The 57,671-nt window shown below is 42.4% G+C and carries 60 protein-coding genes (1 of these 60 running past the window's edge); 21 read left to right on the top strand and 39 right to left on the bottom strand.

Annotated features, from left to right (window positions below):
• On the bottom strand, positions 1-607 hold the 5' portion of the coding sequence (gene metB, locus GKR71_RS08865; RefSeq protein WP_154634178.1) for a cystathionine gamma-synthase. The gene continues 548 nt to the left of window position 1, outside the view; 607 of the gene's 1,155 nt are visible here — the first part of the coding sequence; it begins with the start codon at positions 605-607; the stop codon falls past the left edge of the window.
• A 326-nt stretch (positions 608-933) separates the two neighbouring features.
• Between metB and metJ the strand changes: the two genes are divergently transcribed.
• The 3 genes from metJ (at position 934) to GKR71_RS08850 (ending at position 3,367) form a co-directional block, all read left to right on the top strand.
• A complete protein-coding gene (gene metJ, locus GKR71_RS08860; protein ID WP_036950870.1) occupies positions 934-1,251 on the top strand; it encodes a met regulon transcriptional regulator MetJ in 318 nt (105 codons plus the stop codon).
• A gap of 390 nt (positions 1,252-1,641) precedes the next feature.
• The gene (locus GKR71_RS08855) at positions 1,642-2,367 is read left to right on the top strand and encodes an outer membrane protein (RefSeq protein ID WP_108479180.1); all 726 of its coding nucleotides are present in this window, start codon (positions 1,642-1,644) and stop codon (positions 2,365-2,367) included.
• A gap of 259 nt (positions 2,368-2,626) precedes the next feature.
• On the top strand, positions 2,627-3,367 hold the full coding sequence (locus tag GKR71_RS08850; protein WP_036950866.1) for an outer membrane protein: 741 nt from the start codon (positions 2,627-2,629) through the stop codon (positions 3,365-3,367).
• 97 nt (positions 3,368-3,464) lie between these two features.
• On the opposite strand, the gene rpmE is transcribed toward GKR71_RS08850, so the two are convergent.
• Positions 3,465-3,680, bottom strand: a complete 216-nt coding sequence (rpmE, locus tag GKR71_RS08845; protein ID WP_036950864.1) for a 50S ribosomal protein L31 — start codon at positions 3,678-3,680, stop codon at positions 3,465-3,467.
• A gap of 225 nt (positions 3,681-3,905) precedes the next feature.
• On the opposite strand from rpmE, the gene priA reads away from it, so the two are divergent.
• The 7 genes from priA (at position 3,906) to rraA (ending at position 12,120) form a co-directional block, all read left to right on the top strand.
• Positions 3,906-6,104, top strand: a complete 2,199-nt coding sequence (gene priA / locus GKR71_RS08840) for a primosomal protein N' (RefSeq protein ID WP_154609531.1) — start codon at positions 3,906-3,908, stop codon at positions 6,102-6,104.
• 290 nt (positions 6,105-6,394) lie between these two features.
• Positions 6,395-7,423: a DNA-binding transcriptional regulator CytR gene (cytR, locus tag GKR71_RS08835; protein ID WP_036950860.1), complete on the top strand. Its 1,029-nt coding sequence runs from the start codon at positions 6,395-6,397 to the stop codon at positions 7,421-7,423.
• 72 nt (positions 7,424-7,495) lie between these two features.
• On the top strand, positions 7,496-8,335 hold the full coding sequence (gene ftsN, locus GKR71_RS08830) for a cell division protein FtsN (RefSeq protein WP_036950859.1): 840 nt from the start codon (positions 7,496-7,498) through the stop codon (positions 8,333-8,335).
• A gap of 167 nt (positions 8,336-8,502) precedes the next feature.
• Positions 8,503-9,033, top strand: coding sequence for an ATP-dependent protease subunit HslV (hslV, locus tag GKR71_RS08825; RefSeq protein WP_006660514.1), 531 nt, complete (start codon positions 8,503-8,505; stop codon positions 9,031-9,033).
• A gap of 11 nt (positions 9,034-9,044) precedes the next feature.
• Positions 9,045-10,379, top strand: coding sequence for an HslU--HslV peptidase ATPase subunit (hslU, locus tag GKR71_RS08820; protein WP_108479178.1), 1,335 nt, complete (start codon positions 9,045-9,047; stop codon positions 10,377-10,379).
• Positions 10,380-10,564: 185 nt separating this feature from the next.
• Positions 10,565-11,482 carry a 1,4-dihydroxy-2-naphthoate polyprenyltransferase gene (locus tag GKR71_RS08815; RefSeq protein ID WP_036950853.1) on the top strand — a complete coding sequence of 306 codons (918 nt, stop codon included), beginning with the start codon at positions 10,565-10,567 and terminating at the stop codon, positions 11,480-11,482.
• 119 nt (positions 11,483-11,601) lie between these two features.
• Positions 11,602-12,120, top strand: a complete 519-nt coding sequence (gene rraA / locus GKR71_RS08810) for a ribonuclease E activity regulator RraA (RefSeq protein ID WP_036950850.1) — start codon at positions 11,602-11,604, stop codon at positions 12,118-12,120.
• Positions 12,121-12,361: 241 nt separating this feature from the next.
• On the opposite strand, the gene zapB is transcribed toward rraA, so the two are convergent.
• Positions 12,362-12,601 (bottom strand): cell division protein ZapB, encoded by a 240-nt coding sequence (gene zapB, locus GKR71_RS08805; protein WP_108479177.1) that lies wholly within the window; start codon positions 12,599-12,601, stop codon positions 12,362-12,364.
• Positions 12,602-12,906: 305 nt separating this feature from the next.
• On the opposite strand from zapB, the gene GKR71_RS08800 reads away from it, so the two are divergent.
• From GKR71_RS08800 to GKR71_RS08790, 4 genes are all read left to right on the top strand, one after another.
• Complete coding sequence (locus tag GKR71_RS08800) at positions 12,907-13,737, top strand: MIP/aquaporin family protein (RefSeq protein WP_036950846.1); 831 nt, start codon at positions 12,907-12,909, stop codon at positions 13,735-13,737.
• A 70-nt stretch (positions 13,738-13,807) separates the two neighbouring features.
• Complete coding sequence (gene glpK / locus GKR71_RS08795) at positions 13,808-15,334, top strand: glycerol kinase GlpK (RefSeq protein ID WP_036950842.1); 1,527 nt, start codon at positions 13,808-13,810, stop codon at positions 15,332-15,334.
• 265 nt (positions 15,335-15,599) lie between these two features.
• Positions 15,600-16,832, top strand: a complete 1,233-nt coding sequence (locus GKR71_RS20045) for a hypothetical protein (RefSeq protein ID WP_230085049.1) — start codon at positions 15,600-15,602, stop codon at positions 16,830-16,832.
• A gap of 11 nt (positions 16,833-16,843) precedes the next feature.
• Positions 16,844-19,723 (top strand): hypothetical protein, encoded by a 2,880-nt coding sequence (locus GKR71_RS08790; protein ID WP_230085048.1) that lies wholly within the window; start codon positions 16,844-16,846, stop codon positions 19,721-19,723.
• Positions 19,724-19,777: 54 nt separating this feature from the next.
• Here the strand turns inward: GKR71_RS08790 and emrD are convergent, their stop codons facing one another.
• Positions 19,778-20,962, bottom strand: coding sequence for a multidrug efflux MFS transporter EmrD (gene emrD, locus GKR71_RS08785; RefSeq protein WP_036950922.1), 1,185 nt, complete (start codon positions 20,960-20,962; stop codon positions 19,778-19,780).
• 442 nt (positions 20,963-21,404) lie between these two features.
• Between emrD and fpr the strand changes: the two genes are divergently transcribed.
• Positions 21,405-22,151: a ferredoxin--NADP(+) reductase gene (fpr, locus tag GKR71_RS08780; RefSeq protein ID WP_154609494.1), complete on the top strand. Its 747-nt coding sequence runs from the start codon at positions 21,405-21,407 to the stop codon at positions 22,149-22,151.
• An 11-nt stretch (positions 22,152-22,162) separates the two neighbouring features.
• On the opposite strand, the gene GKR71_RS08775 is transcribed toward fpr, so the two are convergent.
• Positions 22,163-22,585: a DUF805 domain-containing protein gene (locus GKR71_RS08775; protein ID WP_036950836.1), complete on the bottom strand. Its 423-nt coding sequence runs from the start codon at positions 22,583-22,585 to the stop codon at positions 22,163-22,165.
• Between the two features lie 52 nt (positions 22,586-22,637).
• On the opposite strand from GKR71_RS08775, the gene GKR71_RS08770 reads away from it, so the two are divergent.
• From GKR71_RS08770 to GKR71_RS08760, 3 genes are all read left to right on the top strand, one after another.
• Positions 22,638-23,264 (top strand): DUF1454 family protein, encoded by a 627-nt coding sequence (locus tag GKR71_RS08770; RefSeq protein ID WP_036950834.1) that lies wholly within the window; start codon positions 22,638-22,640, stop codon positions 23,262-23,264.
• 196 nt (positions 23,265-23,460) lie between these two features.
• Positions 23,461-24,231 (top strand): triose-phosphate isomerase, encoded by a 771-nt coding sequence (tpiA, locus tag GKR71_RS08765; protein ID WP_036950832.1) that lies wholly within the window; start codon positions 23,461-23,463, stop codon positions 24,229-24,231.
• Positions 24,232-24,765: 534 nt separating this feature from the next.
• A complete protein-coding gene (locus GKR71_RS08760; RefSeq protein ID WP_154609444.1) occupies positions 24,766-25,731 on the top strand; it encodes an OmpG family monomeric porin in 966 nt (321 codons plus the stop codon).
• Between the two features lie 90 nt (positions 25,732-25,821).
• Here the strand turns inward: GKR71_RS08760 and GKR71_RS08755 are convergent, their stop codons facing one another.
• The 8 genes from GKR71_RS08755 to GKR71_RS08720 form a co-directional block, all read right to left on the bottom strand.
• Positions 25,822-26,835, bottom strand: a complete 1,014-nt coding sequence (locus GKR71_RS08755) for a sulfate ABC transporter substrate-binding protein (protein ID WP_051422603.1) — start codon at positions 26,833-26,835, stop codon at positions 25,822-25,824.
• Positions 26,836-27,018: 183 nt separating this feature from the next.
• The gene (gene pfkA / locus GKR71_RS08750) at positions 27,019-27,996 is read right to left on the bottom strand and encodes a 6-phosphofructokinase (RefSeq protein WP_036950827.1); all 978 of its coding nucleotides are present in this window, start codon (positions 27,994-27,996) and stop codon (positions 27,019-27,021) included.
• A gap of 410 nt (positions 27,997-28,406) precedes the next feature.
• Positions 28,407-29,351, bottom strand: a complete 945-nt coding sequence (locus tag GKR71_RS08745) for a phosphatidate cytidylyltransferase (protein ID WP_036950825.1) — start codon at positions 29,349-29,351, stop codon at positions 28,407-28,409.
• Positions 29,348-29,989, bottom strand: coding sequence for a lysophospholipid acyltransferase family protein (locus GKR71_RS08740; RefSeq protein WP_036950823.1), 642 nt, complete (start codon positions 29,987-29,989; stop codon positions 29,348-29,350). Before GKR71_RS08740 ends, GKR71_RS08745 begins: the two co-directional genes overlap by 4 nt.
• Positions 29,990-30,226: 237 nt before the next feature.
• The gene (locus GKR71_RS08735; RefSeq protein ID WP_036950820.1) at positions 30,227-30,982 is read right to left on the bottom strand and encodes a M48 family metallopeptidase; all 756 of its coding nucleotides are present in this window, start codon (positions 30,980-30,982) and stop codon (positions 30,227-30,229) included.
• Positions 30,983-31,236: 254 nt separating this feature from the next.
• Entirely contained in the window at positions 31,237-31,818 is a 582-nt protein-coding gene (locus GKR71_RS08730) for a HutD/Ves family protein (RefSeq protein WP_154634177.1), read from the bottom strand.
• 154 nt (positions 31,819-31,972) lie between these two features.
• Entirely contained in the window at positions 31,973-32,260 is a 288-nt protein-coding gene (locus tag GKR71_RS08725) for an addiction module antidote protein (protein ID WP_108479168.1), read from the bottom strand.
• Positions 32,257-32,559, bottom strand: coding sequence for a type II toxin-antitoxin system RelE/ParE family toxin (locus GKR71_RS08720; protein ID WP_132497042.1), 303 nt, complete (start codon positions 32,557-32,559; stop codon positions 32,257-32,259). The genes GKR71_RS08725 and GKR71_RS08720 overlap by 4 nt, the downstream gene beginning before the upstream one ends.
• Before the next feature lie 291 nt (positions 32,560-32,850).
• Between GKR71_RS08720 and GKR71_RS08715 the strand changes: the two genes are divergently transcribed.
• A complete protein-coding gene (locus GKR71_RS08715; RefSeq protein WP_154634176.1) occupies positions 32,851-33,432 on the top strand; it encodes a hypothetical protein in 582 nt (193 codons plus the stop codon).
• A gap of 34 nt (positions 33,433-33,466) precedes the next feature.
• Here the strand turns inward: GKR71_RS08715 and GKR71_RS08710 are convergent, their stop codons facing one another.
• From GKR71_RS08710 to GKR71_RS08590, 25 genes are all read right to left on the bottom strand, one after another.
• Positions 33,467-33,685: an ogr/Delta-like zinc finger family protein gene (locus tag GKR71_RS08710; RefSeq protein WP_119246396.1), complete on the bottom strand. Its 219-nt coding sequence runs from the start codon at positions 33,683-33,685 to the stop codon at positions 33,467-33,469.
• A gap of 64 nt (positions 33,686-33,749) precedes the next feature.
• Positions 33,750-34,859: a phage late control D family protein gene (locus GKR71_RS08705; RefSeq protein WP_154634175.1), complete on the bottom strand. Its 1,110-nt coding sequence runs from the start codon at positions 34,857-34,859 to the stop codon at positions 33,750-33,752.
• The gene (locus tag GKR71_RS08700; RefSeq protein ID WP_006812851.1) at positions 34,856-35,302 is read right to left on the bottom strand and encodes a phage tail protein; all 447 of its coding nucleotides are present in this window, start codon (positions 35,300-35,302) and stop codon (positions 34,856-34,858) included. Before GKR71_RS08700 ends, GKR71_RS08705 begins: the two co-directional genes overlap by 4 nt.
• A gap of 2 nt (positions 35,303-35,304) precedes the next feature.
• Complete coding sequence (locus GKR71_RS08695; protein WP_154634174.1) at positions 35,305-38,133, bottom strand: phage tail tape measure protein; 2,829 nt, start codon at positions 38,131-38,133, stop codon at positions 35,305-35,307.
• A complete protein-coding gene (locus GKR71_RS08690; RefSeq protein WP_006816450.1) occupies positions 38,126-38,245 on the bottom strand; it encodes a GpE family phage tail protein in 120 nt (39 codons plus the stop codon). The genes GKR71_RS08695 and GKR71_RS08690 overlap by 8 nt, the downstream gene beginning before the upstream one ends.
• A gap of 14 nt (positions 38,246-38,259) precedes the next feature.
• Positions 38,260-38,568, bottom strand: a complete 309-nt coding sequence (locus GKR71_RS08685) for a phage tail assembly protein (protein WP_006816451.1) — start codon at positions 38,566-38,568, stop codon at positions 38,260-38,262.
• An 11-nt stretch (positions 38,569-38,579) separates the two neighbouring features.
• A complete protein-coding gene (locus tag GKR71_RS08680) occupies positions 38,580-39,095 on the bottom strand; it encodes a phage major tail tube protein (protein ID WP_006816452.1) in 516 nt (171 codons plus the stop codon).
• 2 nt (positions 39,096-39,097) lie between these two features.
• Complete coding sequence (locus GKR71_RS08675) at positions 39,098-40,270, bottom strand: phage tail sheath protein (RefSeq protein WP_154634173.1); 1,173 nt, start codon at positions 40,268-40,270, stop codon at positions 39,098-39,100.
• A 113-nt stretch (positions 40,271-40,383) separates the two neighbouring features.
• Positions 40,384-40,926, bottom strand: coding sequence for a tail fiber assembly protein (locus tag GKR71_RS08670; RefSeq protein WP_154634172.1), 543 nt, complete (start codon positions 40,924-40,926; stop codon positions 40,384-40,386).
• Positions 40,927-40,935: 9 nt separating this feature from the next.
• On the bottom strand, positions 40,936-42,507 hold the full coding sequence (locus GKR71_RS08665) for a phage tail protein (RefSeq protein WP_154634171.1): 1,572 nt from the start codon (positions 42,505-42,507) through the stop codon (positions 40,936-40,938).
• Complete coding sequence (locus GKR71_RS08660; RefSeq protein WP_154634170.1) at positions 42,504-43,115, bottom strand: phage tail protein I; 612 nt, start codon at positions 43,113-43,115, stop codon at positions 42,504-42,506. Before GKR71_RS08660 ends, GKR71_RS08665 begins: the two co-directional genes overlap by 4 nt.
• Positions 43,108-44,022: a baseplate assembly protein gene (locus GKR71_RS08655; RefSeq protein WP_442959112.1), complete on the bottom strand. Its 915-nt coding sequence runs from the start codon at positions 44,020-44,022 to the stop codon at positions 43,108-43,110. The genes GKR71_RS08660 and GKR71_RS08655 overlap by 8 nt, the downstream gene beginning before the upstream one ends.
• Positions 44,019-44,363: a GPW/gp25 family protein gene (locus tag GKR71_RS08650; protein ID WP_154634168.1), complete on the bottom strand. Its 345-nt coding sequence runs from the start codon at positions 44,361-44,363 to the stop codon at positions 44,019-44,021. Before GKR71_RS08650 ends, GKR71_RS08655 begins: the two co-directional genes overlap by 4 nt.
• A complete protein-coding gene (locus GKR71_RS08645; RefSeq protein WP_154634167.1) occupies positions 44,360-44,983 on the bottom strand; it encodes a phage baseplate assembly protein V in 624 nt (207 codons plus the stop codon). The genes GKR71_RS08650 and GKR71_RS08645 overlap by 4 nt, the downstream gene beginning before the upstream one ends.
• 6 nt (positions 44,984-44,989) lie before the next feature.
• Positions 44,990-45,370, bottom strand: coding sequence for a hypothetical protein (locus GKR71_RS08640; RefSeq protein ID WP_154634166.1), 381 nt, complete (start codon positions 45,368-45,370; stop codon positions 44,990-44,992).
• Between the two features lie 87 nt (positions 45,371-45,457).
• Complete coding sequence (locus tag GKR71_RS08635; protein WP_154634165.1) at positions 45,458-46,075, bottom strand: phage virion morphogenesis protein; 618 nt, start codon at positions 46,073-46,075, stop codon at positions 45,458-45,460.
• Entirely contained in the window at positions 46,072-46,500 is a 429-nt protein-coding gene (locus tag GKR71_RS08630; protein WP_154634164.1) for a phage tail protein, read from the bottom strand. Before GKR71_RS08630 ends, GKR71_RS08635 begins: the two co-directional genes overlap by 4 nt.
• Positions 46,484-47,032 (bottom strand): DUF2570 domain-containing protein, encoded by a 549-nt coding sequence (locus GKR71_RS08625; RefSeq protein WP_154634163.1) that lies wholly within the window; start codon positions 47,030-47,032, stop codon positions 46,484-46,486. Before GKR71_RS08625 ends, GKR71_RS08630 begins: the two co-directional genes overlap by 17 nt.
• 1 nt (position 47,033) lies before the next feature.
• A complete protein-coding gene (locus GKR71_RS08620; protein WP_211887651.1) occupies positions 47,034-47,396 on the bottom strand; it encodes a D-Ala-D-Ala carboxypeptidase family metallohydrolase in 363 nt (120 codons plus the stop codon).
• A complete protein-coding gene (locus GKR71_RS08615) occupies positions 47,380-47,694 on the bottom strand; it encodes a phage holin family protein (RefSeq protein WP_006816440.1) in 315 nt (104 codons plus the stop codon). Before GKR71_RS08615 ends, GKR71_RS08620 begins: the two co-directional genes overlap by 17 nt.
• A gap of 4 nt (positions 47,695-47,698) precedes the next feature.
• Positions 47,699-47,902 (bottom strand): tail protein X, encoded by a 204-nt coding sequence (locus GKR71_RS08610; protein WP_119246403.1) that lies wholly within the window; start codon positions 47,900-47,902, stop codon positions 47,699-47,701.
• Positions 47,899-48,375: a head completion/stabilization protein gene (locus tag GKR71_RS08605; protein WP_154634162.1), complete on the bottom strand. Its 477-nt coding sequence runs from the start codon at positions 48,373-48,375 to the stop codon at positions 47,899-47,901. The genes GKR71_RS08610 and GKR71_RS08605 overlap by 4 nt, the downstream gene beginning before the upstream one ends.
• Before the next feature lie 83 nt (positions 48,376-48,458).
• Positions 48,459-49,115 (bottom strand): phage terminase small subunit, encoded by a 657-nt coding sequence (gpM, locus tag GKR71_RS08600; protein WP_230085047.1) that lies wholly within the window; start codon positions 49,113-49,115, stop codon positions 48,459-48,461.
• A 10-nt stretch (positions 49,116-49,125) separates the two neighbouring features.
• Positions 49,126-50,307, bottom strand: coding sequence for a phage major capsid protein, P2 family (locus GKR71_RS08595; RefSeq protein ID WP_154634161.1), 1,182 nt, complete (start codon positions 50,305-50,307; stop codon positions 49,126-49,128).
• A 12-nt stretch (positions 50,308-50,319) separates the two neighbouring features.
• Positions 50,320-51,153: a GPO family capsid scaffolding protein gene (locus GKR71_RS08590; RefSeq protein WP_154634160.1), complete on the bottom strand. Its 834-nt coding sequence runs from the start codon at positions 51,151-51,153 to the stop codon at positions 50,320-50,322.
• Positions 51,154-51,310: 157 nt separating this feature from the next.
• Here GKR71_RS08590 and GKR71_RS08585 point away from each other — a divergent pair, with 157 nt between their 5' ends.
• Together GKR71_RS08585 and GKR71_RS08580 are read left to right on the top strand one after the other, a co-directional pair.
• Positions 51,311-53,068 carry a terminase ATPase subunit family protein gene (locus tag GKR71_RS08585; RefSeq protein ID WP_154634159.1) on the top strand — a complete coding sequence of 586 codons (1,758 nt, stop codon included), beginning with the start codon at positions 51,311-51,313 and terminating at the stop codon, positions 53,066-53,068.
• Positions 53,068-54,105, top strand: a complete 1,038-nt coding sequence (locus GKR71_RS08580; RefSeq protein ID WP_154634158.1) for a phage portal protein — start codon at positions 53,068-53,070, stop codon at positions 54,103-54,105. The genes GKR71_RS08585 and GKR71_RS08580 overlap by 1 nt, the downstream gene beginning before the upstream one ends.
• A gap of 541 nt (positions 54,106-54,646) precedes the next feature.
• On the opposite strand, the gene GKR71_RS08575 is transcribed toward GKR71_RS08580, so the two are convergent.
• Positions 54,647-57,310: a type I restriction enzyme HsdR N-terminal domain-containing protein gene (locus GKR71_RS08575; protein WP_154634157.1), complete on the bottom strand. Its 2,664-nt coding sequence runs from the start codon at positions 57,308-57,310 to the stop codon at positions 54,647-54,649.
• Positions 57,311-57,671 lie beyond the last annotated feature (361 nt).

Genomic DNA, 57,671 nt, shown 5'->3' with positions numbered 1-57,671 from the left:
GACCATTGAGATATTTTGTACAAGAATGTACAACAAAATCAGCACCTAACGCTAATGGTTGCTGTAATGCAGGGCTTAAAAATGTGTTATCCACCACCACCAAAGCCCCTGCTTGATGTGCAAGCGTCGAAATATGTTGGATATCGTAAATTCTCAGTAACGGGTTACTTGGGGTTTCAATGAGTACCAGTTTGGGTTTTCTCGCTAATGCCGCTTGCAACGCAGATTCGTCACTTTGATCAACAAATTCAACCTGATAAGCCCCTTTTTGGCTCAAGCTATTAAATAAACGGTAGCTGCCGCCATAGCAATCGTGCGGAGCAACGAGCAAATCACCCGGCTGTAATAATACCGTGCATAATAGATGGAGAGCCGACATCCCGCTGTTAGTCATCACGGCACCACTTCCCCCTTCTAGCTGTGCCAGTGTTCGCTGCACAATATCTCGCCCAGGATTACCACGACGGGAGTAATCATGGGTTCTTGGCTCATTGAAATCTGTAAAATTATAGGTGCTAGATAAATAGATGGGAGGAACAACGCAACCAAATTGCGAGTCTTCATTGAGTCCATTATGTATCGCGATAGTGGATGCTTTGTATGTCATGAGTGTCTCTCCAAGTATGGGATAGCTCAAATCATACTCAAAGCAAATTTAGCCGTCAACATGTCTGGACGTCTAAACCTCTTTACGTTTATAACAACTAATGGAATAATCAGCCATAATAATTATGTGCCAATGGATAGTTAGACCACCTTACCGGCATATAAAAAGACTTAATTTATTGATTTTAATACGCATTAAATAATAACTTAAGCCCTTTATTCTTAACCCGTATGCTGAGTGTATCTTGAAAAAAATTCATCTTCAGGATCAGGAAACTGACACTCGTATATTACTTTTATTATCAATGAATATATCCAAGGTATCTCATGGCTGAATGGAACGGTGAATATGTCAGTCCGTATGCTGAACATGGCAAAAAAAGCGAGCAAGTCAAAAAAATTACAGTATCGATTCCTTTAAAAGTACTGAAAATTTTAACTGATGAACGTACTCGTCGTCAGATCAATAACTTGCGCCACGCGACTAACAGTGAATTACTGTGCGAAGCCTTTTTGCATGCGTTTACTGGTCAACCGCTGCCGGATGATGATGATTTGCGTAAAGAACGCAATGATGAGATCCCTGAAGCAGCAAAAGAGATCATGCGTGAACTGGGTATTGACCCAGAAACTTGGGAATATTAATCCCTCCGCGTCTTTCTTTAACGCTCGACTTACTGATGTGGGTCGAGTGTGACTTATCTTATCAACCTATTTCACCTCAATAACACTCTTACCCTCTGCTCCACCCATCATTTATTTTCATTATCTTCATACTGTTAAGCAATTTCATTTGTTGCCGATAACCAATGTACGCGTTTCACCATGGATTAATCTCAAGCACAAGCCATCCGTCAGATAAAGCGCGATTTTTCTTTCCTCTAAAGACTATTTTTACAGCTAAATGCTTAATTATATTAAAAAACAATAAAGCCTGCTGTATATCAAGTTTTATGGGGATCCTGCATAGATAAATTTAATAGTTATCTATACTCATATTGCGTGATTCGAATACATAGCTAAATGGAATTTATAATGAAAAAAATTATTGCCGTATCTCTACTCAGTTTGGTGTCTAGTGCTGCCTTTGCAGGGGCAGAAAGCCTGTATGTCTCAGGTAAAATCGGGGCTTCAATTGTCCAAGTTTCAAATCAAAAATGGCTCACTAGCGATAACGAATTTGAAAAAACCAATCTCGGAAATACCAATGATTCTGTTTTCGGCGGCAACATTGCCGTCGGTTACGATTTTTCAAAAACCACCACGTTACCTCTGCGTACCGAACTTGAATTTGGGATGAGGGAAAAAGCCTCCACAAGCCATAACTTGGCGTCCTACAACGACCACGTCGATTTAAGTAGCTCGGATGATGTCAAAACCGATATCACCTTAAATACGGTAATGCTCAATACCTATTATGATTTCAAAAATGACACCAAATTTACCCCTTACGTGAACGTCGGGTTAGGTATGGCAAGCATTAACCACAAAATGCGCTACGACTACAATGAACATATTGTTAGCATGAACCAATTCACTCATGAAAAATTCACCAAATCTAAAACCACCACTAATTTTGCGTGGAGCGTCGGCTTAGGTTCGCAATACAGAGTGAATAATCACGTTTCATTAGATATGGGATACCGCTTCTTAGATGCAGGAAAATCTGAAGCGAGTTACTACGCAGATAGCCAAGAAAACACTTCTAAAGTCAAAGTGAGAAGCCATGACATTATGTTTGGTATAACTTACCGTTTCTAAGGATTTTCAGTTGGCACCTTAATACATATTCTTGAGGTGCCAACCTACTTCTTTCAGCCATTGAATCTAAATATTACAATTATGATGAGAATTTATTTCTTATAATCTATATTATACAGAATTTAATTCTGATGAATATTCATTTTATTCTCTCTTTTTAGCGCAATCCCTCGAAGTTTCTTACACTGACTATAACCCCGCCTTCATCACTTATACTCCAGTAAGGTTTCCATCCGAAATCATTCACTGGTGCTTAATTATGAAAAATTTACTTTTGGCTTCAAGTTGCTTGTTGTTTGCTAATTTAGCAATAGCATCCAGTAATAACGGCGTATATATATCCAGTAAAATTGGTGTATCAGTTTTGAATATGTATGATTCAAAGCTCAAATCCGCAAGTCTCAGCGATCCCAATTTTAGTACCATCAATTTTAGTGATAAAAGTCATTCTGCTTTTGGTAATTACCTTGCTATTGGCTATAACTTTTACGATCAATTTTCACTGCCTATTCGTAGTGAATTAGAGCTTGGTATGAGAGGGAAAATTCAAAATAATTATAATGTTGCTAAGGTTTCTACTCCATCTGGCATAGATGCATCTACAGATATGAAAAATGAAGCAACTCTCACAACAGTGATGCTAAATGGATACTACGATATGAAAAACCAGACTCAGTTTACACCTTATATTTCTTTTGGATTAGGTCTGGCAAGTACTCGATATGATAGAGAACTACAAACATTTCTCCAAACGCCTAGTAGTAAATCTACAGACCTGAATTCAGCATCGGAAAGAATTAATAAATTAGCATGGAGTATAGGCTTCGGTAGTCAATATGCATGGAGCGACAATTTATTATTTGATATGAGTTATCGTTTCTTAGATGCAGGGAAGTATCAGATCACAACTAAAGATGCATTTGATCCTGGTGATACCCACAAATCCCAATTCAATCTCGCCAGCCATGACTTTATGTTTGGAGTCGCCTACCGTTTTTAACAGCTCAATTGACGAATTTTAGGCAATAAAAAACCTGTTCAATTGAACAGGTTTTCTTACTGAATACGTTAAATCAACTTCAACGTGACAGGTTTTATTACTTTTTAGCACCTGGGATGCTGAAACGCTGGTTGAAGCGATCAACACGACCACCGGTAGCAACATCACGTTGTTTACCAGTATAGAACGGGTGGCAGTTACCACAAACGTCCAGGTTCAGAGAGTGACCAGCTGTTGAGTTGATTTTCATTACGTTGCCGCAAGAACAAGTTGCAGTAACTTCTTCGTATTTAGGGTGAATACCTTTTTTCATGGGAGAACCTCTAATAAGGCCGTGTCGCCATTCCAGCCCTAACGCCGGACACCACACGTCGTGTTGATTAAATTTAGTTTATTGGCAAAACAAAATTAATTGATACCAAAGGCGGCGGATCATACAGAAAATCTGTTTATCACGCAATGAAAATAGCATGATTTTTGTGGTACTCTAACAGAATACCCTCATATTTTTGTACAAAAAACAGACGGAAATCCAGCTATGATCGTCGTTCAGGTGGCGTTACCTGTTCCTTTAAATCGCACATTTGATTATCTCTTGGGTGCAAATATGCCAGTCCCCGTCATCGGTGGGCGAGTTATGGTGCCTTTTGGCAAACGCCAAGCCCTTGGTGTGGTTGTCAATCTGAGCGATAAAAGCGAATTTCCCGAAGACCAACTCAAAGCCGTGGAGCTGGTATTAGATTCAAAAACCCTGTTCCCCGACGATCTCTGGCAGCTGCTGCTATGGTCATCTCAATATTATCATTACCCAATTGGCGAAGTATTATTTCACGCGATGCCGACCCTATTACGCCAAGGGAAACCCGCTGAATTTACGCCGATCTGGCAATGGCAAGTGACTGAAGAAGGCCAAGCGGTGGATCTGAATGAGCTAAAACGATCCCCAAAACAGCAGCAAGCATTAGCGCTCTTACGCCGCCGTCCGGTTTATCGCCATCAAGTTAGTGAGCTTGAAATCAGTGAAAGCGCCCTGCAAGCATTAAAGAAAAAACAGTATGCCGAGTTGCACCCTGTTCAACCAGTTGCGGAAAAATGGCAATCACAGTTTGCCGTGAGTGGAGAACGTTTACGACTCAATAGCGAACAAGCTACTGCTGTAGGCGCAATTCGCGCAGAAGATGATAATTTTTCGCCGTGGTTACTGGCGGGGATCACCGGATCGGGAAAAACCGAAGTCTACCTGAGTGTGTTAGAAAATATTCTGGCTCAAGGTAAACAAGCCTTGGTATTAGTCCCCGAAATTGGCTTAACACCACAAACTATTAATCGCTTCCGTGAACGCTTTAACGTTCCTGTGGATGTGCTGCATTCTGCGCTCAATGACAGTGAACGCTTAGCGGTTTGGTTACGGGCAAAGCAAGGTTCTAACGGCATTATCATCGGGACTCGCTCTGCCTTGTTCACGCCATTTGCTCGTCTTGGCATTATTATTATCGATGAAGAGCATGACAGTTCGTATAAACAGCAAGATGGCTGGCGCTACCATGCCCGTGATTTGGCGGTTTTCCGTGCAAAAAAAGAAAATATCCCAATTATCATGGGAACTGCGACGCCATCACTCGAAACACTGAGCAATGTTCAACAGAATAAATATCGTCAATTAAATCTCACTATCCGTGCAGGAAACGCCCGCCCCGCTGAGCAGCATTTGATTGATTTAAAAGGGCAGCCACTTAAATTTGGACTATCCCATTTACTGATCCAACATATTAAAAATCACCTCGCACAAAATAATCAGGTAATTTTATTTTTAAATCGTCGAGGTTATTCACCTGCGCTTATCTGCCATGAATGTGGTTGGATAGCGGAATGCCAGCGTTGCGATCATTACTATACTTTGCACCAAAATTTTCATCAGTTACGCTGCCACCACTGTGATAGCCAACGCCCTGTCCCACGCCAATGCCCGCAATGTGGGTCGACGCATTTAGTGCCTGTCGGGATGGGAACCGAGCAACTGGAAGAAGGGATTTCCGAGCTATTTCCAGATGTACCTGTGACTCGTATCGACCGAGATACCACCAGCCGTAAAGGCGAACTAGAGCAACACTTGAACGCTGTCCATGAAGGCGGCGCGCGAATTTTGATTGGCACACAAATGCTGGCGAAAGGACACCACTTCCCTGATGTGACGCTCGTGGCATTGCTGGATGTTGATGGCGCCTTATTTTCTAGCGATTTTAGAGCCGCCGAACGTTTCGCACAATTATATGTTCAGGTATCCGGACGAGCAGGACGAGCAGGTAAGCAGGGGGAAGTGTTCTTACAGACTCACCACCCTGAGCACCCGCTTTTGCTCACCTTACTAGAAAGTGGCTATAACGCCTTTTCCGCAGAAGCCCTTGAAGAGCGCCGAGTGGCAATGCTCCCTCCGTTCACTAGCCATATTTTGATCCGCTCTGAAGATCATAATAATCAGGATTCACGGCAATTTTTACAGAATGTTCGCCAATATATTAGCCAACACCCACAAAGTGACTCACGCTTATGGATTTTAGGTCCTGCACCGTCTATTCAAGCCAAACGAGGCGGACGTTTTCGCTGGCAGCTTTTATTGCAACATCCATCACGCGCCTATCTGCAACAGTTTATGGCGCAATTATTACCTGAGTTACTAAAACAACCGGAAAGCCGCAAGGTAAAATGGAATGTTGATGTGGACCCTACGGATGGTTAACAGCACTAATTTACCTGAAAAATAGGTACTGTAACTAACTGACAACAATAACTAAACCGTCATTTTTTGCCATAAATACATGGATGAAGAATTTGGATTAAGTGGATATCACTATAACTATTTTCAAAATTTGCGAGGCAGCTCTAAAAAATGATGCAAGTCACACTTTTTATGCAAACTAGGTAACAGATATTATTGTGAAACTCTTTAGAATGTCTTTTAATTAACAAAATGACGTGTTCGCGCCATTCAAAAAAAAGCAATCGATTAAATAGACAAAGGAAGGCGTTGTGGAAAGTAAAAAGCACAATAATACGGCGACCATGAAAGATGTCGCGAACGCAGCTGGCGTATCAACAGCCACCGTTTCTCGGACATTGATGAACCCTGAAAAAGTCTCCCTGCAAACACGCCAAAAAGTTGAGCAAGCCGTCTTAGATGTTGGCTATTATCCTCATAACCTTGCCCGCAGCTATAAACGCAATGAATCCAAAACTATTCTCGCGATCGTCCCAGACATTAGCGATCCATTCTTCAGCGATGTGATCTGCGGTATTGAAGAAGTGGCTGCTCACGAAGGTTACTTTGTGCTGATTGGTGACTGTAAACATCAACAGAAACAAGAAAATGCCTTTATCAACCTGATCATTACCAAACAGATTGATGGCATGGTTCTGTTGGGCTCTAACTTACCGTTTGATGTCTCAACCGAGGAACAAAAAAATCTACCGCCAATTGTGATGGCTAACGAATTCGCGCCAGAGTTAAAACTCCCAACGGTGCATATTGATAACCTCACCGCGGCCTTCAATGCTACCCATTACCTGCTAAAACAAGGTCATAAACGTATTGCTTGTATCGCAGGACCTGAAGAGATGCCACATAGCCAATACCGCTTAGAAGGGTATAAAAAAGCCATGTTACGCACCGGAGAAGGGCTAAGAGAGAGCTATATTGTACGTGGAGATTTCTCTCATGAAAGCGGCGCTGAAGCATTAAAAACATTACTTTCTTTACCAGAGCCACCGACTGCCGTTTTCTGCCATACTGATATCATGGCATTCGGTGCCATGTGGCAAGCGAAGAAAATGGGTCTGAACATTCCCGACGATATCTCTTTTGTCGGCTTTGATAACCTTGAGCAAGCCAAATATACATTACCCGCACTGACGACCATCAATCACCCTCGCAGGGAAATTGGTCGCCATGCGATGCTATTATTACTAGAACAGCTACACGGAAATAGTGTCACCGCAGGTTCTCGTCTCCTAGATTCTGATTTAATCGTTAGAGAGAGTACAAAAGCGCCTAAATGCTAGGCAAAATCGTTAAGGTTAAGTAACATATGACCTAAATAACGATTAACAACTGACAACTAGTGAATTAATAGCGTGGCACAAAAAGATTATGTAGCTCGAGGACGGTCGTCCGCTCGTAAAAAAAGCAAAGGCAAATCGAAGAAGGCCCAAGGGCTACCGCTAACCACATTAATTGTGGCGGTCGCTATTGTGGTGTTATTCGTTGGTGGGCTATTTTTTATTACTCATAATAAAAAAGAAGCGCCTCAAACTGCACTCCCCACTCAAGCTGCAAAACCGGGTAGCACGCTGCCACCTAAACCTGAAGAACCTTGGCGCTATAAAAGGGAGCTGGAAGAGCCTTGGCAAGATTACACTTCGCCATCGCAACCTAGCACAAATAGCGGCAATATTCGTCAGTCTGATCTCACTACCGAACAGCGCCAGTTGTTAGAACAAATGGATTCTGATCGTCGTCAACCTGTGACCAACCTGCAAGAAGTGCCATTTAATGGTAAGCCGGTACCGCGCTCACAAGTGGTGATCAATGAACCAGCTAAGCCCGTTGAAACTCCGACTCAACGCAAACCGTCGATTATTGAGCAAAAACCGGAAACACGTCCAGTTGCGCCAGTTCAGCAAGCTCAGCCTGTCACAAAACCGGAAGTGAAATCTGAACCTAAACCTGAGACAGCTCCTGTGAATAAAATGCAGAATATGCTCGTGCAATGCGGTTCATTTAAAACAGCAGAACAGGCTGAGTCAGTACGTGCCACTCTCGCATTTGCAGGTATCGAAAGTCGCGTCACCGCAGGTGGTGGCTGGCATCGCATCGTATTAGGCCCATATTCTAAGTCCACCGCTGAAAACATGCGTGACCGTGCAGCAGGCGTTGGTGTGAGTGGTTGTATTCTTCGTGCTTCTGGGGGTTGAAAAATCCCCGCCGCCCCCCCATCTACTGTTTTAACGTACTCGTAAGCAGTTATTTTTGAGATCAATCTCTTTCAAGTGATAGTGAATAGACCACTATCACTTGAAATTTATCTATCAAAAAATGAAATCAACTGCATTCTTTTTGTAATACAACCAGGGGCTAACTCATGACAACAATCGTAAGTGTTCGCCGTAATGGCCAAGTTGTAATCGGTGGTGATGGACAGGCGACGATGGGTAATACCGTCATGAAAGGCAATGTCCGCAAAGTACGCCGTTTATATAACGACAAAGTCATTGCAGGATTTGCCGGTGGCACCGCAGACGCATTCACACTCTTTGAACTGTTCGAGCGCAAACTTGAACTCCATCAAGGACACCTCACTAAAGCGGCGGTGGAATTAGCCAAAGATTGGCGTACCGACCGCATGCTGCGCAAATTAGAAGCACTGCTTGCCGTCGCTGATGAACACACTTCATTAATTATTACGGGTAATGGCGACGTCGTTCAGCCTGAAAATGACCTGATTGCGATTGGCTCTGGTGGTCCATATGCCCAATCAGCAGCACGCGCCCTTCTCGAAAATACAGACTTAAGCGCTCGCGAAATCGCGGAAAAAGCCCTCGCGATAGCGGGAGATATCTGTATTTACACCAACCATAATGTCAACTTTGAAGAAATTTCTTCAAAATCATAAGGATTGCTAGCATGTCCGAAATGACTCCACGCGAAATTGTCAGCGAACTCGACAACCATATTATTGGTCAACATAAAGCTAAACGTTCTGTTGCTATCGCCCTGCGTAACCGCTGGCGCCGTATGCAGTTAAATGAGCATTTACGCCATGAAGTGACTCCCAAAAACATTCTGATGATTGGTCCTACCGGGGTAGGTAAAACCGAAATCGCACGCCGTTTAGCCAAACTGGCAAATGCGCCATTCATCAAAGTTGAAGCCACTAAGTTCACGGAAGTGGGCTATGTAGGTAAAGAAGTTGACTCTATCATCCGCGATCTTACCGATTCTGCGGTAAAAATGGTGCGTTTACAATCTATCGAGAAAAACCGTTATCGTGCCGAAGAAATGGCGGAAGAACGCATTCTTGATGTGTTGATCCCACCAGCAAAAAATAACTGGGGACAAGCAGAACCTGTTGATGAGCAATCACCAGCACGCCAAGCATTCCGTAAGAAATTACGTGAAGGTCAGTTAGACGATAAAGAAATTGAAATTGAAGTTTCCGCAGCACCAATGGGCGTTGAAATCATGGCTCCTCCAGGTATGGAAGAGATGACCAACCAGCTACAATCTATGTTCCAAAACTTAGCAGGTCAAAAACAGAAGCCTCGTAAGATGAAAATCAAAGAAGCTTTTAAACTGTTGGTGGAAGAAGAAGCGGCAAAACTGGTTAATCCTGAAGAGCTGAAAGAACAAGCCATTGAAGCGGTTGAACAAAACGGTATCGTGTTTATTGATGAGTTCGATAAAATCTGTAAACGTGGTGGTCAAAGTTCAGGTCCAGATGTGTCCCGTGAAGGGGTTCAGCGTGACCTATTACCATTAATCGAAGGCTGCACCATCTCAACCAAACACGGTATGGTGAAAACTGACCACATCCTGTTTATCGCATCTGGGGCATTCCAAGTCTCTAGCCCATCTGATTTGATTCCGGAACTGCAAGGTCGTCTGCCAATTCGTGTTGAACTTCAGGCGCTGACCACTGAAGATTTCGAGCGCATCTTAACTGAGCCTAATGCTTCTTTGACTGAACAGTACAAAGCGTTGATGGCAACAGAAGGTGTTAGCGTTGAATTCACCGCAGATGGTATTCGCAAAATTGCAGAATCTGCATGGCAAGTGAATGAATCAACCGAGAATATCGGTGCGCGTCGTTTACATACTGTGCTAGAACGTCTGATGGAAGATATCTCTTTCGACGCCAGCGAGCGCGACGGACAAAGCATTACAATTGATGCTGAGTATGTCCGCCAACACTTAGACGAACTGGTAGCAGACGAAGACCTGAGTAGATTTATTTTATAATCTTATTAATTATCAGGTTTTCATGTATCCTTAATGGATGTTAGCTAAAGTGCAGCAATCTTGCTGCACTTTTGACATATAAAATCCAACTTAATAAGAACATTTACTCCCAATAATTCAAACGGTCACTCAGCAGCAAAGCCACGTTACCCATTGAAATATCACGAGTACGGTGAATAAATTACATGAACTCATCTTCAATCAGCCGCAAACAAGCTTGGCTAGAAAGTTTACGACCAAAAACCCTACCATTAGGGGTGATTGCCATCGTCACTGGATCCGCATTGACCTATTTCACGGGTAACTTTAAGTGGCCTGTCGCTCTGCTTTCTATTATCACAGCGGGCTTATTACAAATTTTATCTAACCTCGCCAATGACTATGGCGATGCGATTAAAGGCTCAGACACCGCTGAACGCATCGGACCTCTGCGTGGAATGCAAAAAGGCGTCATCACCAAAGAAGATATGAAAAAAGCGCTGAAGCTGAATATCTTCGCGGCTTGCCTTTCCGGTCTATTGTTGATTATTGTCGCGTGCGAAAAACCAGAAGATGCCATCGGATTCCTTGGCTTAGGGTTAGTGGCTATCGTGGCTGCCATTACGTATACCGTCGGTAAAAAACCTTATGGCTACCTTGGTCTTGGGGATATTTCCGTTCTCATTTTCTTTGGTTGGTTAAGTGTGATTGGTACTTTTTACCTACAAGCGAATAGCTTTAATATCATCACTATCCTACCAGCAACAGCTTGCGGTTTACTGTCTGTAGCTGTTTTAAATATCAATAATATGCGTGATATTGAAAACGACATTAAAGCGGGTAAAAACACGTTGGCAGTGCGTTTAGGTCCACAAGGCGCGCGCATGTACCACGCCATTATCATCATCGTTTCCATCTTATGTTTGGTATTTTTCAATTTACTCTATTTAACAGGTTGGGCGGGCTGGTTATTCTTATTGGCGGTGCCAATGCTGATGAATCATGTACGCAAAGTGCTTTCTGATCCTACCCCAGAAGGGATGCGCCCAATGCTAGAAAATATGGTGAAAATCGCTTTAGTCACCAACGTTTTATTCTCCCTTGGGGTTATCCTGAGTAAATAGTCTCAATTATTTGCTGTTTTTTTGACTTTTCCCGCTTATTTTCTGGCGGGAATTTTGCCAATCAGTGACTAAAAGGGATATACTGACCTTCCTCTTGCAGCAAAAAAGACCTAAATCCTATGAAATATGATACTTCCGAACTCTGCGACATCTACCAAGAAAGCGTTAATGTAGTAGAACCTTTATTCTCCAACTTTGGTGGACGTACTTCATTTGGCGGTCAAATCATTACAGTAAAATGCTTTGAAGATAATGGCATTCTGTATGATTTGCTGGAAGAAGACGGCCATGGGCGCATCTTGCTGGTGGATGGCGGTGGTTCAGTGCGTAAAGCACTGATTGACGCTGAGCTCGCGCGATTAGCGGTAGACAATGGCTGGGAAGGTATTGTGGTTTACGGTGCCGTCCGTCAAGTGGATGCATTAATGGAGTTAGATCTCGGCATCCAAGCAGTTGCTGCAATCCCTGCGGGTTGCCCTGACGAAGGTATCGGCGAAAGCGATATCCGCGTTAATTTTGGCGGCGTGACATTCTTCTCCGGCGATTATCTGTATGCCGATAACACGGGCATGATTTTATCCGAAGAACCACTGACCCAAGCAGCCAACGACGATTTCGACGAAACCATCGACGAATAGCCCCACCAAACTCCACAAAAAAGGCAGATATCACTATCTGCCTTTTTCTTTTCTGTTTTCTGTTTTCTGTTTTCCGTTTTTCACTTCTTTCAGAAAACACTTCTACATACCCCTACATTCCCAAAATAATTCGAGTCACAGGTAGGCGGCAAGTGGAGGATATCCCGATGAGCATACATAAGTATGTGATTCGGGTATCCAAACGAAGCCAACACCCCTGTGGCTTGAAGTATGAAGGGAATTAAACTTCTTCCATCTTGCCGAGAAGTGTACGCAAACGTTCCTGCCAAGTCGCCTGCTCTTGCTTCAGCTGTTCATTTTCACGAACCAGTGATTCAGTACCTGATTTGTTGGCTTGTAACTCTTGGCTTAATGCACTGTTTTGTTCTTTCAGTTCATCAATTTCCATTTGCATTAATGCAATGGTGTCGATGGCTTGTTGAACTTTGGATTCTAGTTTCTCAAATACTTCAAATGACATGTTCGGATCTCCCTTTATAAGCGCTTTCCCTCGATTGTAAGTAGCATGATCCTCTGTGTCCAGTGACTTACACTTGATTACAAACATTATTCTTTTAATTGTCTCGCCCGTGACTATTCAAATGTTTGAATTCGACCTTAAAAATGATTGTTTGTTTTCGTTTTTTGGTGATTTGACACACAGTTTTCACAAATCGCAATATTCGATTATCTTTTTTCTCGCTAAATTAACAGAATAAATTTTCGCAGAGAAAATTATACTCGTGCAAAACACCTCTCTTAACAACTATTGCAGGATGAACATTTATGAGCAAAATGACACCTTCAACACTGACAGGTCAGTGTATATCGGAGTTTCTTGGAACTGCTCTGTTGGTTTTTTTTGGTTTAGGATGTGTCGCGGCTGTACGTATTGCAGGTGCTCAGTTAGGTCTTTGGGAAATTAGTGTGATTTGGGGCTTCGGCGTCGCACTGGCTGTTTACCTAACTGCGGGCATCTCTGGCGCTCACTTAAACCCTGCCGTCACATTAGCATTATGGTTATTCGCGTGTTTCGATAAGCGAAAAGTCGTTCCTTACATTATCGCTCAAATGCTCGGGGGCTTTTGTGCTGCTGCCCTAGTTTACTCAATGTATTCCCCTGTTTTTTTCGATTACGAACAAGTTCACCATATTGTTCGTGGCACACAAGAAAGTTTGTTTACAGCGGGTGTCTTCTCAACTTACCCTGCGCCACAAATCAGCGTGTTCCATGCGTTCTTTATTGAAGTGGTGATTGCCGCCATTTTAGTCTGCTTAATTTTAGGTTTAACTGATGATGGCAATGGCGTTCCTAAAGGTCCATTAGCACCATTATTAATTGGTATCTTAATTGCGGTTATCGGTGGCTCTTTTGGTCCATTGACTGGATTCGCCTTAAACCCAGCGCGTGACTTTGGTCCGAAAGTCGTGGCTTATTTAGCTGGATGGGGTGATATTGCCCTGACCGGCGGACGTGATATTCCTTATTTCCTTGTCCCATTGACTGCGCCGATTGTTGGTGGTCTGCTAGGGGCATTCGGTTATCGTAAACTCATTGGTCGCCATCTGCCTTGTATGACTTGCGAGTCTGATGAAGAAGAGAAAAAATCCTCTTAATACCGTTTCTTATTTCTAAAACTGGGTTTACCTAAAACCAGATTAACCCATTGCTGAACAGGTTTAAATTATGACAACAGAAACCAATATCGTTAAAAAATATATTGTCGCTCTTGATCAAGGCACAACCAGTTCGCGAGCTGTCGTTCTCGACCATGATGCAAATATCGTCAGTATTTCCCAGCGCGAATTCACGCAAATTTACCCAAAACCAGGCTGGGTAGAACATGACCCAATGGAAATTTGGGCAACGCAAAGTTCGACATTAATTGAAGTTCTCGCTAAAGCCGATATTCGTACCGATGAAGTGGCAGGTATCGGTATCACTAACCAACGTGAAACCACGATTGTTTGGGAGAAAGCGACAGGTAAACCTGTCTATAATGCGATTGTTTGGCAATGCCGCCGTACCGCTGACTTTTGTACCCATTTAAAAACGAACGATAAAGAACTTGAAGAGTATATTCGCCAAAACACGGGTTTAGTGGTTGACCCTTACTTCTCAGGAACCAAAGTAAAATGGATCCTCGATAACGTCGAAGGTGCTCGTGAACGCGCAGAAAAAGGTGAATTACTGTTCGGTACTGTCGATACTTGGTTAGTTTGGAAAATGACTCAAGGTCGCGTCCACGTCACTGACTATACCAACGCTTCTCGTACCATGTTATTCAACATTCGTAATTTAGAATGGGATGACAAAATCCTTAAAGCATTAAATATTCCTCGTAACATGCTGCCAGAAGTCCGCCCTTCCTCTGACGTTTACGGACAAACCAACATTGGGGGTAAAGGCGGTACACGTATTCCAATTTCGGGCATTGCGGGCGACCAACAAGCAGCACTGTATGGTCAATTGTGCGTAAAATCCGGTATGGCAAAAAATACCTACGGAACTGGCTGCTTCCTCTTGATGAATACCGGTGATACCGCAGTTCGCTCTAATCATGGTCTATTAACCACTATTGCTTGCGGTCCTAAAGGCGAAGTGAACTATGCCCTTGAAGGTGCGGTGTTTGTGGGCGGCGCCTCTATTCAGTGGCTACGTGATGAATTGAAACTGATTGATGAATCTACGGACTCCGAATATTTCGCCACCAAAGTTAAAGATAGCAACGGTGTGTATGTGGTGCCTGCATTCACTGGTTTAGGCGCTCCATATTGGGATCCGTATGCGCGCGGCGCTATCTTTGGCTTAACACGTGGGGCAAACCGCAACCACATTATCCGTGCCACATTGGAATCCATCGCTTATCAAACCCGCGATGTCCTCGATGCGATGCAAGCCGATTCTGGTGAACGCCTAAAAGCCTTACGTGTGGACGGTGGCGCTGTTGCGAACAACTTCCTGATGCAGTTCCAATCAGACATTCTCGGTACCTCTGTAGAACGCCCTGAAGTCCGTGAAAGCACCGCGTTAGGTGCCGCTTACTTAGCGGGTATCGCCGTTGGATTCTGGGAAAGTTTGGATGAACTGCAAAGTAAAGCCAACATTGAACGTGTCTTTAAACCGGGTATTGAAACCACTGAGCGCAATTATAAATACGAAGGTTGGAAAAAAGCGGTCGCTCGTGCTCAAGAGTGGGAAGACCGCGCTTAACTTTTCGATATCACGACATATATTGCTAAACAAAATATATTGCTAAGCAAACCGTCAAAGCAGTGCTCCGGCACTGCTTTTTTATTGCTGGTGACTACGAATCGCAACATCTCAAGTAATTCGCTAATAAATAAAAACATCACTCATAGATGAATAATAAATTAGAAAGCTCCCACCTGCTTATCTAGAATTCGTCCCTGCAATAACTATGTTTATGAATTATTTTATAAAAAATTATTTTTAAATTATTTCAGGAGTGAAGGTTATGGATAACCGGAAAAAATATGCATTGATGCACACCAATCAATCCAGTGCACAACTCACATCCCAAGCACAACAGCATGGATATTTAGAGCTTGGTCTATACAAAAATCGAGGACGAGTTGCAAAAATCCACACAGACAGTTTTTACTTAGAAGGGCTACAAGACGATCCTCAGAAAACACATTCAGGACACGCCGCTTTTGATATCACAAACTGGTTACTGGATAAGCCCCGTTTACCGGGAGAACAGCGAAAAAACTATCTATTAAGTACTCTAGATGAAGATGATTTTTCAGGGTTTAAATTCCATCCATTGCATAATTTATGGGTTGATAGCTTTAACTCCCCTCATCAATGGCGCGATGGAGAGCCTCGTTCTCAATCGCAATTTGTTGAGTTACTACTTCCAAGCGGCCAATCAGAGCGTCATTATGGCATGCTCATTCTTGCGGGTGATGCTAACGATCTGCAAGTAGAGCTGGCACGACATTGGCTTGAATTGACTGGTGGCGGCTTACTGATTATTGAAAATGATACAACGCTTATCTCGAAGCCAGTTCAATTGCTTCTTGACGAGCTAGAATACATACAAGACTCCCCAGCATCTGAGCAAGATACAACGATTTTCGCTCAATATTCTCAACCAGGGATATCCGTCACTGCCACCCCTGCATTCTATGAAGATAGCTCCGAGCAAAAATATTATGTTCTAGATAATTTAACTTACTATTTCAGCGGATTACCTCAACAAATAGAGCCAACCACTTGGGTTTATGAAGGCGTTCTCACCGTGCCTAAATCTGAACGCCTTATCCTCTATGTGGATACACAATATCATCCCTATAACCTCACACTGGATATTGATCAGTACACTCATCAAATTAATGCTCAAGATGAATGTGGCGAAATCGCGATTAAACATACCCAAAAGGGGCAGCAAGTTCACTTTAAAATCACCACCACGACACAAGATAATGCCCCCAATATCCGCTTAGGGTGGGGGTTTTCAGGGCAAGAATCAGTTCAATTTATTCCTGATGATTTCATTCATCACACTCCCTTGATTACCACAGAAAATACCTCGGTTGAGCAACCTGCCCCACATTCTTTATTCAACCCTGATGGCTACCAGCAGGCACTGTCATTACCTTCTACATCGATAAACTCGTTCGCACTCACAGAAGAGACGCGAAATAATAGCGATTATTTTTCAATTCAAATAAATAGCTCATAAATAGCTCACGGTTGAATACCGTTTTAAGACTGGATGATATCAGCCTATCACCACACGATTCCTGGGAGGGACTTGCAGCCGAAATCGAAGACTATGTTAATCAGCAACTCGCTGATCTTGAACTCCCTCTTATCTCCGCACATTATAAAAATAACCAGATTGTCATCACCTGTGGCGGCATGATTGTTTCCCAATTTCAGCTAAAAAATCAGCAGTTACACCCTATCCTTATTGCAGAGAATCCCCATGGTATCGCCAATCAATTTCACGTAGGTGTGCTGTCTGGAAGTTTGCCATTTCATGAGGAAATTGAATATTTTCAGCTTATTGAAGAGCCATTATTTGGAGAGGTTGTATTAAACGAAATAACCGGAGAATGGCAATATATACCTGATGGTAAACAATCTTTCCGTGGGCATGACCAGTTTGATTTTATTGCCATTATGAAAGATGGCTCTGTTTCTGCCCCTATGTCTATTCAGCTACAATCTGAAGAAGCGCCTTATCTGTCCCTTCCAAGTAAGCGTATTTTTACGTTACCAGATCCGATTTATCATCAGCCTCAGATGCGTCATCACCCCGTGCCAAGCGATATGCAAATTCACAGTATTCAGCTAGCACAAACCCACTTACTTGAGCCTCATACTAAATACTTCAGTTTAACAGCTGACCGACCCGCATTATTAAAAATTGATATTACCAGCGCATCGGAGGCTACAGCACCCGATATTGTGGCCATTATTCGAAATAAAGAGGGTGTTGAACTAGAGAAAGTGGTTTTAACGGGTCCATCAAACCTTCCAGCCGCTCTCACCCCACCGCCTAATACGCCTAGCTTTGAAGCTAAAGATTGGCACCGTTACAGCTATACCGCGCCGATAAAGGGAAAATGGATTCAACCTGATATGGAGATACAAATTCTCGCGGGGGGTATACCAATAACTCAATATGGCATCCAAAATGTTGAAGCTGAATACGCAATGCCTGATGAGGGTACACCATTTCCCTTCTATACCGCTGAAGGAAGTTTCTTTCCTAGAGTCAAAAAGATAAAGCCCATCACTGCACATGTCGCGCATAAAACGCTTTACCAAGATGGACACGGTACTTACCCTCATTCCCCTCTCAGTTGGGGATTAGAAGCGCTCGCCAAGTTACTCATTCACCAGCTAACCTTATATAGCTATCCCCCTATCCCTCAGAAATCGGCTTTATATCCTTGTATCGTTCAAGATGATGTGATTTATACAGATAGAACGACGCTAGTTCATCTTTTGTATGACGCTCCAAGCAGTATCCAAGAGCCATCAATGTCACAAATTGAGAGCTCTTACTTAGAGAGCCAAAAAGCAGCGCGGAGAACAGAGCTGTATAGCGAATTTTTTTATATCGCTATCCTGCCGCTATCTATGGAGGGGGGCACATCAGGTGTGATTGGGTTAGCAACCCATAACTTTGGTGGCGGAATATCAAAACCCAGTATTTTATGGCATGAAATGTTTGGGCATGGTCTTGCACTCGGCCATACCACAAATGAAGGTTACCCATATCCAGCGGAAAGTCATGGTAAGAACATCGCATATGATTCATATCGCCAGCAATACACAACCTTCCGTAAAGACGAGCCAGAATATGAGATTATACCCGCAATGTATCCGAGTGATTATCCTCATTACAGTGATCAATACGACGCATTCTTAGCGCATTCAGATTACTATATTTACTTGGCTCAACATTTTTTATCTAAAATTAACGAAAGTGAAGTCCCAGGCGAATATGTCTCCGTCTACCAACTTAATGGCATATTTCTTCCTTTACCTGATGGCTCGCAACACCCTTATAGTTACCTCGCCGTGACTCAAACTCTCGGGCAATTGATCCAACAGGATCATTCTGATTCCTCTCATAGTTTGACGATCACCTATGTCACGCCATCCGGTCTACTCACCGAATCCCTAAAAATTTCCTTGAGGGATAACGAACTTAATTTGAATATTCCCAATAAGGGGGAATTAGTTAGCCTCAAGATTATTAAGACGGAAAATGGCACAGATACTGAGGTCTATCACTATAAAAATCCTGAATCTCTAGCAAATCGCTTATTTATTTATGGTGATGGAAAAACCGTGCCGGAACAATTGCAGATAGATAACTATTGGCGTGGTAGTCGATTATCTTGGTCTGCAACGGATAAAAATTTAATTGATATCTCAACAGGGAAAGTAAATTCTCAATATATCACTCCGCAAAGTGCGATTTGTGCCAGTTGGATAGAGAACGGGCAATTACACCAACAATACTTCTCATTAAGTGACCCGTTTGGTCAAAATAATCAAGTTGATACAACCCATCATTTCCAACCAATTCATCATTTCGATATGCAAAATAATGAAAATGATATATCAACCTCTCATTTAAATATTCTTTCTGATATCAGGCTACTTTCTGATGTGCATATCAACCAACAAATTGATATTAGCAAGCTAGGGATCACTGAGAAAAATAACCAATATTGGGTGACCCTACTCATTTACGATGAACAAGGTATTATCCAAGAAAAAACGCCGCAGGAACCTTGGTTTTTATCCCAGAATAAAAATATACTTTCAGTCAAAGGAACAATCGACAGCATCCCAGGCTTAAAAATCGCGGGGATTAAAATTTATATCGATCAACATTTACATGATGATGTAGCCGCCAGATCAGTTTGGCTTAATCAAAATACTAATCAAACATTGGATGAAAATACCGAGTTTCTCAATTACGATCGCCCTGTGGAATTTAACTCGCTCGCTTCACAAATGGCAGGAATGAAAGAGGACACAATCAGCGCACAACAACAAGCCACTCAATGGGTTGAGTCAGCACATTTCATACCGTTGGTCGCATAATAAATCAGGGGGCTTATTTGCCCCCTTAACATAAAACTTAATCAGTATTCTAAATTAAACCATACGCTCGGTATGACTCATACGACGCGCTAATGGTAACCAGCACAACACGACCAGCATCGACATCAAGAACATCAGTAAGCCAAGGCTAAACTGGCCATTTTGTGGCATTAACGCAGACACCCACGTTGCAACACCAGAACCCACGTTCTGTAAACCACCCACTAATGCTCCTGCTGCACCGGCTAAATATGGGAATGGCTCCATCGCACCAGTAGTCGCCAACGGGAATAACATCCCAGCGCCAAAGAAGAAAATGGCGGCAGGTACCAACAGTGTCCATGTATTCATGATGCCAAACCAACCTGGTACCCACATCATGATGCCCGCAGCTAAACAAATCAGTACAGACTGCCACATCAAGGTGGAGAAATTCTTACCTTCACGCCCCGCGTACCAAGCACCAAAGAACGCCGCAGGAATAGGCAAAATAAACAGAATACTGACGGTAATACTGCTTAGCCCTAAGACACCACCCATCAATACACCGCTACAAGCTTCAAAAACAGCGATCCCCGCCAGAGCACCAATCAACATCGTCAAATACGAAAGAAACGAACCGTTAGATAATAATTCACGGTATGACGCCACTAAATTATGTTTTTCAGGTGAAATAGGACGAGTCTCCGGCATCCAGCGATACATACTGAACAACACTCCGCCACCCAACAGGAATAAGAAAATATAACAGGCGTGCCAACCAAAGAAATGCGCCAGTATCCCACCAAACATAGGGGCTAACAGTGGGCTCACTAACACCCCCATATTGAGCAAACTATTGGCGTAACGTAGTGCAGTGCCTTTATACAGGTCACGCGGCATGGTTCTCACCATTACTCCAGCAACCCCTGTACCTAAACCTTGTAAACCACTCGCGACCGTCAATACCGTCAGCGTTGGGGCAAAAATAGCGACAATCGTTGAAATTAAGAAGATAGATAACCCAGCTAAAATCACCGGACGGCGACCAATTTGGTCAGATAACGGACCATACAGTAGCTGGGAAAAACCGTAAGAAAACAGATACGCCGCCATAACGCGCTGTACAGCACCCGAAGGTTCACCGAAATACACCGCAATTTCAGCAATCACGGGGACATAAACAGTTTGAGTCATTTGCCCAACCGCAGCGAGGGCAATCAACATTAGCAACAGATTAAAATTTTCAAGCTTTCTCATTTTGCTCTCAGACATTCACAATTCCTGAGCACACAATAGCGCCGCATTATTAAAGTTTAATAACACGAACAGTTGCACTCAGGATTAAATAATAGATTTTTATTCGTTGTTTTGCCCATTACATTGGAATTATATAACTAGCAAACAATTGATGTTGTTCTTGTGTGATAAAGATAACAAAATTTATGAATTTTTCGAGGTAGGACACCATTTTAATTTACTTCACGTTGGCAGTAATATTCGCCACCTCTGTCAACTTAACTGTACATTAAAATTACCAAACTCCTCATTTGCAGAACAATCTACTAAAACACTTTATCGATAAGCATAAACAATGAACTGATCTAGTATGAAATCCTATTAAGTTCAGCAATGTATATCTTAAATAATTCACACTGTTGAATACTTTCTCTGAGGCTTTTTCGATAAGAGGGACAAATTTATGGCGAATTGGGTAACAGGTCGGGTGGTTGAAGCCAAATATTGGACAGAAACCTTGTTTAGTTTAGTGGTGGATGCGCCTATTCAACCGTTTATTGCAGGACAATTTGCTAAACTCGCCCTTGAAGTTAATGGGGAACGCGTTGCCCGCGCCTACTCGTATGTGAATGCCCCCAGTGACAACCGCCTTGAATTCTATTTCGTCATTGTTCCCAATGGAAAACTGAGCCCGAAGCTAGCTGAGCTACAAATCGGCGATACACTGCAAATCACCGATGAGGCCTCTGGCTTCTTTGTGCTAGATGAAATCCCAGAATGTAAACATCTTTGGATGCTTTCAACAGGTACGGCTATTGGTCCATTTCTCTCTATTTTACAAGAGAATAAAGGGCTAGAACGCTTTGAAAAAATCGTCTTACTGCATGCCGTGCGTTACCAAAAAGATCTGAGTTACCTGCCGCTCATGCAGCAATTAGAGCAGCAATTCCAAGGAAAACTACGCATTGTCACTGTTGTGAGCCGTGAACACGCCCCCGGCTCACTATATGGACGGGTTCCCGCATTAATTGAAGATCATCAATTGGAAGAGTTTGTTGGGTTGCCGATTGACGCAGATAAATGCCACATCATGCTGTGTGGCAACCCAGAAATGGTGCGAGATACACGGGATAAACTCAAAGAAACCCACGGGTTAGTTAAACATTTACGCCGTAAACCGGGACATATTACTAGCGAACAGTACTGGTAATAGCCTAACTGCTAAGACAGATAATCGACCTTATCTGTCTTTTCTCCATACGGATTTTCACCTTCCATTCCTACAAAAACGCCACAATCAATCAGCATCATCATCGTAATCAGCAATGGAAGAAAGCGCCCAATACCCCATTGCCAAATTTCGGCCAATTGGCTGACATCGAAGGAAAAAAGAGCAAAAGCTAACACGACTAAAGCAAACCATCCTCCCGGTTTACCTCTATCGTGAAGACGCTTGGTGAAAATTGCGGCAAGGGGATATAGTAATAAAATAAACAACACCACCACAACAACATCCGGTAATGAAAACGCGTTTTGAAAGAGAGAGATCAGGGTCATCAAAATAAAACAGCCTGCAACTCCTGCCCAAAATGGTCGCCGTCCTATTCTGCCTTTAAAGGAAAAAGCCCATTGTAGTAATGTCATTGTCTGTAATCCTGATACAATATTAATCTCTGAAGAATAAGTGGCAGAAAAAATGGCTCAACCAATATTCCGTTCCATGTCCATCATCATAACCGCTTTTGTGTGCTATTTTCCACAAATGGCACTCTCCCAAAAGGTACCGACGTTACCTGATACCAACTTAAGCGTTGCGTATTTAGCCCCCGATGCGCCAACCTTTAATCTCACGATCCCAGAGCTACGTAGTCAATTTAATCAAACCTATAAAGATTTGTATCTTCACGAATACAAAGTGATTGCTAGCCAAGATATATCCGTACCCTACATTCGCGCCGCATCACGTATTAATCAACAAATATACTCATCTGCTGTCCTCGAACGGGGTAGTGAGAAAATTAAAAGCTTACAAATCACATTATTACCTACTGACAATGAAGCTGACGCCCAAGAAAGTCGCCAATTAATTGAGCGCTATATCATCGCTATTATTCATCAATTTGACCCTAATGTTTCTTTGGATAAAGCCCCTGAGCTGACCGCAGCGCTGAACAAATTTATGGCCAATAAAGCCCCAACCCGCGCAGAAGAAGCGAGATTAGGCGCATTGCGATATATTTTGGTAAAAAGTGACAATAATGTGCTTACTTTTGCTGTTGAACCGATTAAGCTAGAACAACAAGCAAGCGAAAGCAGTAAATAATTGAGAGCAACAAACACGCGAAATGGATGATGATCACGCTCTGGCAATAAGCATGATGAAAAGCAAAGCTATTATTATCCATTGTTCCTATAATGCAGGAACAGCGACAGAAACGTCTCGTTGCGCGTAATACCTTGATCGCGTGATGAAAAACTAATCGATAAATCATTCAAACTTTTTGGTTGGAGGAAATAACATGCGACATCCATTGGTAATGGGTAACTGGAAACTGAACGGCAGTACCCAGATGGTCAATGAACTGATTGCTGGCCTGCGTAACGAACTGAGCAGCGTTGATGGCTGTGACGTAGCAATTGCACCACCAGCAATGTACTTAACTCAGGCTAAACACGCTATCGCTGGCAGCCGCATTGCATTAGGCGCACAAAACGTTGACGTCAACCTGTCTGGCGCATTCACTGGCGAAATTTCTGCTGAAATGCTGAAAGATGTCGGTGCAAAATACATCATCATCGGTCACTCAGAGCGCCGTACTTATCACAAAGAAAGCGATGAGTTCGTTGCAAAACAATTTGCAGTACTGAAAGAACAAGGTTTAATCCCAGTTCTGTGTATCGGTGAAAGCGAAGCTGAAAACGAAGCTGGTAAAACAGAAGAAGTTTGTGCTCGCCAAATCGATGCAGTCCTGAACACATTAGGTGCAGAAGCATTCCAAGGTGCTGTTATCGCTTATGAGCCAATCTGGGCAATCGGAACCGGTAAATCAGCAACTCCAGCGCAGGCACAAGCCGTACATAAATTTATTCGTAGCCACATTGCGAAAAAAGATGCAGCTGTCGCTGAGCAAGTAATCATTCAATACGGCGGTTCTGTTAACGCAGGCAACGCTGCTGAGTTATTCACTCAACCAGATATCGATGGTGCTTTAGTGGGCGGTGCGTCCTTAAAAGCGGACGCTTTTGCGGTGATTGTTAAAGCTGCAGCTGAAGCCAAAAAAGCTAAGTAATTAAATTCTGTATTTAATCACTTCATTTAACCGTCTATTTTAATTTAACGTTAAATAGACGGTTTTATTTTCCATTCAATCAAATAAAAAATAATAAAAAAAGAATTTAAAAAATCATTAATTAAAAACACAAACCATTACTTTACATTTGAAAAATTACTGTAAAATAAAAAAATATAAGTATCAGACAAACTTCAATTTCATTTAAAATATAAATAAAAATCGAACAAACACAATCCACTAGGTAATGAAAAGTTAGCTAACCCACTAATTTAAATACCTATACCATCAAAAATTAACCATAGACAACCTCAAGATAATTCATTTAGATTGCTTGCGTCGGCTCGCCGACTTTTCATTATTAATGTTTTTTATTCTGCTCTCTTTAAATTAGTAACATAATAAAAATCAATGGCTCATTATTAATTATAGTGGCATCCTTCTTCAAAGAGTTCGACAGACTCTTGCTTATTATAATTAATCTGTGAGTCCATCGATTTTCAATCATTAAATAATTAAAGCATTCTATAAAGGATGAATATGAAGTTTATAACGAGTTTAATTCTTAATACTGCAATTCTTAGCACAGCAATCATTTTCCCTATCGCCAGTTATTCTCAATCCAGTGATAATCATTGGCACGTTAAAACCAATGTGTATGTCGAGCTCGAAGAGTATCAAGGTCAGCGGGATTCACAGAATAACAAAGTGTATGACAAAGCCAGTATGATAGGTAAGTTATCACTGAGTAATCCGGCATCCACTTGGTCGTTTGATCTCGAACACCGAGAAACCTTAAGAAATCACGGAAAAAACTTTGCCAATTCCCGAGATTCCTACATTCGTAATCGAACCCAAATCGGTGTAACCAAACAGTTCATTAAAGATAAAATTTCCAACCTCGATGTCAATTTCACCTACCGCAAAGAATCTAATGATGGAACGCCAGGCTCTAAAGCCCGCTCATCCAACAGCCTCTATTGGGTTATGCCTTCCGGTTCAATTAACCTTGATGAACGATGGACATTTAATTATTGGGGGGCACTTTACTACTACAGTAATTTCTATGAGGCCAATAGCTACGAATTTGAATCTGAAGTTGGCGTGAGCTACAAACTCACTGATAGAATTAAAGCCAAAATCAGCTATTACAGCGATAAAGCGTGGGATAATGAGTTCACCACCCAATCCTTACAACGCCAAATTCGCCTTGGCTTACCCGTGACTATTAACCAAGATTGGAGCATTTCCCCTTATTTCCGTTATCTCATTAATGATAATGAGTACAACAGTAGAGGCTCGCTCACTCAGCAACTACGCAGTGGCTACCGTATCGGAACTCAAGTGGAATACAAAATGACACCGAAGTTAGCATTATGGGGCGGCGTTGCCTATGAACCCACTAAATGGAAATACCCGAAAGGCAGTGAAAAAACATCAGGAAACAGTAATAAACAAACGATGTATCTCGGTCAGCTAGGCGTGAAATATAGCTGGTAGCGATAAACATTCAGCAATCATAAATTCCTAGCCGTTCCGCCATGATAGCGGACGGTTAGGAGCTTAATTTGGTCTTTAAATCGTTAGCGATTAGCGGCGAATGATTTCATCAAAGATCCCACCATTAGCAAAATGCGTTTTCTGCGCTTGTTGCCAACCACCAAAATTCTCATCCACGGTGAGCAATTTCAATTGTGGAAACTGGTTTTGATATTCTTTGGCTACTTGAGCATCTCGCGGACGATAATAGTTTTTTGCGGCAATTTCTTGCCCTTTAGGTGAATACAAAAACTCTAGATAGGCTTGTGCCACTTCACGGTGATCTCGCTTATCCACCGTTTTATCGACAACAGCAACGGTTGGTTCTGCCAAAATGGAAATACTCGGGGTAACAATTTCAAAATCCCCCTTCGCGCCTAACTCATTAATGGCTAACAACGCTTCATTTTCCCACGCAATCAGTACATCGCCGATTCCACGCTCTACAAAGCTGTTGGTTGCCCCTCTCGCCCCAGAGTCTAGCACTTCAACATTTTGATAAAGCTGCTTCACAAACTGTTTTGCCTTCTCTGGATCATTATGATTTTTTTCTAATCCATATCCCCATGCAGCCAAATAATTCCAGCGTGCGCCGCCCGATGTTTTCGGATTAGGCGTCACAACCGAAACGTCTTTTCGGATCAAATCATCCCAATCATGGATATTTTTCGGGTTATCTTTACGCACTAAAAAGACAATGGTTGAAGTATAGGGTGCAGAGTTATCGGGCAGTTTTTTCAGCCAGCCTGGATTAATTTTGCCACTTTGTGCAATCGCATCCACATCGTATGCCAAAGCTAGCGTCACTACATCTGCCTCTAACCCATTAATCACCGAAGTAGCTTGTTTGCCGGAACCGCCATGAGACTGGCGCACCGTCACTGTATCCCCCGTTTTTGCTTTCCAATAATCACCAAACTCTTGATTATATTGGCGATAAAATTCGCGAGTCGGGTCATAAGAGACATTTAAAATTTGGATATCTTTCGCCCATGCTCCCGCAGTTAATAACAATAAAGAAAATGCCGCTATTGGATAGCGTGAACTTTGCCAGAAACGTACCATCATCCTTTTCTCCATTAATTGAATACGGAATCAGGCTGACAGATACCCACGGCAACGGGAAATACCGAAAAGGTAAATCTTATAAATAAGAAGAATATCGAGGGGAACAAGGGCAATCTTCGCCGATATGGTCAGTATAAGGCCAACCATACCGGTGAGATTTGCAATAATAGAGGTGAGAAATTAGTACAGTTTTTTCGCTGTTTCCAGCCAATCTTTCTTGAAGACGCGTTTCATGTTCATGACCGCATCAACAATATCATGGTGAACTAATTTTTCATTTTGGATCCCTACACAACGCCCGCCGTAGCCTTCAAGCAGCAGTTGGATTGAGTATGCACCCATGCGAGAAGCCAAAATACGGTCATAAGCCACTGGAGAACCACCGCGCTGAATGTGACCTAATACAGTTGCACGAGTTTCATGATGAGTTTCTGCTTCAATGTATTTTGCTAACTCATCCACATCGCAAACGTGCTCGGTGATAGCAACAATTGCATGGCGCTTGCCTTTTTCAATCCCACGTTTGATTTCCAACAATAACTCTTCGCGGTTAAATGGCATTTCTTGTTCTGGCAGAACTAAAAACTCACAGCCACCTGCAATGGCCGCAGAGAGGGTCAGATCGCCACAATAACGCCCCATCACTTCAACGATAGAGATACGTTTGTGAGAAGTCGATGTATCACGTAAGCGGTCAATCGCTTCAACCACAGTTTCTAACGCAGTAAAATAACCGATGGTGTAGTCTGTACCAGCAACGTCGTTATCAATTGTGCCCGGTAAACCAATGCATGGGAAACCTAATTCAGTTAGGCATTTAGCACCAAGATAAGAACCGTCACCACCAATAACAACCAATGCATCGATGTGGTTTTTCTTCAGGTTTTCAACCGCTACCGCGCGGACTTTTTCATCACGGAATTGAGGGAAGCGAGCAGAGCCTAAGAATGTACCGCCACGGTTGATCATATCCGAAACGCTATAACGGTCTAATTGCTTCATGCGGTTTTCATAAAGGCCGAGGTACCCATCAAAAATACCCATTACTTCTAAACCTTCTGCGAGAGCTGCACGTACTACGCCGCGGATCGCTGCGTTCATACCCGGTGCATCTCCACCGCTCGTTAACACTCCAATTCTTTTAATCTGCTTGACCATGATGACCTCTGATTAATGAACATAAATTGCAAATCTACGAAAAAACCACCGCACTGCACTGATATTCACTGCGACTCACTGACGGATTAACCGCAAAACTCAGCCAATAATTTTGCTGAATTGATTCAACAAGCGAAATAATACGACAAAGCAAGGATTATGCATGGGTTTTCTCGCCAACTTTTATGTTTTCTTGTGATCTCGATTACATAATTTTAGCTCAAATGACGAAAACCAATCCACTCAACGCAATCATCTTACTTCGAAGTACAAATTAAGTCTCGATGATAGCATGTTAATCTCAGCACGACCCCATCATTGCAAGATGCGGAGCATTTTCCTATAAAAAAAGCACCCTAAGGTGCTTCTGCAGTTGATGAAAAATAGAAGAATCTAGGGATAACAGCTAATTAGGTATAAAAATAACGCGTTAGGTGGAAGAAAATTGGTGCAGCAAAACAGAGAGAATCAATTCTATCTAACATTCCGCCATGCCCTTCAATGATGGCACCAAAGTCTTTGATCCCGCTGTCGCGTTTAATTGCAGACATACACAGACCACCGACAAAGCCCATTAAGGTAATCGCCAATGACATTAACCCTGCAGCCCACCAACTAAATGGCGTCACCCAATACAAACAGATACCAATTAACACTGAAGTTAATATTCCGCCAATAAATCCTTCGACGGTTTTATTTGGGCTAAGCTTAGGTACAATAGGGTGTTTGCCCAGTAACTTACCAAAGACATATTGCAGTACATCAGAGATTTGCGTGACCACAATTAAGAACAGCAGCAGCTTAACGTTTTCCCCTTGGTAACCTTCAATATTCAGCATCAATAATGCTGGTACGTGGCTCAAGCAGAATACCGTGACCAACATGCCCCACTGTATTTTCGCTGTACGTTCGAGGAAGTGGTAAGTATCCCCCGCCAACGCGATTCGCGTCGGTAAAAACAAGAAGACAAACACGGGCACAAAAATCGAGAACATCCCATACCACTCAATCCCAACCAGCACATATTGCAGAGGAAGGAAGACGAAAAAACACCAAAATAGCGCTTCATGGTCGCTACGGCGTGTCGGCGCTAGCGTAATAAATTCCCTTAATGCAAAGAAAGAGATCAACGCAAACAGGATCACGACCCCGATATTCCCAAGTACCACAGCCAAAACGCAGACGATGCACATCACCCACCAAGCACGAATACGCGCATTTAAGTTATCAATGGTTGGGTTACTTTTTTCCCCTGAATAACGGTATGCCAGAATACCGCCTATTACGCTGGCGACCATCAAAATACCGAAGACACCGGATAACAGCAGTGCTAATTCACGATCCCAAAGACTCATGGCATCATCTCCTCAAGTGCAACTTTCGCTCTTTGCAAAAAATCCGCCTTATTTTCATCTTCAGCCAGTGGGGATAGTGGCTTCCCAACCGTTGCTGAACAGATAACTGGAACCACGAGCTTTGTTCCTTTCGGTAGCACGCGATTTAAATTTTCCAAATACACCGGGACGACTTCAACATTGGGATATTTTTTTGCTAAATGATAAATTCCGCTTTTGAAGCTACCCAGTTCCTCGCCATCTCCTCGAGTTCCCTCTGGAAATAAAATTAATGAATGGTTTGCAGCAAGCACCGCTTCTAGTGGCCCAAGGACAGACTCTTTTGCAGGTTTGTCCCCTTTTCTATCAACCAATACAGCTCGAAACACTTTATTGACGAGGTATCGGCGAAATGGCGTGCCATCCCAATAATCTTTGGCGGCAACAGGGTGAACAAAATGGCGCATTAAAGGAGGCAGCCCTGACCAGATAACCAACCCGTCGAGGTGGCTTGAGTGGTTAGCATAGTAGATGCGGGGGGTAATAGCCGGTTGGCATCCGACCCAACGTGTACGGACACCTGTTAATAAACGACAAGTACCGGACAACAGCATTCCCATTCCTTTCGCCAGTAGAGAAACTCGCTGTGTTTTTTCCATCTTTTTTCCTTGCTCTCTTATCGAGCACAAATAAAACAATGATAAAAAAAATTCTTAATCGTATTTTCTTAATAAGATATGCAGCGTCGAACAAGAGCACAACTGGATAAGTTCTGATTTGTGACTTTATTTTCACCACCAGAATTAAGATAAAGTGCAGGTTATATATAAAACTCAGATGTTAGATAAAAAATGGGGAAGCCTTAGCTTCCCCATTAATATCATTCAAGATAAAAATTATTTTTTATCTGCCGCGATACGGTCACGGATATGTTGTGCACGCTCATCTGACGGTGGGTGAGAATCAAACATGCTAGTTTCTTTGCTGCCCAGTTTTGCTAATTTGTCAAAACCAGTCACTAAACCTTTAGTATCTACACCACGTTTTTTCAGCAGATCATAAGAGAAATCATCTGCTTGGCTTTCTTGATGTTGAGAGAACTGAGAGTTAACCAGTTTTTGACCCAGCTCACCTAACTGTGAAGAGCTTAATTGAGTCGCAACATCGTTACCTGTTGCCGCTGCAGCAGTACGTGCTGCAACTGCTGCATAAGCAACTTGCATTGCTTTACGGGTATGACCTAAAGCAACGTGACCCATCTCGTGACCCAGAACGCCTTCAACTTCGTTGTCGTTCATGATGTCCATCAGACCGCTGTATACACGTACACAGCCATTTGCCATTGCCCATGCGTTCACATCTTTGGTCATATAAACTTTATAGTTAACCGGAGTACCGTCAACTTCGTTACCCAGTGCTTTAGCAATTTTGTTTAAGCGTTGAGTATATTTGCTTGAAGCTGGAGCAATTTTGTTTTCTGCATCCATCTCTTTACAAGCGTCATCACTGAATTTTTTAACATCTGCATCAGATAATGTTGCAGCTTGGAATAATTGCATTCCAGAGTTGGTCATCAGCCCAGTGTCCATACTCTTACAGCCAGTCATAATGACCGCAGAAACTGCGACCGCAACAAGCGCCTTCATTTTCATCTTCTTTTTTTTCCTTGCTACAAAAATTATATTACTGTTTTTAATAAACCATTCTCGTTCTAATAACGATTCGGAGATATAGCCTAAAGATTCTGTTTAAAATCACAATAAGAATAAAGCCATTAAATAAGCAATCTATGAATTTGATAACAATTTTGTCCAAAGAGTGAAATTATCAGAATTATCCGCTAACTAAATAGTCGCGATTTGACTGAGTTAAATCACTCTAAAATGACTTAAATGGCTTTGTAGCGTTATCTTTCGAATAACTCAATCACACAAAAGTCCCCATGACGCTCAGGAGAAGCAATATATTGCGTAGGAGTACCTGATTTTTCGACCAATAGGGTTTCAAAATCATTTAAGACTGAGTGCTGCCCATCTACCTGCAACTCTAGCTTGCCCTGTAAGTTAAAAATCAGCACACAGTTTCCATTACTGATCCACGAGTTTGCTGACTCACAAGATACCCACTGCAGCCGAGCTGAATACTTTTCAGGGTTGTAAATCAAATTAAAATCGCGGATGGCGTCATTAATTAATTCGGCATACACATCACTTTCACCATTAAAGGCGTGAAATTGCTTTTGTAATAAAGAAACTGATGGGTTTTTATCTATCTGCAGCACAATCCCGGAGCCTTCCAATACGCCAATAATGCGCTGTTTATTTGGGAAGAAAGAGAATGAGCCAGCGGATTTTACGTCTGCAATCGACACTCGCCAGTCAAAATTTTCTAGCCCTTCGCCGTGGCTTCTTGCGAGTTCTAACGTAAATCCTTGCCCATTTTTCCAAGGCATTTTTTTATAATCGTGAGCAGTAAGTTTCTGGATCATGGCGCAATATGACCTCTTTGGATGTGTGAAAATCTATTTTGCAAGTGTTCGGAATAATCGCTGGAAATAAAGATAGTACGTGGAAAGTGAATGTATAGACAACATATCAGTAATAAAAATATTACTGATAGTAATAGAAGAGTAAAAAAGAGGGTTATCTTGCGCTCTTAAATTGCAACTTTAGTCCTAGTGAATGAACTATCTTCAAGATAGTGGTAAATGCAGGGTTACCTTCACCAGATAGTGCCTTATATAGCCCTTCTCGGCTCATTCCTACTTCCTTTGCTAATTGGGTCATATTTCTCGCTCTCGCAATATCGCCTAATGCCGCAAGAATGAGTGCCGTATCGCCTTCTTCTAATATTTCATTAAGATACAGCTGAATTTCTTCTTCGTTCGTTAAGTGCTCAGCAATGTCATACTCTTTTATTTTAATATTCATAGATCACCTTCAATTTCACGAAAAATTTGTTTGGCTTTGTCGATATCTTTTTGCTGCGTCGATTTATCACCACCGCTGATTAACAATACGATTGTATTATCAATCTTTCTTAAATAAACGCGATATCCTTTCCCTTCATGTATTTTTAATTCAGAAAAACCATCACCTATTGATTCAACATCACCAAAATTGCCTTGCTTCAAACGCCGAATTCTTACCTGTATTTTTGTTTTTGCTCGAATATCTTTCAGGTCATGCATCCATCTATTAAAAATATCTGTCGTTAGTACGGTCAACATAGAGCCTCCCTTCTCGCTATCTGTTAACTATAGTTACCACACTCACATTGTCAACTATAGTTAACATAGTTCCATTTAACACAAAAAAAAGCCCCTTAAAAAGGGGCTATAAAGACAGGGATGGTGTTCATTATATAAGCGTAATGCATTGTTATATAAAGCCTTATGCTAATCACCGTCCATTGTCCGTCCACATCGACCATTATTGACCAATTAGCCCCTCTTTTGAGGGGCTTTACTTATCTTCAAAACCGGACTCTAATTTAAGTCCAATTTAATTGAGGGCATGTAATGACTAACTTTCTGTCACGTTCAACCAAAAACATTCTAACTTTTACTTTTCTATCATTCGCATTTTCAAATCTTGCGTTTTCAGCGAGCTATCTTTCATCTAAAAACGACTGTACAAAACAAAATCACACTTATGCAACCGCAAGCGATGCAATGGAATATTTCAGTGATTTTTACCCAGAAAATAACTCACTTGAAATCATTAGCGAGTCGCCACTAAAGATCAGATTATCATCATCAGCGTATGAGCAAGATAGCCAAAGCCTAAAAGAAACATTAACCAAACGCGCGGTGATTTACGGGATTTATCGCAGCTTAATTAATACCCCAAACAATTCTGTTACTGTTACTTCCTACCTCATTTCAGATAAAAAGAAATTGGGTAGCAGCCCTGAATATACAGTAACAATTAGTAAGCCACAGGCATTAGAGATCACTAAAAAATATATTCCTATAAATAGTCTTGATGACCTGATAGATGAAAGCTGCTCTTTCACTGACCAGTTTAATGAATTGAGATTTGATGACAGTGGCAAGAAAGGTTTTGATGAATTCTTTAATGAATTAGTCAATGCAGGTTAATCATTATTGCCCCTCACATTGAGGGGCATATTTTTTATAATGACAAAGAGGCTTGCTGATATTTATTAGGGTGAGGGTTTACAGCTTCTACAAGTTTAGGTTTAACCACAAATCTTGATACTGATTCATGACTCACAAACGTTGCACCACAATTAATATTCTGGCACTGGTTATAACGTTCTTTGGTTTCTTTTGAGACTTGCTGAGAACTACGGGTATGAGCTGCGTAACCGCAAAGAGGACAATTCATCATGATAATATACCTTTCGTCATGATGTTAATATTGCATACAGTATAACATGTGATTTTATACAGTGTTAATTTTCTTCTCCCGCCATATCGAGATCTGAAACTTTTACCTCAAGCTCTAATGCGCTCATATACCCACTATCATTAAGTGAATGAACAACCCGCGTTAATGTCCACTCAGCATTATCAATTTCAGGCTTAAACCCACTCACTATTATCGGCATTTCTGGATATAAATCTGCACGCCCTCGCGCAAGCTGAATAGAAAACGAGGCAACCCCGCGTTGAATCTTTTCCCACTGCGCCTTAGCAGCTCTTGCCGCATTTTCTTTAGTCGCATAGGTATGGGATAACGTCAGTACATTGCCCAGCTCCCCCGCTAAATATTCGCCTTGCTTTTCCTTTGGCTCATTTTTTTTCACCGGTGTTTTATTGTTGGTTTTTCGCTTTCGCTTCACTGCAACTTCTTTTTTCTTTTTCGGCTCGCGAGTGTCTAACCAGTTTGCAATTACTCCCGTGTACGCCCCTCTATCAGCCAAAGAAAAACGGTGTCTATCACCGACGGAACGAGTAATAAACATCGTTTGAATTCGCTGCCCTGTCGCAGTTAATCCCTCCCCCTGCCGCATGAATAATAAATTGCCATCTTTTACGGCAACAATTGCCCCCTCGGTTTTAGCGACTCTCGTCAGAAATGAGCCATCTGACTCATTCGTTTGGTCAATATGGGCTAACTTTATTTTATCCAACCTTTCATTTATCACTGGCTTGAGCTTGTTACGTTCCGCAATTGTTCTCACAATATCGCCCAGCGTTTTTTGATGATATGACTGCTCACGTTTGACGTTTAACGTGTCACGAAAATCAGCACTACGTCCGCGAATAGTCAACTTATCAGGTACACCGCTATGCTCAATTTCATCAACCGTGAACGTACCTTTATAAATTAATGGCTCATTTTTCCAGCCCAAATGAAGTGATAGTGTTTCCCCGCGCTTTGGCAATGCCAATTTCCCGTCGCTATCATCCAGCTCAATATCAAGCTGATCGGCTTCAAACCCTCGGTTATCAGTCATTGATAATGACATTAAACGCCCTTGGATTAGCGCATTGATATTTTCACCACCGGCAGCTAGCACAAATGCCGGTGTCGATTCATCCCCCGTAAACATACTCATAATGGCAATGCCCCACGGAGATCACTCAATTGCTTACTCAAATCACCAAACATTTCACTTAATGACTCGTCTGTCCGTTTCAACTTCAACGTGAAATCTATTTGTCTAGCGGCACCATCATCAAAAAAGTAACTTTTTGATTGTGTGATTTCTTCAATGACAAACATCCCGTAAATTGTGCCGGTTCCATCGATCAGAGACCATGCCTTACCAGTATCTGCCATTAACTCCAAAGCCAATAACGATAACTTACCGCCAGTTAATGATGGAAATAACGAACCACTTAACGAAATATCATCACTATCAGGACCAATAAACTGGAATGCAGGTCGCTTACCGACGCGGTTATTAAATCCGTATCGATATTTTTTATTAATCTGCATCATTTGATAGGGCGTTGTTCGCAAATGAAAAATAAATACGCCTAGTGCTGCCATTGCCATAATTAATATTCTCCACTGTCTTGATACTGGCTTAACCGCCTTGATTGCTTTCTTCGCTCCGCTTCTTCTAATTGCCTTGCAACCTCTTTTCCAATATCCACGGCTGATTGATTCGGTGTAGGATGAATATGAATTTCAATCGGGGATCGACTAGACTCACTGCGATTTTGAGTGATATTAACTGGGGTAGAAACGTAGTTTTTAGCCGGCAGGGCATAGGGATGAATCGGCTTATCTGCCGCTGCCGACATTGACCCTAGTGTTAATGCTGCCGCAGCCAATGCCGCTGTACTTTTACGACTGGTCACATTCGCAGGACCATTAACAATCTCAGGACCATACTCACCCACAATGCCAAATTGACCACGTGGAATATAACCGCCACTATCAAATAACCCTGCAAGTGACTTACCCGCAACGGATGCACCACTTGTCTGAGTCGCCAATCTCGCAGCTTTGGCATCATCTGATAACATCCATTCAGGTAATAAATCTGTCGCCGCCTGCTTAATTTCGGCAAATGTAGATTTTAGTGACTCCCATTTTTCAAGAATACCGTTCTTCAAACTATCGATAATTTCACCACCGATTTGCTTGAAACGTTCGGGCAATGCAGTCACATCAGCGACAATCTCATTCCATTTATCTGAAATTGTTTTTTTAATCAATTTCCACATGCGCGACGTCACAGACACAATTTTATCCCAATGTTGATAAACCAAACCAACTAACGTCCAGTTCATGACATAGGATTTAATCCCCTCCCAAAATTGATTAAAAATCTGCGTCACACCATCCCATAGCGCTTTTGAATAACGCACTATTCCATCCCACACTTTGATGATTGGCTCAATCGTCCACTTCATAATGAAAGATTGAATGACATCAAAGGCATCCTTAAAAATACCTGCGACTAAATTCCACACGCCTTTCACATAGGGACCTATCTTGTCCCAATGCTTGTAAATCAAATAAGCCGCACCCGCAATGGCGGTAATAATTAAGATAATCGGGTTAGCTAATAACGCCCTTCCCAACATCATAAACGCAGATCCAATCAGCTTAATTGGCTTAATCAGCAACGAGAGGAAACCACTACCTTTAATGCCTAACACTGACAAGCTGAGCTTCGCCATCGCAAGTGGACCAATCATGGCAGCAATCATCAAAGATATGCCACCGCCCACCGCCAGAACTGCACCAAGCCCCAATGTAATCATTGTCAGTGTTTTAACTATTTCAGGGTTTTTCTTTGCCCATTCACCAAAGCTTGAAATGATATCGGTGACGCTTTTAGCTATGTCACGCAATGGACTATCGGCACCACCAAAGATTTGAATCCCGACATCTTCATACGCTGACGTGAGGTTTTTCAAATCACCGTCAAGGTTATCGGTCATGGTTTTAGCCACTTTTTCGGCTTCACCTTTTGCGGCTTTGATTTCTGCAATCATTGCCTGCAATTGACCCGAACCCGCCTGATCAACAAGTACAGATAATGCAGAAAATGCCTCTTCGCCAGCTATATGCTTGAACAACCCTGCTCGCTGCGCAGTACCCATTTTTTTAGTTTTCTTGTCCAACTCGGCAAGAATAACGGGTAACTCACGTAAGTTGCCTTTCGCATCTCTAGTTTTGATACCCAGCTTTGTGAGAGCTTCGGCGGCTTGCTTTGGCGGCTCAGCCAAGCGCCCCAAAATAGATCGCAAACCAGTACCCGCCATGCTGCCCTGAATACCTGCATCACCTAGCTTGCCGGCGGCAACTGCTGCCGTTTCTAAGTCAACACCAAGCCCTGACGCCACTGGCGCAACATATTTCATGGTATCGCCGAGCATGTTTAAGTTGACGTTAGAGCGTGTAAACGTTGCGACTAACGTGTCGCTCACACGGTTCATTTCATCCGAGTTAAGTTTAAAGCCGGTTAAAATATTAGAGCCAATATCCGCCGTAGTGGCTAAATCAATGTCTCCGGCGAGTGACATTGATAATGTGCCTTTCATCGCATTTTTAATTTGCTCAGGTTTAAAACCAGCCATCGCATAGAACGCTTGCCCTTGTGCGACTTCATTCGCCGTAAATGCCGTCGTTGCACCCAGATCACGCGCCTGCTCTCTCAGCATCTTGTAATCGTCTGAGTTTTTATCCAAACGAGTCAAAGCTTGTACTTTCGACATGCCGATTTCAAAGTCATAGCCTGGTACTAAGACTTTTTTTGCCGCATAACCAATCCCAACCCCTGCGGCTGTCATGCTGGCACCAGCTCCAGCCATTTTGTTTCGAACGTCCATGGTTCTTTGATAGCCATCTTTCGCCGCCGACATACGCCGCTCTTGATTGGCGACACGTTTTAATTGCTGCTCTTGTTGCTGCAATCGTTGATTAGCCGAGGAAATATCACTATTGAGTCTGGTTTGAGCCTGACTTAACTGGCGGGTCGATATGCCGCTATTTTTCAGCGCTTCTCGTTGTCGCTGTAGCGATACGCTTAACGTTCCCGCTTCCATTTTTAGCTTAGCAGCGGCAGACTTGGCACGTTCAAATTCTCTGGACTGCGCCTTTGTTGGGTTTTGTACTGAGGATAATTCGCGCGAAAGCTGGCTCACCTTTTCGGTGGTTTTTTGATAAGCATTATTTGCAGCATCAAGGGATTGCTTTGTTTTCTTAAAGCCATCAATTTGCTGAGCTTGATTGTTGAGTTCTTTTAATTCTTGGCGAGACCGGCGGAGAGTTTCCGCCAGTTTTTTATTGGAATCTTGAGCGCCGCGTAGTGGCTTTGTGAATTTATCAACGGCACTTAAAATCACCTGTAAACGTAAATCTTTACTCATCTTCAACACCGCTACGTTTAAGGGCGTGATAACGCCATTCTAATAATTCAGTCAAAGAATAATTTTCGGTTACTGCCGGCGACCAGTGAAAAATGGTGGCAATATCTGCCACCAAATCATCAACGGTTAGTCGTTCTGGAAATCGGAAGTCACCGATTTCGGTAGCAAAAAAAGCACTAACTCCTTGGTCAAATTCAGCATGTCTGCTGGATTCATAAGGATAAGTTCAGGCTTGGTTAGTGCCGGTGCCGTGACGCGAGGTAAAACCAACATCGCTGAATCAACATCCATTTCCATTAATGCCGCAAGACGAACACCGCGTAATGCACCTGAATTAGGTTTACGCACAATAATTTCAGTGATCGTCGTTTCACCACGGGTCAACGGTTCATCTAATGTCACGGTGATGTGAGTATTTTCTTTTTGTTCAGTCATTTACTTTTACCTTATAGCCCTAATGCTTCACGATGCGCCGCCATGCGGTCAACACCACCGACGATCTCAATCATGTTGATAATGTCGATTTCAATCAGCTTTTCACCGTTCATTTCCAGTCGGAAATAAGTCGGTTTTACGCTCAGTTTGGTTTGAGAGTTATCCCCCTCTTTCACGTTACCGGCGTCAATTTCGCTGTATCGACCACGCACGACGATTTCAACTGCGTGGACTTCCCCAATATCATCACGTTGGATTGACCCATTAAATCGCAGTTGAACACCGTCAATAGTTTCAATTCCCCACTGGCGGTAGATTTGAGCCTCCATCCCGCCAAGAGTAATCTCCATATCCAACGCGCCATCATCCAGCCCCATATCAATTTGAGCTGAGCCATTCATGCCGCCGCCGCGATACGCTTCAAATTTACGAGTCAGTTTGGGTAAAGTGACTTCCTCGGCAATACCCATGTAATTTTGACCATCATTAAAGATGTTCATGTGTTTAAACTTGCGTGGTAACGCCATGACTACCCCTTAATTTTTGAGCTGAAATCTAACAAATAGCGATCAGTGATCCGCTGGCGCAACAATAAGTTTTCGAGTGGTGCAACTGGCGTATAGTCATAATCAAGATAGGCTTTGCCACTCTTCAACTCTTCTTTTACGTTGATTTTTTCATCAAACCAACACTCACCACCCAACAAATACCCTTGGTTTGTCATGGCGCGTAATTTCGCGTTGATACCGTCGATAATGTCTTTCACTAGCGTTGGTGTCAGTGGCTTGTCAACCGCCCATGCCTGCCCTTCTGCGATGGTATCTGCCAGCACTTGTGCGGTACGCGTGTAAGATTCAAAGGCAAATAATGGATCATCGGAACAAGTGCGAGACCCCCAGAATCTAAATCCATCATTACGGATCAGTGTCGTAATATCGTTTTCGTTAAGTAAGCCCGCATCCGTGGCTGGGTCTTGCAAGTCCCATGACACATCGGCAGAAATACCCGTGACACCATTGACCCCTACGTTAGATAACGTTTTATGCCAGCCCATCTCATTGTCGATTTTTGCACGTAACCCCAATGCCGTTGCCGTTGCATAGATATTACTTTCTGCATTAGCGACTGTGTCCCAGCCTTGAAATTCTGGGTAAATCAACATAAGTTCGCGCTGGCTAAAATTCTGACGATACTCAATTGCCTCTGATACCGTCTTACAGCCATAAGCGCTGATATATGCCATAGCTCGCATCTTTTGAGCGATGCCCGCCAGTGATGCTGAAACGGCTTGTGTGTCATGACCCGGCACAGCAATAATGCGCGGCTTCACACCCACACGGCTTTGCGCGACGGTTAACGCTTGCAAGCCTGTTTTGCGTCCTTCCGCTGTTGACCCGCCAATAATATTTGATGTGGTTTCCGCTTCGGTTTCACCTTGCTCAACACGGACAACAACCGTCACCGGCTTTGATTGATTTCCGATTGCTTCTAACGCACGGGCTAACGTTCCGGTATCTCCTGCTTTTCCCGCAGCATCCATCACATCAGTAATTAAAACCGGTGTATTGAGTGGAAAATATTTGGCATCAGCATCATCGGCAGTACAAACCATGCCGGCGATAGCTGTATTAATGGTGCGGATAGGGCGCGTACCCTCGTTCAGTTCGACGACTCGCACGCCGTGGTGATAATCTTGAGCCATTACTAGCGTCCTCTATTTTGCAATAGTTCAATTCTGGATGTGGGATAAGTGAAATGCACGGAATGGGGATTGTGTGAGAAATGAAACAAAGCCCCATATGGGGCTTGTAATAATTATTCTGGCTTAACACCCCAATCAATATCTGGGGCTTGTGACGTGTCTACATCTGCAACCTTGACGCTGTAGATTTCCCATGCGATCAATAAATCTTTTTCTTCATCTGTTGCCATGCCTAAGCGTACTTTACGCTCTAAAATCGTGATATTTTTTTCAGCTCCATCAGCAAGTAATTGCTTTTTCTGCTCCGCGTCAGCAATAAGCTCTTCTTTTGATGGTGGCGGCTTTGGTATCCATTGATTACCATCCCACACATCATCCCAGCTATTTGGCTTAATAGCCGTGACATTTTCAGGCAATGCACCTAATTCATTAATCACAAACAGAGATGCATTCAATGTGCTGTAATATTCTCCGCCTCGATGATCCTCAATGTATACCCACTTATTATCTTTAAAGACACATGCATACCCAAGCTTATCTTTTAACGGCTTCTTTTCTGTCGAAAATGGCGGAATTTCAGACCCGTCGTAAGGCTCCGTAGCATTCTGAAATTCACCGGTAAAATTATCATAGTGATAGAGTTTAATTGTTTCCATTTACAATCCTTAAGAGATGCGGTACCAACCCATTAGAGTGATAAAGGCGTTCGTGATATCGATAGCTGAACCTGAGCCAGCATTACCAGTGGTGCCTGAAATTGTATGGGTATGAACACCGCTATCAGATGTTACCCCTGACCAACCACTAGACCCTTTAAATGTCCATAATCCGCCTGCATCATCCCCCCCACCATAACTGGTACCTGCATTCCAGTTTGTTCGTGCAGTAAACGCCCCTGAAAGAGTGTTATTCTGATTACCGCCTCGCCTTACAGCTGCAAACTGACCATCAATCTCCATCGAGCCTCGATTATGATTATGCCCACCGGCTGAACTGGTCGTCGCACTGAAACTATGAGCATGCACAGGCAATTGTCCAGCCACAAGCGTAATGCTATCTTTACCACCCGATTGAAGAATATTACTGCCATCCGCTTTAGCTAAGCGTATAGTTTTATTTTCACCGATATACTGCCATTTAGTGTTAGGAAATAGCGTGTTGGGATTTTTATTTTGAGCAAACCACACAACAATACCGACAGGGTAGATAGTATTGAGATTAACTGCACTTTGTAATGCCTCAGTAACAGCCTTCTGACTCATGATCTGAGACGTTGATTGCCCTGTAGTCTGAACAATGCTAGATGATGGCACTCTGTTGTTGGCATTGGTGTTTGCACTATCTGCCGCGGATTTTGCAGTATTAGCCGTAGATTGAGCAGCACTTGCAGCACTGACGGCTGAGTTAGCCGTAGTCTGTGCATCTGTTCCCGCTTTTTTTGCGCTCGCTACAGCGTCAGTAACAGCCTTTTGGCTCATGATCTGACTGGTTGATTGCCCTGTGATTTGAACAATACTAGATGATGGCACTCTGTTGTTAGCATTAGTGTTTGCACTATCTGCTGTAGATTGTGCATTTTTTGCCGCACTGACGGCGGAGTTTGCTGTACTCTGCGCATCCGTTCCTGCTTTTTTCGCATCTGCTATCGCGGTAGTCGACGCCTTTTGGCTCATGACCTGATTTGTTGATTGCCCTGTACTTTGAACAACATCAGTCGCCGGCACTGCCCCAACATCTTTCGCTGTCAACGCCTTGATTCTTTTATCTAAAACTTCAATAGCATCATCAACATACTTACGTGTTGCTAATACTACTGTCGGATCAATTTTAAGCGTGACAGATTCGGTATGGCTGACAATAAGAACAACGCGAATGGTTTGAGTACGCCCCGACCCCTCGACTAAAAGCGGCTTATAAGTTTCTGGGCAGTTTGCAACAGCAACCAATGCACCTGATTTATCAAATAGCCCAATTTCACGGATCCACCAACCGCCCTCATTCTCAGGAATAACCTGTTCTGCAATGATTTGATTCGGGTTTAACGGGTCAATGAACAAGGTATTAATCGCCGCCTTACGGCGTTCATTAATGAGTTTCGTTTGCTTGGTATCCGGTGCCGGCAATGAGCCGCCACCATCACCAACTGACATATGTGTCAATTCAATTTTTGTGCCGAGGGCTGTCGCCTCTGCAAGCACTTTCTCACCATAGGTAGTGAGCAATGCAAAATATTTCATTGGAGAGTAACCCTCATTTCATCAATAACATGGACTGCTGCCCCTGTGGAAATAACGCCGCCAACACTAATTACATCTGGCGTGTATGGATAAACCGTCAGTTCATCCCCGCCATAACTCGCCGCTGCACAAAAAATATTGCCTTTGGTTTCAAGCTGAATAGTTAGCCCGACGAGGTGCCGGCTTGCTGGCTTTGCATCGAAAATAAGCGCTTCTAGCTCTCGATACATTTCCTCAGTAATACCGGTTTCCAGCACTCCGATATCTAGGCGAAAAGTGCCGGCGGTTTCGTTGGTTTTCCACCACTCAATCACACGGATCAAATAACCCAATGGCTCAACAACACGGCGTAGAGCGCCGATTGTGCCTTTGTGTTTATGAATAAACATTGCCGCCTTAATCGCGTCGCGCTTGGCTTTCTCTGTCCAGTTTTTATCCCACCGGTCAACACTGAATGCCCATGCCAGATACGGCAGCAAATGCACCGGACATTTATCAGGATTCCAGAGAATACGAATGGGGATCGGCACCCGTTCTATTTCAGCTAAAGCCTTCCCAGCGGCAAGCTCTAAGGCTGACGACCCAACTGGCAGTAAACGGCTATTCATCCGAGCCACCCAGCTCAACATTTATGCCAGTACAAAAACTGGCTTGCGTCTTATCGAGTTTGATATCTGCCTTTGGTGAAATCAGCTCAACACGTTGCACACCTTGAACATGCAAAGCGGCATAAATCGCGCTCAACACAATATCGCGCCCTAACCGGTGCTGTTGGTTGGTATAGTGTTTTAGTTGTGCTTCTGCCGCTTCCATAATCGGCTCGTATTCAGGGGATGGATAACAATAAATTTTCGCGACGATTTCATAATCAACAATTTCAGCAGACTGCACGGTCACTCGATCAGCAACAGGGCGCACATCTTCATCATTTAAAGCTACATCAACGATTTCAATTAAATCCGCCGGCGCGACACCATTACCCTCCCGCGACAAAACCGTCACTGTCACACAAGCGGGGGATGGACTAATCACTGAGGCATCAGCAACGCGACCATCTGCACTGCGAGCGTGGTAGGCATAACTCCCAACCGGACCCGCAACACTCAATCCCTCAAAGGCTTCTGGGATGCGCATTCTCAAATCAGAATCAGACTCATAAACTGGCGGAATGGGTGGGATTGCTGTTTCATCCCCTTTAAATAGGACCAATCTTTTCACGCCGTTATTAGCTGCAAGCTGATCAAGGTCTGCTCCCGTAGCGAAAGCCACCATACTTGCGCGGGCTGCTTCATTCACACGCTGGCGTAAAATCAACTCACGGTAGCTGTTCTCTTGCAGTAGTTTTGTTAGCGGCTCTGACTCAAACTCTAACGTTCTGGCGACTACTTCACGTTGCTCCGGTGGCATAGCGGCAATTAATGCCGCTTTTCGCTCAGCAAATATCACTTCAACATCGAGCACTTCAATAACATCCGGTGCCGGTAATAAACTTATATCAATACTGTTTGCCATCATCGCCCCACATCGACAGAAAAGTTAATTGGCTGATTTGAGTCTTGCTCAATTGCTTCGACATCAATTATTAGCTTTGCGGCTTCTGTACTACTTAACCCGATGCGGGTTAATAAAATACGCGGTTCCCACTTCATCAATGCGGTATAGCAGGCTGACATCAATTGCAGTTTCAATGCTGGGTTTTGCGGCTGATCAATTAACTCTGATAGTAATGAGCCATAGGTACGACGAATGACACGCGAGCCAATAGGCGTGATCAAAATATCCCTGACTGACTGGCGGATATGCTCAATATCTGAAATCGCCGTGCCGTCGATTCGACTCATACCCTGATATTTCATTTTGGACCATCCGTTCTGCTACCGCCGCGCTCAACACCACCGTGATTATGCTCATCAACAACAATGCCATTTGATGAAAACTTGCCACCTTTATGCGTAATATCACCGGTCATTTCTCCGCCCTTGGTTACGTTCAACGTAGCGCACGTTAAATTATCCGAGCAAATAACATTTGGAGTATTGAGATTGATTTTCTTAGCGGCATCAACGATAACCACTTGCGTTATCGCGCTAACTTGCTCACTGGCTTCAATGTGTGCGGTTGTGATACCAGTCGCTTTCAACGCGCCCGTGGCTGGCTCATATTCAATAACTGCGCCGTCGGAATAGGTGCGATGGTCTGCCGTCAATGAATCAGTAGGCTCCAAATGCTCATTAGAGAAAATACCCGTTAATACAAATGCCGTCGTTAACTCACCACCGATGGCTAAGATAATCACTTGCTCACCAATGCTCGGCGCATTCATTGTGCGCGTGCTGCCGGCACGCAATGTTATCCAGTTAAGCCATCCCGTTTCTAAGTCGCCTGTTTTTACGCGGCACCCTTTCTTTGCATCAACGGCGGTGACAACACCAATACGGATCAGATTTCGGATTAAGCGATAAATATCAGCGGACATAGCGCGTTATTTCTCTTGTGAAATGGCATTTAAAAGCAATTGGCGAACTAAGTGTTGCCAGCAGCCTAAACAGGTAAATAACGGGACTAAAAACCATTGACCAATAAGCGTTAAAGCTAGCAAAGCAAGTAAATTTAATGCATTGACATAGCGATAAACGGCGTTATCCATAGGGACAAGACTCAGAGGGAAACCGTCTAATTTATAGGGCTTCGTTTGGCTCCCTAGAAATGGCAGATAGTTCATTAATAACCAGAAGGCATAAAAAGAAATCACCGTATTCAATATGAGTACAGCAATAAAACTTCCAGCAGTGTTATCAAAAAAGGCAATCAGAGAGTAAAGAATAACGACTAAAGCAGGAATAAAGGGGATGTATTTACTCATAGCAACCTCAAGAAATTCATTTTCTTAAGCCTGCCATTAATGGCGCAAGTGTTCAGTAAGTGTGGTTTGTTTGATTAGTGGCACAAATTATCGTGTCAGAAAATCAATAATTTGGTTTTCGATGTGAGTGACTTCTTGCGGCGTAAGCCCAAGTAATTGACGTGAAGGATAGGTAATTTGCGCTCGTCCAATTCGTTCTGTTAATCCAAATTGATGCACACCAGCAATATTTCCCGCGGAGGGTAAAAAGTAAATAACGGCTTCTTTATCGCTGTTATACATCCGCAAAAAACGGGCGGTTGCCAGTTTTTTAAACATGCGAGTTTGCTTAGTTTTTCGCTCTGTACTGATTTTGTCTTTTTTGACGCTGATATAGCGCTGAATATCCGATTTACGAAATGAGCGCTGGGATTTTTTATCCGCATCTTGTCCTGTAATCGTCTTTGAGTTTCCACGCCAATTACGCAATGTACGCTTCTGACCTCGCCACATGAATTGAATTTCACGCTGCACCGTGACAAAGCTGGCTTTTCTTTTTGTGTACGCACTACCGTCTGGATTTTTTTGTTGCTGGATGCGCTTTATTTGAGATCGGCGCAAGTCACGCGTGATTTCTTTAGCCAGCTGTCGGCGCTGATTTGCAGACATACGGCTGATTAAAGCGCCTAACTCGCTATCAAGCTTACGTAATGTATCGTCACTCATCGCTCTGTTTTCCATTCATCGAATGGATTTGCCGGCTCAGAAATAGACTCAACAACCCATTTGCCCTCGTTATCGATGGCTAGCACTCGCTCTGTAAGATTTAGGTCGATACTAATATCCGCGGTTTCATTATCTAAAATAACAGCTTCAAACTTAAAATCTTGATATCGCTTGGTTGGATTCGCTGAAATATCATGTTGATGCTTTACCAGCCAATCATTCACGACTGCAATCAAAACATTCTGATCACCTTTATAGCCCTCAATAATGATATTCGCCGTATATTCATATTCAAAACTTGGCGTTGTCGCTATTGTCGAAATAATGCGTCCATTCTCAACAAACATGTAGAGCTTTTCTGGGTTTTTGTGAAGAAATGGGATTTTGCTATCTAAGTAGTCCCGCAAGCTAGTTAACTTTTTCATGCTCACGTTCCTCGTCGAATTTCTCAATCGCCATAAGCTGGGTATTTGCTTGCTCTAAATCGGTAAGTAGCGGATCAACCCACAATGCCAAATCGCAATAGGTTAAAATCCGTCCGGTAGTGATGGCGGTACTGGCTGCGTTAGCGTTTTCGGTATTGGTGTGCATGGCGATGGCACGTAAACGGTACGCGTTACTGAGCAACCGGTCAGAAATAAACCTAGGAACAGGCAGATCACAGCTCGGCTCTTTTTTAAGGATGGTTTTATATTCAATTTTTCTTTCCTCTGCGCTCGCACGTTGGATAATTCCGTTCCGGTAAGCTGCGCTACTGATTTGATTTGCACGATGAAAAAAAAGTGATTGGTCAGCAATAACCTTAGATTGATTGCTTACGTCAGTTTTTAACTGCGTATTTTCTTCTTGCAGTCCACCAATTTGAGTATTCAGCTTATCTATTTTTTTCATGCCCAACACAGCGATAATTAACGCTATACCAAGTAAGACCACAAAACCAATCACTCTCTTTTTCATATTATGAGTTACTTCCCCAGCGTGCTTTATTTTTACGAACATCAATGTGAGTGAATGTTTTGTAGCGTCCGACACCATATTTACTCGGATATTTTGACTCCAAATAATCAGCGACGGCTTTCGGTGTAACGTCTTTTACTTTGATATCCCCTGCCGTACCTAAAAGATGCTGAGAATGCTCAGCGCCACCAACGGCTTTATTATGCTTCGCACAACGACGACCACTGACAACATAAACCGGCTTGTTAAAGTGCGCTCTCACATCCTCAAGCACGCCAACCAACTCAGCATCAACGTCTGATGCGCCACACCCATCTTTACAGGCAAACTCTGCACTATTGAAATGCTCACTTAATTTTGTCACTCTTTACCCCTGTATACTTCAACCAGAAAAAATCTAAAGCCATAGTTCCCATCGCGCCTGCAACACCCGATGAAATCATGATCATGTATTCTGATGCTCCTGATTCGATAGCACCAAGACCACCAAGAAGCCCAGCAAACCCTGACACAACAACTTGCATTAAGGCATTTACCCAGCTCCATGCGGTATTATTTTTTCGTATATCAATGATATATCTCACAGCGCCTCCCCATGCGGAAATGAAGAGCAGCATCAACCACTGAACCAGACCGAAACTATTCGGATCTTTATCAAACATGTACTTAATCCCATAACTGTAAAAGTGGTCGCGTTGGCTCTGACGTCACTTCTGGCATATCAATTAATATTCCAGCGGGAACAACAGCACCATGCTCTGCTAAGTTAGGATTTGCTAACAGAACCGCTTCAGTCATTCCCATCGTTCTTCCGTAAAATCGCCAACAAATAGCGTCAACGGTGTCACCTTGAATTGTTCTAATCTTCATATCAGCTCAACAATGTTATGTGTTGCGCCCTTGATTCGCTGAATTGCCCATAACGCATCACGTTGCAAATCATCAATATTTGGTTCAAGCGCATCAGCTTTTTTATTACCACTAGGCGTGGTATCAATATCACGATATCGCTCAGTGATATTGGCTTTTGCACTACAAAACACCGCGCGGCGATAAAGATAAACAAGCTCAGATTCTGAGGATTCTCCCTCATGAATTTTATTGGCAGGCACACTCTCAAGCGACTGATAACCGAAACCAATTTCTTTCGTTTTCCATTCCAACAACTCTCGATTGGTTTCGATAATGGCATTTTTTAAGCTGTTGATTAGACGATGTGGTGTGACCGTTCCATCTACGCGCATTTGTTCGCGAAAATCGGCGGTATTGATGGCAGGAAAGAAATCATCACTTTTTAATACTTCATTTTTTTCTTTTACCTGTTCTGGTGAAACAAAATCCATAACTCACCTCAATAGGTAGGCGGTGGGCGAGATGTCGAAAACCAGTTTCTAGTCTCGCGCCGCCTTGCGCGTTGGCACGTTCTTTAACTGTCTGCGCTGTTTTTCGCAGACAAAAACTTTTCAATATTGCTAATGTCTTTTTTCACGCCGCAGCGCTCATTAAGCTCAAGCGCTCGCATTAATTCGCAAAGTGCAGGCTGAGGTAAGTCATTATCCCGTAAGCTATAACCCAACCATTTGTGTAACTCACCCCGCACTTTATCTGGCATGTCTTCATGCTCAATCAATGACATTGTGCGCTGTAAGATATCCAGTGGGATTGGATTCTTCGCGGTGTATGATTCTTTAGCTCTATCTCCCATTTCCTCGGCAATAGCGCACCCTGTTGTGCGCGATTGACCTGACGGCATAGTGAGATTGTGCTTGAGTGCATATTCAGCAATATCAAGTCCTTGCTCATACACACCCGCATCAAAACACCACAACATGAGATACATCAATACATCATCTTGCGCCCCTGAATTGCCTTTTAGCGTTTCAGTGACCCACGTTTCATACAACGGCAAAGCTTTTCGCTTATATGCCGCTTTACGCTCAAATGATTGAATTTTGCTCAAATCACGCATGTGCTGCCTCAACATCAATTTAACTTGTGTTGCTGCTGATGGGTCAGCAAGAACGCCATACGCTCCGACGTTCTTTGCTTCCACCTGCATGCGCTTTTTTTCCCACGGGTTCACGACTTACCCCTTATTTCCCTGCTTTTTCTTTCTGCTCAAGCTCTTTTTTTAGAGCATCAAGCTCAGCTTTAAGCGCAGTATTTTCTTCTGCTGTCGCTAACATTTTTGCTTTCTGCTCAGCATCATCACCCGCTGGTGCATCAGGCTCTTGCTTACCTTTGGTAAGTTCGATGTTTTCAATTAGCGCTACGCAGTCATAATCTTCAATAATGTAATCTTCATTCACTGACTCGTAGTTTTCGATGCGGTCACGTTTAGCGTTATCAACCACTTGACGACGGCGTGATTCGATTTGCCAGTAAATAGATAAATTATCTAATCGCGTGATAAGCATTCCATTTTTGGGGAAATAAGGCACACGCACAGCTGGCAAACCACCGAGGCGTTTTTGGCTGATAATCACATCAGCAGCTAAAGCCTCTGTATTGGCTTGGTCACGGTTGACGATTGGGAAATATTTATCCGCTAATAATGAGCGACCACAGATAACCACTAAATCAGTATCATCGGCATACACTTCGGAAATGGCGTGGTCGACGGCTTGCATAACCAGCGCATCAAGGTTCTCATAATCTTCACCAATCCCCACTTTGATTGGCTCAGGCGTAATTTTGTTGGTGTCTTTATCCGTGGATGAACCCAAAACATGATCAGGGGCTTCAAGGCGGATTTTATGTAACCAACCGACATTAACGTCCTGTAGTAACTTGTTAACTTTACGGTCTGACGTTGCCGCGCGGCTCGTGCCATTAAAACCAATCATGATGCGGTCAAGGGCTTGGCGCTGAATAATGGCATCGCGGATACGGCGTTGGAAATCTTCAAACATTGCCCACATATCCAATTTTTCGTAACGGATAGCAGTATCAAAATTCGTTTGGCGGCAGTGATAGCCTTGCTTGGCTAATTGTGTTGGATCTGTCGGCTCACGGTCTTGCTTGGTGGTATCCGTCGTGCCTGCCACAGTTGAGCCAATACCGATGCCGATTTTTTCGCCCACTTGGTCTTTCACTGGCACAATATTAATTTTGGTCAGAAAGACGGCGCTTAACTGAATTTTGGTTTCCAGTTTTTGAGCCGCGGATGGAGTAATTTCCACTTTCGATGCTGCAAACTCTTGTGGCTGAACACCGTAAATCTCACCAAGGCGGGTCATGTAACCGTTAAATTTAACTTTTGTTTCTTTTCTCATTATTGTTCCCGTTTAGCAATCCGTCAGGTTTTCGGTATTTGTGCCAGCACCGCCGAAAGAGATTGGGCGATGCGTGTTATTGTCTTGCTGGCTTAAATCAGTTTTGAGTTGCTCCAACTCACTGCGCAGGGTTTCATTTTGCTGCTTGACTGCGGAGAGAGCTTTTACTTCGCGCTCTAATGTTGCAAGCTTTTGTGCCGCTTCTGTTTGCTCTTTCGCGCACAGTTCAACGGCTTGATGAATATCGTCAAGCTCCGCGTCATTGCGTTTCTGCGCACGGCTAAGCATGGCAAAAACACGTTCTTTTAGACTTGGACTTGTTTTTTCAGGCGTTTCTTCCACTTCTGAAAATTCAATTACCGTTTCTTCCGCTGCCGTAAAGAGGTTATCTTTATCCTGCTTACGGTCAGAAAGATTATTCGCCTTATCAGCCCCAGCGCTAAATTCAAGCATGCTAGTACCAAGGCTAGCTGGGTTATCAGTCACCGCTAACCCCACAAGATACGCGCTGCCCATATCCGAGAAATTCGGGTTAATTTCGACAGAGGTGTAAACCTTTTGGCGTTTTTTGTTCATTTCAATCAGTTCTGGCGTTGGCTTTAAAACGCCATACAGCGCTAATTTTCCTGCTAATGCACCCTCACTGATTTCCTCGGTATAAACCGACTCCACATCACCGAATCGCGGCATCCAAGAATAATTCCAGTGCTCCATATTGATTCGCGCGCCATAAACGCTAGGGTCATAATTTTGTTCGATATCCGTCAACCATTGACGCTGCACCTTGCGACCGTCAGTTGTTGCCCCTTCAACACAAAGGCGCACCGGCTTGGATTTTGTTGTCATTGCTCAGGCTCCGGCAATTGAGTGTGTATATGATCGTAAAAAAGATGAGCCTATGTTTTCAGGGATGGGGGATAAGAAACAATGATTTGCCATTGTGTGGGAAATGGCACAATGCGGAGGCAAGGCGATAATTCGTGTGAGTCATTAATCTGGCGGCATGAATACATTACACGATTTTGACCCACGAAAAAGAGCCATGCACCTGTACTTCAAAGGGTACAGGATTGCGCGTATTGCCGAAGCGCTCAACGAAAAATCCGCCACCATTCACAGTTGGAAGCGACGTGATAAATGGGATGAGATCACCCCCGTTGAACGCGTAGAAATGACGCTTGAAATGCGACTTTGTACTCTACTCAGCAAAGAAAATAAAGAGGGTAAAGATTTTAAAGAAATCGACTTACTTTATCGTCAAGTTGAGCGTCATGCCAAAATTCATAAATACCAAAATGGCGGTAATGAAGTTGATTTAAATCCCAAACTTGCCAATCGCAATAAAGGCGAGCGCCGCGCCCCTGAAAAGAATTTATTTAGCGAAGAACAGCTTGAAAAACTGGAAGAAATCTTTCGTGAAAATATGTTTGAGTATCAGAAAGTTTGGTACGGCGCAGGGCATAAACACCGCATTCGCAACATCCTAAAATCACGCCAAATTGGGGCGACTTACTTCTTTGCCCGTGAAGCCTTTATGGATGCCCTCACGACTGGGCGAAACCAAATATTTTTATCTGCAAGTAAAGCTCAGGCGCATGTATTCAAAGGTTATATCATTGATATGGCGCGTGAAGTTGATGTTGACTTAAAAGGCGACCCCATTGTTTTGCCTAATGGCGCAACCTTGTATTTTCTCGGCACTAACGCCCGTACCGCACAAAGCTACCACGGCAACTTGTACCTTGACGAATACTTTTGGATACCGAAATTTCAAGAATTACGCAAAGTCGCATCCGGCATGGCAATGCATAAGAAGTGGCGTCAAACCTACTTTTCAACCCCATCCGCATTAACCCATAGCGCTTATCCGTTCTGGTCAGGAAAATTATTTAACCGTGGGCGTCGTAAAGCTGACCATGTTGAGATTGATATCAATCATCAAACTCTCGTGAACGGCATGATGTGTGGGGATGGGCAGTGGCGGCAGATCGTCACCATTGAAGATGCCATGCGCGGCGGCTGTAACTTATTCGATATCGACCAGCTGCATTTAGAGTACAGCCCCGATGAATTCGAAAACTTACTGATGTGTGAATTTGTCGATGATATCGCGTCCATTTTCAACTTGCAGTTAATGCAAAAATGCATGGTGGACAGTTGGGAAATTTGGGACGACGTTCAGCCATTGATGATACGCCCTTATGCTTATCACCCCGTTTGGATTGGCTACGACCCCGCCAAAGGCACCCAGAATGGGGATAGTGCCGGCTGTGTAGTTATCGCTCCGCCAATGCGCAAAGGTGATAAATTTCGCATACTTGAACACCATCAATGGCGTGGCATGGATTTTCGCGCTCAATCCGATGCAATCAAAGAGCTAACTGAACGCTACAACGTGCAATATATTGGCATCGACTCTACGGGTATTGGTCATGGAGTCCTACAAAACGTGCGTGAATTTTTCCCCGCAGCGAAAGAATTTATTTATAACCCAGCCTTAAAAAATGCCCTTGTCCTCAAAGCGTATGACGTGATTAGTCATGATCGCCTTGAGTATGACGCCGGTTGCAATGATATCACCCAGTCATTCATGGCTATTCGCCGTGCAACCACCGCTAGTGGCAACCGCCCTACGTATGAAGCAGATCGCAGTGAAGAAGCCAGCCATGCCGATTTAGCATGGGCAACTATGCATGCTCTGTATAACGAACCGATCACCGGTGAAAACAGCAACCATCACAATATTGTCGAGGTATTTTAATGAGCCGTAAAAATAAAAAACGTCATTCACAGAATATGACGCAGACAACCAATGACGCATCAATGGAAGCGTTCACTTTTGGCGACCCAATACCGGTGTTAGACAAGCGCGAGATTTTTGATTATTTAGAATGTGTGCAGATTGATAATTATTATGAGCCACCGATTAGCTTTCATGGGCTTGCTCGGACGTTCCGTGCAGCACCTCACCACAGTAGTGCCATCTATGTAAAACGTAATATTCTCACAAGCACATTCATTCCTAATAAATACCTCAGCCGCCAAACCTTTGATAGCTGGGGATTGGATTTTTTACTCTTTGGCAATGGCTATTTAGAATTACGAGAAAATCGACTCGGGCAAGCATTAACATTTAAACACACCCCCGCTAAGTTCACACGCCGAGGCGCAGACTTAGAAACCTACTGGTTTGTACAGCAGGGGTATGATACTAAGCCTTATGAATTTGAAACTGGCAAAGTGCATCACCTAATTGAGCCTGATATTAACCAAGAAATCTACGGGCTGCCTGAATACTTAGCCGCTATTCCATCCGTGCTACTCAATGAAGCATCAACACTGTTTCGCCGTAAATATTATCTGAATGGTTCACACGCAGGTTATATCTTGTACATCAGTGATGCAGCACAGAAAACCGATGATGTTGATAAAATTCGTGAAGCCCTCAAAAGCAGTAAAGGACCAGGGAATTTCCGTAATTTATTTTTGTATGCACCAGGGGGAAAGAAAGACGGTATTCAAACTATCCCTTTGTCGGAAGCAGCAGCAAAAGATGAGTTTCTGAATATCAAGAATGTGAGTCGTGATGATATGTTAGCTGCGCACCGTGTCCCCCCTCAAATCATGGGGATCATTCCTGAAAACGTAGGCGGCTTTGGTGATGTGGAGAAAGCCGCAAAGGTATTTGTTCGTAATGAACTTATCCCACTACAAAGTAAGATGATGCAGCTTAATGATTGGTTTGGTGCAGAGATTGTTAAGTTTGATAAATACTCATTGGATTTAGATAACGACTAGAATAAACGCCTGCAAACTAATCATGATACCGCCCTCAGTGGCGGTATTTTTTCGCCCACAGGTAGGTGATCTCGATGGTTTAAATAATAATATAACCCCACTCTATTATATCAAAACCACAACACCAAGACTAATCCCCTGAATTTAACCCCCACCAAATCGACGCTTATCCGCCCTGTAATCCATTCTGAGACGACCTAAAATAATTACTATCTAACTATAGAAATTTGAATTTAACGCCGCTATGGCTCGGAGAATTTGCGGGCGGATTATTAACAATAAACATGTCGCCGCGCAATCGTAGCCCCGCCACGCCTGCCCACTAAATAGGTCGGTTTTCATGCACCTGCAAGAGACCATCAGAACAGCTCCAGTAGGAGTACTTCGCGTTGGTAGCGTTCCTCTTTTAATTTTGCGGATTGTTGCAGGAAATTGCAAAAATGCTCAGAACCTAGGAAATTGCCATAACAAACATCATCCTCACTGAATTGTAATATCAGAATTCTACATTCAAACAATGCTTGTTATGACAGTAACTACCTTAATTTATTTCAACAATACTTAAAGACACTTTTTTATTTACTGAGTCAATATCATTATCAATTCTGACAGTTATCTCTTGATTTTTCACATATTTACCCATATAGCCATCAGGACATTTTGCTTTATAAATTAATCCTGTTATATCTCCTTCCTCTGATAATTTGACAAACACACCGTATTTATCATGAACACTTTTAACTATACCTTTGATAGTATCACCAACATGGTTCTTTGATTCAAACTCAGTCCATAGAGGATCTTTTAAAGTTTCATTAAAGCGCTCAACATACTCTTTAGCGGCGTTGAAATCCGATAATACAGAAAACTCATTATCACTTAAAATATTGCTAGCCAAAGAGTCATGCTTATCTTGCCATTCTGATAAATAATCCATCATCAATTTCGCATTTTTAGCTACGATCTCTTTATCATAAAGGCTTCCTTTTTCACCCATAGCACTAGCAATTTCTTTCGCAACCGTATCTGAATCATAGTCAGTGTCTTCTGAAATAGCTGCAAGATAATTAATATTTGATACCATGTCTAAATGAACAAAACCTGTTGATGTTATTTTTAATAAATCATTTTCGTCAATAATATCTGTAGTGAACCGCTCTGATTCTAAACAAAAACCTTTTATCAAATAATTAACTTCTCTAAATATTACATCTTCGGATATACCATATTTAGCTATGCTTTCAGTTAGATCTCTTACAGAAAAATAGCCTTTATACCCAGACGTGCCTACAGATGAATATTTATCATGAAACCATTTTAAAATAATATATCTAATAAAATAATTAGGTGTTAAATCACTTGTTGTTATTGCAAACAAATTCTTTAAATATGAATTATCACTTTTATAAAATCGCTTATTCATACGCAAGAGAACTCTCGTTATTATATATAATGGTAAAGAATAACTCCCTTTTTGCTGCCTTATTTTTAAAATTTCACCACTAGTTATATGACCACTAGTACAAAACTCCATAAAGATCTCTAAAGCTCTTCTGATGTTTTTGCCCGCCAACCCAACGATAATACGTCTTATTTCTTTATCATAAATAAAAATCGCCTTAACTATAGATGTTAAGTATATGGATTCCTCATCTCTACCACATTCTACAGATATACCATTACCTAAATCATACTGAATTCTATTATTAGATCGACCACCCATTTTATTGAGTATCAATTGTACTCTAGATAATAAAACCTCTTGAAACATTGGTGGTTCAATTTTAAATACCATATCTTTTATTGCAGTATCTAGGGGAGGTCTATTCCTATGATTATCATACGTTTCGTCCCGTAATGGCAGCATAATTAATACTCTAAATTCATTTTGTAGCCATTGTGCGACTTCAAACATTAATAACTGTTCGTCTCTAGTTCTCTTATCACAATTATCTAATACAACTATTATTAGTTTGCTTTTCTCTGATCCTAAATACCTAGTATAACACGATGTTTTCTTGTTTGAATTCAATTCATTTTCTTTAATTATTTTGAAAAGCTCTTTATTTCTTTCACTCTCATCACTCAGTAATGCTCCTAAACCTTTATTAAAATTATTTATTTCTACTGAGTAAATCTTTCTCATCACATCTAAGCTATCAAAATCTATTTCAGAATGTAGATCTTTAAGCTCACTAATTATCCTATCCCTAACCCAATCATATATCTCTTCTTTGTTTACAGGTGAATTATTCATGTTAATTCTAACCCATAAAGTTTCTTTTTTTATATCATCAGGAATCACTTTTTCTATCAAGTGGTCTATGAATGTCGTTTTACCAGAACCAACACTTCCTATAAGAAGGATTATCTTACCCTCTAATTCTTTTTTCTTTCTTAAACCAACCACTAATTCATGAGGATTTTTTAAATCATTAATTACTGTACCATCTAAAGAGTAATCTATAACACGGTTATTTATCACATTATTAATTGGATCATAATATCTTTTATTTTTCTTTGATGATATATATCCATTAATGGCGATAAATTTTCTATCCTCAACACTATTTGGGTTAAATATATGTCTATACTCAGATATTAATTTATCACCAAATGAGTTAAATCCAATTTCTTCGTTTTGAATTCTTTCACCACCAACATATCGTAATGGTCGAAAATAAACTTGTGGAAATAGTTTCTTATTAATATTATCAACATCTTTTAATAATGTTGTTCTCTTTAAAAAATCAATAAGTTTTGAAAAGCTTTCACTAAATGAGCTAACTTCAGCTACTTCAATCTCAATATTATCTGAGTCCCAATAACCCAATAACCATTTTTTACCATCGGTAGCTACCAATTTGGTAAGAGGATTAACATTATTTGGATACTGCGCATTGATTTCAGTTGCGTAGAGCCTTGCTTCGCTAAATGCTTCCAAAAGATCTTCATTTGGTTTTTTGACTTCAATGACAACAACAGGCAACCCATTGATTCCAATGACATAATCAGGATAGTGATTTTTTTTATTAGCTCTTTTTTTTATCAGCATACCTCTTACATTATGTTTAGTAAGTATATCTTCTGTTTTTAAGCCTAGCCCATTAGGTGGGGCTTTAGTCAGAAGAGTATATACATCATGCTGTTCTACATCACTTTCCGTCACAATACTTGTATCTATTAACAAATTTTTGTCGGTCATTAGATTAGCTCCAAAGCAAATAGCGCACATATGTGCGCTATTCTAGCTATTTCACTAATAAATACACCTGATTATTTATACATACTATATGTAGTGTCATCATTACGCCGTTACATACTACATATATTTATTAAGTATATTATATCATTTTTCATAATCCAAAGTGATTAATTAACAGTTACTTAGAGTTATTTGGTTTAAGGACAGGGAAATAATTTTAAAAAATAAAAGTATGGAGAAAATAAAGTAAAAAAAAACATTAGTCAACCTTTTTCTGCAATTAAATTAATAACCTCGACACACCTCTCAATTGAGTAAAACATCATAACCCATTGATAATAATAGCTGCGCTTCCTTTTTC

Origin of the sequence: Providencia sp. wls1922, from assembly GCF_009706505.1 — a bacterium.
In the GTDB taxonomy this organism is placed as follows: domain Bacteria; phylum Pseudomonadota; class Gammaproteobacteria; order Enterobacterales; family Enterobacteriaceae; genus Providencia; species Providencia lanzhouensis.
Note: the sequence above shows the minus strand (reverse complement) of the source record. Positions and strands in the feature narration are given on the sequence as shown.

What these genes read in the sequence shown, in the direction of transcription:
- fpr (WP_154609494.1), top strand. Translation starts at nt 21,405, where the DNA reads ATGGCGAATTGGGTAACAGGTCGGGTGGTTGAAGCCAAATATTGGACA.
- GKR71_RS08665 (WP_154634171.1), bottom strand. Translation starts at nt 42,507, where the DNA reads ATGAAATATTTTGCATTGCTCACTACCTATGGTGAGAAAGTGCTTGCA.
- GKR71_RS08605 (WP_154634162.1), bottom strand. Translation starts at nt 48,375, where the DNA reads ATGGATTTTGTTTCACCAGAACAGGTAAAAGAAAAAAATGAAGTATTA.
- metJ (WP_036950870.1), top strand. Translation starts at nt 934, where the DNA reads ATGGCTGAATGGAACGGTGAATATGTCAGTCCGTATGCTGAACATGGC.
- GKR71_RS08575 (WP_154634157.1), bottom strand. Translation starts at nt 57,310, where the DNA reads ATGACCGACAAAAATTTGTTAATAGATACAAGTATTGTGACGGAAAGT.
- GKR71_RS08715 (WP_154634176.1), top strand. Translation starts at nt 32,851, where the DNA reads ATGACTAACTTTCTGTCACGTTCAACCAAAAACATTCTAACTTTTACT.
- GKR71_RS08680 (WP_006816452.1), bottom strand. Translation starts at nt 39,095, where the DNA reads ATGGCGTTACCACGCAAGTTTAAACACATGAACATCTTTAATGATGGT.
- tpiA (WP_036950832.1), top strand. Translation starts at nt 23,461, where the DNA reads ATGCGACATCCATTGGTAATGGGTAACTGGAAACTGAACGGCAGTACC.
- priA (WP_154609531.1), top strand. Translation starts at nt 3,906, where the DNA reads ATGATCGTCGTTCAGGTGGCGTTACCTGTTCCTTTAAATCGCACATTT.
- zapB (WP_108479177.1), bottom strand. Translation starts at nt 12,601, where the DNA reads ATGTCATTTGAAGTATTTGAGAAACTAGAATCCAAAGTTCAACAAGCC.
- GKR71_RS08760 (WP_154609444.1), top strand. Translation starts at nt 24,766, where the DNA reads ATGAATATGAAGTTTATAACGAGTTTAATTCTTAATACTGCAATTCTT.
- GKR71_RS08580 (WP_154634158.1), top strand. Translation starts at nt 53,068, where the DNA reads ATGAGCCGTAAAAATAAAAAACGTCATTCACAGAATATGACGCAGACA.
- GKR71_RS08640 (WP_154634166.1), bottom strand. Translation starts at nt 45,370, where the DNA reads ATGAGTAAATACATCCCCTTTATTCCTGCTTTAGTCGTTATTCTTTAC.
- GKR71_RS08660 (WP_154634170.1), bottom strand. Translation starts at nt 43,115, where the DNA reads ATGAATAGCCGTTTACTGCCAGTTGGGTCGTCAGCCTTAGAGCTTGCC.
- GKR71_RS08740 (WP_036950823.1), bottom strand. Translation starts at nt 29,989, where the DNA reads ATGGAAAAAACACAGCGAGTTTCTCTACTGGCGAAAGGAATGGGAATG.
- GKR71_RS08585 (WP_154634159.1), top strand. Translation starts at nt 51,311, where the DNA reads ATGAATACATTACACGATTTTGACCCACGAAAAAGAGCCATGCACCTG.
- GKR71_RS08710 (WP_119246396.1), bottom strand. Translation starts at nt 33,685, where the DNA reads ATGATGAATTGTCCTCTTTGCGGTTACGCAGCTCATACCCGTAGTTCT.
- GKR71_RS08745 (WP_036950825.1), bottom strand. Translation starts at nt 29,351, where the DNA reads ATGAGTCTTTGGGATCGTGAATTAGCACTGCTGTTATCCGGTGTCTTC.
- pfkA (WP_036950827.1), bottom strand. Translation starts at nt 27,996, where the DNA reads ATGGTCAAGCAGATTAAAAGAATTGGAGTGTTAACGAGCGGTGGAGAT.
- GKR71_RS08625 (WP_154634163.1), bottom strand. Translation starts at nt 47,032, where the DNA reads ATGAAAAAGAGAGTGATTGGTTTTGTGGTCTTACTTGGTATAGCGTTA.
- GKR71_RS08720 (WP_132497042.1), bottom strand. Translation starts at nt 32,559, where the DNA reads ATGTTGACCGTACTAACGACAGATATTTTTAATAGATGGATGCATGAC.
- GKR71_RS08725 (WP_108479168.1), bottom strand. Translation starts at nt 32,260, where the DNA reads ATGAATATTAAAATAAAAGAGTATGACATTGCTGAGCACTTAACGAAC.
- GKR71_RS08850 (WP_036950866.1), top strand. Translation starts at nt 2,627, where the DNA reads ATGAAAAATTTACTTTTGGCTTCAAGTTGCTTGTTGTTTGCTAATTTA.
- GKR71_RS08595 (WP_154634161.1), bottom strand. Translation starts at nt 50,307, where the DNA reads ATGAGAAAAGAAACAAAAGTTAAATTTAACGGTTACATGACCCGCCTT.
- GKR71_RS08650 (WP_154634168.1), bottom strand. Translation starts at nt 44,363, where the DNA reads ATGAAATATCAGGGTATGAGTCGAATCGACGGCACGGCGATTTCAGAT.
- GKR71_RS20045 (WP_230085049.1), top strand. Translation starts at nt 15,600, where the DNA reads ATGGATAACCGGAAAAAATATGCATTGATGCACACCAATCAATCCAGT.
- GKR71_RS08645 (WP_154634167.1), bottom strand. Translation starts at nt 44,983, where the DNA reads ATGTCCGCTGATATTTATCGCTTAATCCGAAATCTGATCCGTATTGGT.
- rpmE (WP_036950864.1), bottom strand. Translation starts at nt 3,680, where the DNA reads ATGAAAAAAGGTATTCACCCTAAATACGAAGAAGTTACTGCAACTTGT.
- GKR71_RS08735 (WP_036950820.1), bottom strand. Translation starts at nt 30,982, where the DNA reads ATGAAAATGAAGGCGCTTGTTGCGGTCGCAGTTTCTGCGGTCATTATG.
- glpK (WP_036950842.1), top strand. Translation starts at nt 13,808, where the DNA reads ATGACAACAGAAACCAATATCGTTAAAAAATATATTGTCGCTCTTGAT.
- GKR71_RS08815 (WP_036950853.1), top strand. Translation starts at nt 10,565, where the DNA reads ATGAACTCATCTTCAATCAGCCGCAAACAAGCTTGGCTAGAAAGTTTA.
- GKR71_RS08615 (WP_006816440.1), bottom strand. Translation starts at nt 47,694, where the DNA reads ATGTTTGATAAAGATCCGAATAGTTTCGGTCTGGTTCAGTGGTTGATG.
- hslV (WP_006660514.1), top strand. Translation starts at nt 8,503, where the DNA reads ATGACAACAATCGTAAGTGTTCGCCGTAATGGCCAAGTTGTAATCGGT.
- GKR71_RS08590 (WP_154634160.1), bottom strand. Translation starts at nt 51,153, where the DNA reads ATGACAACAAAATCCAAGCCGGTGCGCCTTTGTGTTGAAGGGGCAACA.
- GKR71_RS08770 (WP_036950834.1), top strand. Translation starts at nt 22,638, where the DNA reads ATGGCTCAACCAATATTCCGTTCCATGTCCATCATCATAACCGCTTTT.
- GKR71_RS08675 (WP_154634173.1), bottom strand. Translation starts at nt 40,270, where the DNA reads ATGGCTCAAGATTATCACCACGGCGTGCGAGTCGTCGAACTGAACGAG.
- GKR71_RS08630 (WP_154634164.1), bottom strand. Translation starts at nt 46,500, where the DNA reads ATGAAAAAGTTAACTAGCTTGCGGGACTACTTAGATAGCAAAATCCCA.
- GKR71_RS08855 (WP_108479180.1), top strand. Translation starts at nt 1,642, where the DNA reads ATGAAAAAAATTATTGCCGTATCTCTACTCAGTTTGGTGTCTAGTGCT.
- GKR71_RS08775 (WP_036950836.1), bottom strand. Translation starts at nt 22,585, where the DNA reads ATGACATTACTACAATGGGCTTTTTCCTTTAAAGGCAGAATAGGACGG.
- rraA (WP_036950850.1), top strand. Translation starts at nt 11,602, where the DNA reads ATGAAATATGATACTTCCGAACTCTGCGACATCTACCAAGAAAGCGTT.
- GKR71_RS08800 (WP_036950846.1), top strand. Translation starts at nt 12,907, where the DNA reads ATGAGCAAAATGACACCTTCAACACTGACAGGTCAGTGTATATCGGAG.
- GKR71_RS08655 (WP_442959112.1), bottom strand. Translation starts at nt 44,022, where the DNA reads ATGATGGCAAACAGTATTGATATAAGTTTATTACCGGCACCGGATGTT.
- emrD (WP_036950922.1), bottom strand. Translation starts at nt 20,962, where the DNA reads ATGAGAAAGCTTGAAAATTTTAATCTGTTGCTAATGTTGATTGCCCTC.
- GKR71_RS08685 (WP_006816451.1), bottom strand. Translation starts at nt 38,568, where the DNA reads ATGACTGAACAAAAAGAAAATACTCACATCACCGTGACATTAGATGAA.
- GKR71_RS08730 (WP_154634177.1), bottom strand. Translation starts at nt 31,818, where the DNA reads ATGATCCAGAAACTTACTGCTCACGATTATAAAAAAATGCCTTGGAAA.
- GKR71_RS08610 (WP_119246403.1), bottom strand. Translation starts at nt 47,902, where the DNA reads ATGAAGATTAGAACAATTCAAGGTGACACCGTTGACGCTATTTGTTGG.
- GKR71_RS08700 (WP_006812851.1), bottom strand. Translation starts at nt 35,302, where the DNA reads ATGGCAATGGCAGCACTAGGCGTATTTATTTTTCATTTGCGAACAACG.
- hslU (WP_108479178.1), top strand. Translation starts at nt 9,045, where the DNA reads ATGTCCGAAATGACTCCACGCGAAATTGTCAGCGAACTCGACAACCAT.
- GKR71_RS08670 (WP_154634172.1), bottom strand. Translation starts at nt 40,926, where the DNA reads ATGGAAACAATTAAACTCTATCACTATGATAATTTTACCGGTGAATTT.
- GKR71_RS08695 (WP_154634174.1), bottom strand. Translation starts at nt 38,133, where the DNA reads ATGAGTAAAGATTTACGTTTACAGGTGATTTTAAGTGCCGTTGATAAA.
- GKR71_RS08755 (WP_051422603.1), bottom strand. Translation starts at nt 26,835, where the DNA reads ATGGTACGTTTCTGGCAAAGTTCACGCTATCCAATAGCGGCATTTTCT.
- GKR71_RS08635 (WP_154634165.1), bottom strand. Translation starts at nt 46,075, where the DNA reads ATGAGTGACGATACATTACGTAAGCTTGATAGCGAGTTAGGCGCTTTA.
- GKR71_RS08705 (WP_154634175.1), bottom strand. Translation starts at nt 34,859, where the DNA reads ATGAGTATGTTTACGGGGGATGAATCGACACCGGCATTTGTGCTAGCT.